General features: G+C 72.8%; 45 protein-coding genes and 1 pseudogene. 21 read left to right on the top strand and 25 right to left on the bottom strand.

The genetic code is table 11. The features are described from left to right. From AB9M23_RS21330 to recN, 4 genes and pseudogenes are all read left to right on the top strand, one after another. A pseudogene (locus tag AB9M23_RS21330) lies at window positions 1-194 on the top strand (cell division protein FtsZ); the annotation flags it as partial. Between the two features lie 385 nt (window positions 195-579). Further along, window positions 580-1,524, top strand: a complete 945-nt coding sequence (gene lpxC / locus AB9M23_RS21325; protein WP_372426676.1) for a UDP-3-O-acyl-N-acetylglucosamine deacetylase — start codon at window positions 580-582, stop codon at window positions 1,522-1,524. Between the two features lie 146 nt (window positions 1,525-1,670). Beyond that, window positions 1,671-2,570 (top strand): outer membrane protein assembly factor BamD, encoded by a 900-nt coding sequence (locus AB9M23_RS21320; RefSeq protein ID WP_372426675.1) that lies wholly within the window; start codon window positions 1,671-1,673, stop codon window positions 2,568-2,570. A gap of 13 nt (window positions 2,571-2,583) precedes the next feature. Continuing rightward, window positions 2,584-4,257 (top strand): DNA repair protein RecN, encoded by a 1,674-nt coding sequence (gene recN, locus AB9M23_RS21315; protein ID WP_372426674.1) that lies wholly within the window; start codon window positions 2,584-2,586, stop codon window positions 4,255-4,257. 57 nt (window positions 4,258-4,314) lie between these two features. On the opposite strand, the gene AB9M23_RS21310 is transcribed toward recN, so the two are convergent. The 10 genes from AB9M23_RS21310 to phnG form a co-directional block, all read right to left on the bottom strand. Then, window positions 4,315-4,860 (bottom strand): hypothetical protein, encoded by a 546-nt coding sequence (locus tag AB9M23_RS21310; protein WP_372426673.1) that lies wholly within the window; start codon window positions 4,858-4,860, stop codon window positions 4,315-4,317. A 96-nt stretch (window positions 4,861-4,956) separates the two neighbouring features. Next, window positions 4,957-5,697, bottom strand: coding sequence for an autoinducer binding domain-containing protein (locus tag AB9M23_RS21305; RefSeq protein WP_372426672.1), 741 nt, complete (start codon window positions 5,695-5,697; stop codon window positions 4,957-4,959). Between the two features lie 74 nt (window positions 5,698-5,771). Beyond that, window positions 5,772-6,326 carry a phosphonate metabolism protein/1,5-bisphosphokinase (PRPP-forming) PhnN gene (phnN, locus tag AB9M23_RS21300; RefSeq protein WP_372426671.1) on the bottom strand — a complete coding sequence of 185 codons (555 nt, stop codon included), beginning with the start codon at window positions 6,324-6,326 and terminating at the stop codon, window positions 5,772-5,774. Further along, on the bottom strand, window positions 6,323-7,477 hold the full coding sequence (locus tag AB9M23_RS21295) for an alpha-D-ribose 1-methylphosphonate 5-triphosphate diphosphatase (RefSeq protein WP_372426670.1): 1,155 nt from the start codon (window positions 7,475-7,477) through the stop codon (window positions 6,323-6,325). The genes phnN and AB9M23_RS21295 overlap by 4 nt, the downstream gene beginning before the upstream one ends. A gap of 25 nt (window positions 7,478-7,502) precedes the next feature. After that, window positions 7,503-8,213 carry a phosphonate C-P lyase system protein PhnL gene (gene phnL, locus AB9M23_RS21290; protein ID WP_372426669.1) on the bottom strand — a complete coding sequence of 237 codons (711 nt, stop codon included), beginning with the start codon at window positions 8,211-8,213 and terminating at the stop codon, window positions 7,503-7,505. 10 nt (window positions 8,214-8,223) lie between these two features. Then, window positions 8,224-9,000, bottom strand: a complete 777-nt coding sequence (phnK, locus tag AB9M23_RS21285; RefSeq protein WP_372426668.1) for a phosphonate C-P lyase system protein PhnK — start codon at window positions 8,998-9,000, stop codon at window positions 8,224-8,226. After that, window positions 8,993-9,919: an alpha-D-ribose 1-methylphosphonate 5-phosphate C-P-lyase PhnJ gene (locus AB9M23_RS21280; protein WP_372426667.1), complete on the bottom strand. Its 927-nt coding sequence runs from the start codon at window positions 9,917-9,919 to the stop codon at window positions 8,993-8,995. Before AB9M23_RS21280 ends, phnK begins: the two co-directional genes overlap by 8 nt. Further along, window positions 9,916-11,025 carry a carbon-phosphorus lyase complex subunit gene (locus AB9M23_RS21275; RefSeq protein ID WP_372426666.1) on the bottom strand — a complete coding sequence of 370 codons (1,110 nt, stop codon included), beginning with the start codon at window positions 11,023-11,025 and terminating at the stop codon, window positions 9,916-9,918. Before AB9M23_RS21275 ends, AB9M23_RS21280 begins: the two co-directional genes overlap by 4 nt. A 7-nt stretch (window positions 11,026-11,032) precedes the next feature. After that, window positions 11,033-11,629: a phosphonate C-P lyase system protein PhnH gene (gene phnH / locus AB9M23_RS21270; protein ID WP_372426665.1), complete on the bottom strand. Its 597-nt coding sequence runs from the start codon at window positions 11,627-11,629 to the stop codon at window positions 11,033-11,035. Window position 11,630: 1 nt separating this feature from the next. After that, a complete protein-coding gene (gene phnG, locus AB9M23_RS21265) occupies window positions 11,631-12,089 on the bottom strand; it encodes a phosphonate C-P lyase system protein PhnG (RefSeq protein WP_372426664.1) in 459 nt (152 codons plus the stop codon). 92 nt (window positions 12,090-12,181) lie between these two features. On the opposite strand from phnG, the gene phnF reads away from it, so the two are divergent. After that, complete coding sequence (gene phnF / locus AB9M23_RS21260) at window positions 12,182-12,940, top strand: phosphonate metabolism transcriptional regulator PhnF (protein ID WP_372426663.1); 759 nt, start codon at window positions 12,182-12,184, stop codon at window positions 12,938-12,940. A 13-nt stretch (window positions 12,941-12,953) separates the two neighbouring features. Here the strand turns inward: phnF and AB9M23_RS21255 are convergent, their stop codons facing one another. Further along, window positions 12,954-13,571 (bottom strand): DapH/DapD/GlmU-related protein, encoded by a 618-nt coding sequence (locus tag AB9M23_RS21255; RefSeq protein WP_372426662.1) that lies wholly within the window; start codon window positions 13,569-13,571, stop codon window positions 12,954-12,956. A 150-nt stretch (window positions 13,572-13,721) separates the two neighbouring features. On the opposite strand from AB9M23_RS21255, the gene AB9M23_RS21250 reads away from it, so the two are divergent. Together AB9M23_RS21250 and AB9M23_RS21245 are read left to right on the top strand one after the other, a co-directional pair. Beyond that, on the top strand, window positions 13,722-14,165 hold the full coding sequence (locus tag AB9M23_RS21250; protein ID WP_372426661.1) for an NUDIX hydrolase: 444 nt from the start codon (window positions 13,722-13,724) through the stop codon (window positions 14,163-14,165). After that, window positions 14,162-14,557 (top strand): TIGR02301 family protein, encoded by a 396-nt coding sequence (locus tag AB9M23_RS21245; protein WP_372426660.1) that lies wholly within the window; start codon window positions 14,162-14,164, stop codon window positions 14,555-14,557. The genes AB9M23_RS21250 and AB9M23_RS21245 overlap by 4 nt, the downstream gene beginning before the upstream one ends. Before the next feature lie 15 nt (window positions 14,558-14,572). Here AB9M23_RS21245 and mutM read toward each other — a convergent pair whose 3' ends face one another. After that, window positions 14,573-15,457 carry a bifunctional DNA-formamidopyrimidine glycosylase/DNA-(apurinic or apyrimidinic site) lyase gene (gene mutM / locus AB9M23_RS21240; protein ID WP_372426659.1) on the bottom strand — a complete coding sequence of 295 codons (885 nt, stop codon included), beginning with the start codon at window positions 15,455-15,457 and terminating at the stop codon, window positions 14,573-14,575. Window positions 15,458-15,596: 139 nt separating this feature from the next. Between mutM and ubiE the strand changes: the two genes are divergently transcribed. The 7 genes from ubiE to AB9M23_RS21205 all read left to right on the top strand — a co-directional run bounded on the left by ubiE (window position 15,597) and on the right by AB9M23_RS21205 (window position 22,916). Further along, window positions 15,597-16,358: a bifunctional demethylmenaquinone methyltransferase/2-methoxy-6-polyprenyl-1,4-benzoquinol methylase UbiE gene (gene ubiE, locus AB9M23_RS21235; protein ID WP_372426678.1), complete on the top strand. Its 762-nt coding sequence runs from the start codon at window positions 15,597-15,599 to the stop codon at window positions 16,356-16,358. 13 nt (window positions 16,359-16,371) lie between these two features. Continuing rightward, the gene (gene ubiB, locus AB9M23_RS21230; protein ID WP_372426658.1) at window positions 16,372-17,937 is read left to right on the top strand and encodes a 2-polyprenylphenol 6-hydroxylase; all 1,566 of its coding nucleotides are present in this window, start codon (window positions 16,372-16,374) and stop codon (window positions 17,935-17,937) included. A 54-nt stretch (window positions 17,938-17,991) separates the two neighbouring features. After that, complete coding sequence (locus AB9M23_RS21225; protein WP_372426657.1) at window positions 17,992-18,189, top strand: type II toxin-antitoxin system VapB family antitoxin; 198 nt, start codon at window positions 17,992-17,994, stop codon at window positions 18,187-18,189. Window positions 18,190-18,379: 190 nt separating this feature from the next. Further along, window positions 18,380-19,858 (top strand): xylulokinase, encoded by a 1,479-nt coding sequence (gene xylB / locus AB9M23_RS21220; RefSeq protein WP_372426656.1) that lies wholly within the window; start codon window positions 18,380-18,382, stop codon window positions 19,856-19,858. Between the two features lie 105 nt (window positions 19,859-19,963). After that, complete coding sequence (locus tag AB9M23_RS21215; protein ID WP_372426655.1) at window positions 19,964-20,986, top strand: substrate-binding domain-containing protein; 1,023 nt, start codon at window positions 19,964-19,966, stop codon at window positions 20,984-20,986. A gap of 104 nt (window positions 20,987-21,090) precedes the next feature. Further along, the gene (locus tag AB9M23_RS21210) at window positions 21,091-22,128 is read left to right on the top strand and encodes an ABC transporter permease (RefSeq protein WP_372426654.1); all 1,038 of its coding nucleotides are present in this window, start codon (window positions 21,091-21,093) and stop codon (window positions 22,126-22,128) included. Continuing rightward, window positions 22,125-22,916: an ATP-binding cassette domain-containing protein gene (locus AB9M23_RS21205; protein WP_372426652.1), complete on the top strand. Its 792-nt coding sequence runs from the start codon at window positions 22,125-22,127 to the stop codon at window positions 22,914-22,916. Before AB9M23_RS21210 ends, AB9M23_RS21205 begins: the two co-directional genes overlap by 4 nt. 127 nt (window positions 22,917-23,043) lie before the next feature. Here AB9M23_RS21205 and AB9M23_RS21200 read toward each other — a convergent pair whose 3' ends face one another. The 5 genes from AB9M23_RS21200 to AB9M23_RS21180 form a co-directional block, all read right to left on the bottom strand. Further along, window positions 23,044-24,159: an anhydro-N-acetylmuramic acid kinase gene (locus tag AB9M23_RS21200; protein ID WP_372426651.1), complete on the bottom strand. Its 1,116-nt coding sequence runs from the start codon at window positions 24,157-24,159 to the stop codon at window positions 23,044-23,046. A 16-nt stretch (window positions 24,160-24,175) separates the two neighbouring features. Next, window positions 24,176-24,889, bottom strand: coding sequence for a DUF1045 domain-containing protein (locus AB9M23_RS21195; protein ID WP_372426650.1), 714 nt, complete (start codon window positions 24,887-24,889; stop codon window positions 24,176-24,178). After that, window positions 24,886-26,499 (bottom strand): gamma-glutamyltransferase family protein, encoded by a 1,614-nt coding sequence (locus AB9M23_RS21190; RefSeq protein ID WP_372426648.1) that lies wholly within the window; start codon window positions 26,497-26,499, stop codon window positions 24,886-24,888. Before AB9M23_RS21190 ends, AB9M23_RS21195 begins: the two co-directional genes overlap by 4 nt. A 105-nt stretch (window positions 26,500-26,604) precedes the next feature. Next, on the bottom strand, window positions 26,605-27,330 hold the full coding sequence (gene phbB / locus AB9M23_RS21185) for an acetoacetyl-CoA reductase (protein WP_372426647.1): 726 nt from the start codon (window positions 27,328-27,330) through the stop codon (window positions 26,605-26,607). A gap of 85 nt (window positions 27,331-27,415) precedes the next feature. Next, window positions 27,416-28,594 carry an acetyl-CoA C-acetyltransferase gene (locus AB9M23_RS21180; protein WP_372426646.1) on the bottom strand — a complete coding sequence of 393 codons (1,179 nt, stop codon included), beginning with the start codon at window positions 28,592-28,594 and terminating at the stop codon, window positions 27,416-27,418. A gap of 302 nt (window positions 28,595-28,896) precedes the next feature. Between AB9M23_RS21180 and phaR the strand changes: the two genes are divergently transcribed. From phaR to lptB, 5 genes are all read left to right on the top strand, one after another. Further along, on the top strand, window positions 28,897-29,526 hold the full coding sequence (gene phaR, locus AB9M23_RS21175) for a polyhydroxyalkanoate synthesis repressor PhaR (protein ID WP_372426644.1): 630 nt from the start codon (window positions 28,897-28,899) through the stop codon (window positions 29,524-29,526). A gap of 101 nt (window positions 29,527-29,627) precedes the next feature. Further along, window positions 29,628-30,242 carry a ribonuclease D gene (locus AB9M23_RS21170; RefSeq protein WP_372426643.1) on the top strand — a complete coding sequence of 205 codons (615 nt, stop codon included), beginning with the start codon at window positions 29,628-29,630 and terminating at the stop codon, window positions 30,240-30,242. A gap of 136 nt (window positions 30,243-30,378) precedes the next feature. Continuing rightward, entirely contained in the window at window positions 30,379-31,116 is a 738-nt protein-coding gene (locus AB9M23_RS21165; RefSeq protein WP_372426642.1) for a hypothetical protein, read from the top strand. Window positions 31,117-31,172: 56 nt separating this feature from the next. Continuing rightward, on the top strand, window positions 31,173-31,844 hold the full coding sequence (locus AB9M23_RS21160) for an LptA/OstA family protein (RefSeq protein ID WP_372426641.1): 672 nt from the start codon (window positions 31,173-31,175) through the stop codon (window positions 31,842-31,844). Window positions 31,845-32,120: 276 nt separating this feature from the next. Continuing rightward, entirely contained in the window at window positions 32,121-33,032 is a 912-nt protein-coding gene (gene lptB, locus AB9M23_RS21155) for an LPS export ABC transporter ATP-binding protein (protein ID WP_372426677.1), read from the top strand. A 4-nt stretch (window positions 33,033-33,036) separates the two neighbouring features. Here the strand turns inward: lptB and AB9M23_RS21150 are convergent, their stop codons facing one another. Beyond that, window positions 33,037-34,344 carry an SAF domain-containing protein gene (locus AB9M23_RS21150; RefSeq protein ID WP_372426640.1) on the bottom strand — a complete coding sequence of 436 codons (1,308 nt, stop codon included), beginning with the start codon at window positions 34,342-34,344 and terminating at the stop codon, window positions 33,037-33,039. Between the two features lie 171 nt (window positions 34,345-34,515). Between AB9M23_RS21150 and AB9M23_RS21145 the strand changes: the two genes are divergently transcribed. After that, window positions 34,516-35,151: a DUF1236 domain-containing protein gene (locus AB9M23_RS21145; RefSeq protein WP_372426639.1), complete on the top strand. Its 636-nt coding sequence runs from the start codon at window positions 34,516-34,518 to the stop codon at window positions 35,149-35,151. 59 nt (window positions 35,152-35,210) lie between these two features. On the opposite strand, the gene AB9M23_RS21140 is transcribed toward AB9M23_RS21145, so the two are convergent. From AB9M23_RS21140 to AB9M23_RS21115, 6 genes are all read right to left on the bottom strand, one after another. Beyond that, on the bottom strand, window positions 35,211-37,406 hold the full coding sequence (locus tag AB9M23_RS21140; protein WP_372426638.1) for a RelA/SpoT family protein: 2,196 nt from the start codon (window positions 37,404-37,406) through the stop codon (window positions 35,211-35,213). A gap of 170 nt (window positions 37,407-37,576) precedes the next feature. After that, the gene (locus AB9M23_RS21135) at window positions 37,577-38,338 is read right to left on the bottom strand and encodes an alpha/beta hydrolase (protein ID WP_372426637.1); all 762 of its coding nucleotides are present in this window, start codon (window positions 38,336-38,338) and stop codon (window positions 37,577-37,579) included. A gap of 306 nt (window positions 38,339-38,644) precedes the next feature. After that, the gene (gene rpoZ, locus AB9M23_RS21130) at window positions 38,645-39,040 is read right to left on the bottom strand and encodes a DNA-directed RNA polymerase subunit omega (RefSeq protein ID WP_372426636.1); all 396 of its coding nucleotides are present in this window, start codon (window positions 39,038-39,040) and stop codon (window positions 38,645-38,647) included. Window positions 39,041-39,158: 118 nt separating this feature from the next. Further along, window positions 39,159-39,494 carry a hypothetical protein gene (locus tag AB9M23_RS21125; RefSeq protein ID WP_372426635.1) on the bottom strand — a complete coding sequence of 112 codons (336 nt, stop codon included), beginning with the start codon at window positions 39,492-39,494 and terminating at the stop codon, window positions 39,159-39,161. Between the two features lie 86 nt (window positions 39,495-39,580). Further along, window positions 39,581-41,014, bottom strand: a complete 1,434-nt coding sequence (locus tag AB9M23_RS21120) for a homospermidine synthase (RefSeq protein ID WP_372426634.1) — start codon at window positions 41,012-41,014, stop codon at window positions 39,581-39,583. Between the two features lie 152 nt (window positions 41,015-41,166). Continuing rightward, complete coding sequence (locus AB9M23_RS21115) at window positions 41,167-43,329, bottom strand: methyl-accepting chemotaxis protein (protein WP_372426633.1); 2,163 nt, start codon at window positions 43,327-43,329, stop codon at window positions 41,167-41,169. Between the two features lie 229 nt (window positions 43,330-43,558). On the opposite strand from AB9M23_RS21115, the gene AB9M23_RS21110 reads away from it, so the two are divergent. Next, window positions 43,559-43,861 (top strand): type II toxin-antitoxin system Phd/YefM family antitoxin, encoded by a 303-nt coding sequence (locus tag AB9M23_RS21110; RefSeq protein WP_372426632.1) that lies wholly within the window; start codon window positions 43,559-43,561, stop codon window positions 43,859-43,861. Between the two features lie 401 nt (window positions 43,862-44,262). Here the strand turns inward: AB9M23_RS21110 and AB9M23_RS21105 are convergent. Continuing rightward, on the bottom strand, window positions 44,263-44,740 hold a 478-nt coding region (locus tag AB9M23_RS21105; protein ID WP_372426630.1), incomplete at its 5' end, for a L,D-transpeptidase.

Below are 44,740 nucleotides of genomic sequence, written 5' to 3'. Positions count from 1 at the left end.
AGGCGCCGGCCCAGCCGCAGCAGCCCGGCATGTCGCCGGTCCACGCCGAGTACGCCAAGCGCCCGGCGGCGCCGCAGGGCTACCGCCCGGCCCAGGGCAACCTCGACCCGCACGGCCGCGCCCCGGCCCAGCCGCGCGCGCTCGACGACGACCAGCTCGAGATCCCCGCCTTCCTGCGCCGCCAGGCCAACTGAAGGCGCCCCTCCGAGACGACCCTCTCGGCGGCGGCCCGCCGATCCCCTCCCGGGCCGCCGCCGACCTCTCCCGAGCCCGCCCGATTCCCGCCCAGGAAAGCCCCGGACGCCCGCGTCCGGGGCTTTCGTTCTTGCCGGCGCACGCCGGAAAAACCTCAACGAAATCAACGCCCGTCACGGGTATGGCGAAATCGCGGCGACTTGTAACAGATCGTTAGACAACGTGATTTGGCCGGCCCGGCGGGCGCGACTATGGTGCGCCGCATACAGGAAGAGGCGGTCGGGCTCCCGCTCGAACCGTCCGGGGCCGAAAGCACGGACAGGACGGCCGATCGCCGTGGACGCTCGCGTCCGCGAGGGGTGTCTCGTGTCCGGGAAGAGAACGATGAGCCAGATGCATCAGGTCACCCTGCGCGCGCCCGTCGAGATCAGCGGAACGGGCGTTCATTCCGGCGAGAGCGTCTCGGTCACCCTGCATCCCGCGGAACCCAACCACGGCATCGTCTTCCTTCGCACCGGCCTCCCCAACGGCATCGACCGCCTCATCGAGGCGCGCCACATCAACGTCTCCGCCACCGAATTGTGCACCGTCGTCGGCGCCCGCGAGAGCGGCTGCGTCGCGACGATCGAGCACCTGATGGCCAGCCTCGCCGGGCTCGGCGTCGACAACGTCCTCGTCGAGATCGACGGCACCGAGGTGCCGATCCTCGACGGCTCGGCCGCGCCCTTCGTGGAGGCGATCGAGGCCGCGGGCACCATCACCCAGGCGGCGTCGCGCCGCGTGCTCAGGGTCCGCCGCCCGGTGCGGGTGGAGAAGGGCGCCTCCTTCGTCGAGCTGCTGCCGGCCGAGCGGGGCCTCAAGCTCGACGTCGAGATCGACTTCGCGGACAGCGCCATCGGCCGCCAGCGCCGCGTCTGCGACCTCACGCCGGCGACGTTCCGCCGCGAGATCGCCGCCGCGCGCACCTTCGGCTTCATGCGCGACGTCGAGGCGCTCTGGAAGGCGGGCTTCGCGCTGGGCGCGTCGCTCGAGAACACCGTCGCCGTCGGCGAGGACGGGGTGATCAACCCGGAGGGCCTGCGCTTCGCCGACGAGTTCGCCCGCCACAAGCTGCTCGACGCGGTGGGCGACCTCGCGCTCGCCGGCCATCCGCTCGCGGCGCACTACCGCGCCCATCGCGGCGGCCACCGCCTCAATTTCGCCGTCCTGGAAGCCTTGTTCGCGGATCGTGCGAACTACGAGATCGTCGAGGTCGGGTCGACGCGCCGGGAGCCGGCCGAGGCCGCGCTGCCGCTGCCGCTCGCGGCCTTCGGCGGCCGCGCCGTCTGAACGCCTCCACCGCTCTCTCGCGACCGGCGGGCGCATCCCGCGCGATGCCGCTTTGCGGATCGGCGGGTCTGAGGTAAACAGCGCGGAAATCCAGGTGCCGGCGCGGGACGCGCGGGGCGCGAATCCCTTCGGAGGTCGATCGAGGCATGTCTTTCGCGAATGCGTATCGAGGCGCGAAAGCCGCCGCCGTCCGCTCGGTCGCGATCGCCGGGCTCGCGCTCGCGCTCGCCGGCTGCGAGACCGTCGCCTCGCTCAACCCCTTCGGCCGGGGCGAGACCTACGAGCCCGAGATCGTCGAGACGCGGCCCGCCGCCGAGCTCTACAACGAGGGCCTCTCGCTGATCGACCGCGGCCAGTACCAGACCGCCGCCGAGCGATTCGAGGAGATCGAGGAGGCCTACCCGTTCAGCGACTTCGCTCGGCGCGCGCTGATCATGCAGGCCTACGCCCAGTTCGCCGGCGGCGCTTACGACGACAGCGCCGGCACCGCGCAGCGCTACCTGCAGCTCTACCCGAGCCAGGAGAGCGCCGACTACGCGCAGTACATTCTGGCGATGTCGAACTTCAACCAGATCCCCGACATCACCCGCGACCAGACCCGCACGGCCCAGGCGCTGCGAGGTTTCCAGGAGCTGATCGACCGCTACCCGAACTCGGACTACGTCGAGGACGCGCGCGCCAAGATCGTCTTCGCCGAAGACCAGCTCGCGGGCAAGGAGATGGAGGTCGGGCGCTTCTACCTCGAGCGGCGCAACTACACCGGCGCGATCAACCGCTTCCGGACCGTGGTCGCCAGCTACCAGACGACGCGCCACTCCGAGGAGGCGCTCGCGCGCCTCACCGAGGCCTACATGGCCATGGGCATCGTCGACGAGGCTCAGACCGCCGCCGCCGTGCTCGGCCACAATTTCCCCGAGTCGCAATGGTACCGCGACAGCTACGCGCTCCTCCAGTCGGGCGGGCTCGAGCCCCGGGAGAATCGCGAGTCCTGGATCAGCCGCGCCTTCCGCGGGTTCACGCGGGCGGTGGTCGGCGTCGGCGGCTGAGCCGCGCCGCACCATGCTCGTCCAGCTCTCGATCCGCGACATCGTCCTGATCGATCGCCTGGAGCTGCAGTTCGGCGACGGGCTCTCCGTGCTCACCGGCGAGACCGGCGCCGGCAAGTCCATCCTGCTCGATTCGGTCTCCCTCGCGCTCGGGGGGCGCGGGGACGGGGCGCTGGTGCGCCACGGCGAGAGGCAGGGCGTCGTAACCGCGGTCTTCGACGTCCCCGCCGATCACCCCGCCCGCGCGATCGCCGCCCAGGCGGAGATCGACACCGAGGGCGACCTGATCCTGCGCCGGGTCCAGATGGCGGACGGGCGCACCCGCGCCTTCATCAACGACCAGGCCGCGAGCGTGCAGGTGCTGCGCGCCATCGGCGCGACGCTCGTCGAGATCCACGCCCAGAACGCCGACCGCGCGCTCGTCGACCCCGCGACCCACCGCGCCATCCTCGACGCCTATGGCGGGCTGGCGGCGGACGGCGCCGCCGTCGCGGCGGCCTCCGATCGCGTGCGCGAGGCGCGTCGGGCCCTCGAGCGCCACCGCGCCCGCATCGAGGCCGCGCGCAAGGAGGCGGACTTCCTGCGCCACGCCGTCGAGGAGCTCTCGGCGCTCGCCCCGAAGCCCGGCGAGGAGGAGGCGCTCGCCGAGCGCCGCACCACGATGATGCAGGCCGAGAAGGTGGCGAGCGACCTCGCCGAGGCCTTCGATTCGGTCGCCGGCAACGCCTCGCCCGTCGCCGCCCTCTCGGCCGCCGTGCGCAAGCTGGAGCGCCGCGGCGCGCAGGCGCCCGCCCTCGTCGATCCGCCGGTGCGGGCGCTCGACGCCGCGCTGGTCGCGCTCGACGAGGCGCGCGCCGCGCTCGAGGAGGCGATGCGCGCCGCCGAGTTCGATCCGCACGAGCTCGAGCGCGTCGAGGAGCGCCTGTTCGCCCTGCGCGCCGCCGCGCGCAAGCACGACGTCCCCGCCGACGAGCTCGTCGCGCTGGCGCAGCGCTACGCCTCCGACCTCGCCGAGATCGACGCGGGCGAGGAGACGCTGCATCGGCTGGAAGCCGCGCTGGCCGAGGCGGACGTCGCCTATGTCGCGGCGGCCCGGGCGCTCAGCGACAAGCGGCGTGCCGCCGCGCACGCGCTCGACGCGGCGGTGCTCGCGGAGCTGCCGCCGCTCAAGCTCGAGCGCGCCGCCTTCATCACCGAGATCACGGTGGACGAGGGAAGCCGCGATCCCGCCGGCTTCGACCGGGTCGAGTTCTGGGCGCGGACCAACCCGGGCACGCGTCCCGGCCCGATGATGAAGGTGGCGTCGGGCGGCGAGCTCTCGCGCTTCATGCTGGCGCTCAAGGTCGTGATCGCCGACCGCGGCTCGGCGCCGACCCTCGTCTTCGACGAGATCGACACCGGCGTCGGCGGCGCGGTGGCGGACGCGATCGGCCAGCGCCTCGCCCGCCTCGCCGGGCGCGTGCAGGTGATGGCGGTGACCCACGCCCCGCAGGTCGCGGCCCGCGCGGGGGCGCACTACCTCATCTCGAAGGAGCCCGTCGACGGCTCCGACCGCGTCGCCACCCGCGTCGCCCCCCTGCGCGAAGCCCCCCGCCGCGACGAGATCGCCCGCATGCTGGCGGGCGCGACCATCACCGACGAGGCCCGCGCCGCGGCGGGGAAGCTGCTGGAGGCGGCGATTCGGTGAGGGTGGTGGGCGGGGGAGTGCTTCAGATCGCGCCTCTCAGTCGGCGCATTCTTGCGCTCATCGCCGCGCAAGCGTCTGGGGCTCATGCCCTTGCAACCGCTCTCCCGCGGACGCCGCGAGCTTCCGCGTGAGTTCGGCGACGAGCCCGAGTGCAATGCTCGCGTCCGGGTCCGCCTCCGCGAGCGACCTGGCCGAGGACGTCATCGCCCCGGCGCAGTCGTGAGCAACACGCCTCACCTCGGCCAGACCTTCGGCCGATGCGCACATCGCGACGAGGCCTGGAAGCGAGGTCGCTTCGATCGAGCCCGGAACCGGTCCCGGCGACGGCGACTCGGACTGGGCGTCGTCGATGCCGCCTGCGAGCCAGAGGGCCGCTTCGTAGCGGGCCTTCGCCCAGGGCGCGCAGGGCTCGCATGGCTCGGAGAGAATAGCACGCGCGGCGGCATCGGCGCGTTTCCACGCCGCGGAGAGGGCGCCGTCGTCCTCCACGCCGCCGACGAGCGCAAGGCGCTCCAAAGCGAATGCCGTAGCGGCAGCCGCCCTCAGCTCCCCGAGAAGTCTCGCGTTGTCACGGGCATCATGCATGTTCATCATGGCGGTCACGTCAGCTCTGTGCAGCGGCCTTTGGTTAGACACACTCTTAGGGTGCACATGACGCGCTCGCGTAGTACGCCTTCGCGTACTACCCTTACGTAATCCCTACCGCACCAACCCCAGCCGGATCGCCTCCGCCACCGCGTGCGTCCTGTTGCGCGTGCCGAGCTTGCGGCGGGCGGCGCGCAGGTGGCGGTCGACGCCGTGATCGGTGATCTTCATGCGCGCACCGATCTCGAGGTCGGTGAGGCCTTCGGCGGCCCATTGCAGCGTCTCCTGCTCGCGGGGCGATAGGGAGGGGCGCAGGTAGGGCTCCTCCTCGTCGACGCGGCGCAGCTGCAGGCTGCGGGCCAGCGCGTAGGTGGCCAGCAGCGTGAGCATGCCCCGCGCCTCCGGCGAGGCCTCCCCGTGCGGGCCGGCCAACGAGAAGCCGGCGACGTCGCCCTCCACCGTGACGAGCGGCACGGTGAAGCCGCATTTCAGGTCGAACTCGCCGGCCTCGTCCATGACACGGCGCGCGGCGGCGTCCTGCGCGCACTCGGCCTCGAGCTCGGACCAGAAGAAGGGCGAGGCGTTGGCGTTGACCCTGCGGATCGCCGGGTCGCGGTAGAGGTAGCCGTGCGAGAAGTAGCGCCGCACCCATTCGTCCGGCCACTCCGCCAGCACCACGTGCCCGACCTGCTGCAGGCGCGAGGCGCCGGGCCGCGGGATCGTGCCGGCGAGGATGTGCTCGAAGCCGAAGCGGCGCGCCGGCGCGAGCAGCGCGCGGCAGACGTCCTCGTGCGTGCGCGCACGGTCCACGTCCTGGATGAAGGCGAGCGTCTGATCGAGCGACTTGCGGGACATCGAGCGGGCTCCCGGAGCGACCTCCCCGTGCACTCTCGCCCAGGAGGCGCGCCGCGACAAGCCGGGCGACGGGCTCAGGCGGGCGACGACGCCCGCGCGAGCGCCTCGAGCGCCGCCACCAGCGCGGCGACGCCCTCCTCCGGCGTGCGGTCGTTGGCGATGGTCACGTCCGCGTCGATCGGGGCGAGCGCGTCGGAGCGGGCGAGGCGGGCGTCGGCGTCGGCGTCGCGGCCGCGGGCGCTGATGCGGGCGGCGAGGACCGCGCGCGGGGCCGTGACCTCGACCACGACGACGCCGGGCAGCGCCGCGCGCGCCTCGCCCACGCGTGAGCGCGAGCCGTTGACGACGCACACCGCGCCCGCGGCGGCCGCGTCCGCCACCGCTCGCGGTATGGCGTAGCCCAGCCCATGGGCGCGCCACCACAGTGCGAATCGCCCCGCGACGACGCCGGCCTCGAAATCCGCCTCCGAGATCGTGTCGTGCGCCTCGTGCGCGCCGACCGGCCGGGTCACGAGCCGGTGCGGGAAGCGGATGCGTGGATCGTTCGCGAGCGCCCTGCGGGCGCCGTCGATCAGCGTGTCCTTGCCGGCTCCGCTGGGGCCGACGACGAGCACGAGCGCGCCGCTCACGCCACCCGCTCCCCCTCGCGCCAGACCTGGCGCACGACCGGCGTCTCGCCGGCGATGCGCACCCGCACGAGATCGGCGCGCAGGCCCGGCGCGATGGCGCCGCGGTCGCCGAGGCCGGTCGCGCGGGCGGGGTTGAGCGTCACGGTGCGGATCGCGGCGGGCAGGTCGATCGAGGCGACGCGATCCGGCAGGCGGAAGGCGGCCATCAGCAGGCTCGCGGGGACGTAGTCCGAGGAGAGGATGTCGAGCAGACCCTCCTGCGCCAGCGTCTGCGCCGCGACGTTGCCGGAGTGCGAGCCGCCGCGAATGAGGTTGGGCGCGCCCATCATCACCGTGATGCCGTGGTCGCGGCAGGCCTGCGCCGCCTCGACGGTGGTCGGGAACTCGGCCAGCGACACGCCCGCCTCGAAGGAGGCCGTGACGTCCTCCGTCGTCGTGTCGTCGTGGCTCGCGATCGGGATGCCCCGCGCCCGCGCCAGCGCGATCAGCGCCGGCCGATGGCGTGTGGCCATGGCCTCGTTGCGCGCGACGCGGCTCGCGACCACCGCCTCGGTCTCCTCGCGGCTCTTGTCGTTCTTGCCGCTGTAATAGACGAAGTACTTCTCCAGGTCGCGGAACTGCCGCTGCCCGGGCGTGTGATCCATCAGCGACATCAGCCCGACGGGGAAGACCGAGACGAAGTTCTCGACCGATTCGAGGATGTCCGGCGAGGGGATCTCGCAGCGCAGGTGCGTGTAGTGCTCCGCCCGGAAGAGCTTGTGCCGGCGGGCCTCGTCGAGCGCCTCGGCGATGGTGAAGAGCTCGCCGCCCAGGCTCGGCGCGTCGAGGTCGGTGCCCGCGCGCAGCGAATCGAACACGGTGGTGATGCCCGAGGTGACGATCTGCGCGTCGTAGGCCAGCACCGCGCCGAGCGGGTGCCAGCGCACCTTCGGGCGCGGCGCGTAATGGCTCTCGAGATGGTCCGTGTGCAGCTCGACGAGGCCGGGGATCAGCGTCTCGCCGCCGCAGTCGACGCCCCGCTCCGGCGCGCGACCCTCGCCCACCTCGACGATCGTCCCGTCGACGACGGCGACGAAGCCGCGGATCACGGCGTCGGGCAGGACGATCTCGGCGTTCTCGAGCACGACGCTGGCGGGGCTCTCGGCTGTCATCTCTCGGGTCTCTCGGGAACGGAGGTCAAGCGGCGGGTCTAGCGCGGAAGCGTGTCACGTCGACGACACGGGTGGCCACCGCGTCGCGGACGTCGGCGTCGTGGAAGATGCCGACGAGCGCGCAGCCGGCCGCCCGCTTCTCGCGGATCAGCTCTATCACGACCGCGCGATTCGCGGCGTCGAGAGAGGCGGTCGGCTCGTCGAGGAGGAGCACACGGCGCGGCGCGATCAGCCCGCGGGCGATGTTGACGCGCTGCTGCTCGCCGCCCGAGAAGGTCGCCGGCGGCAGCTCCCACAGGCGCTCGGGCAGGTTCATCAGCGCCAGCAGCGCGCGGGCGCGGGCGTCCGCGGCAGCGGCGTCGAGGCCGCCCTCGCGGCCCTCCGCGGCGACGACGTCGCGCGCGCCGACGCGGGGGATTACCCTGAGGAACTGGCTGACGTAGCCCATGGTGGTGCGCCGCAGCCGCATCACCTCCCGCGGCGTCGCCCGCGCGACGTCGACGACCGCGTCCTCGCCGTCGCGCACGCGGATCGCGCCGGCGTCGCAGCGGTAGTTGCCGTAGATCATCTTGAGGAGCGAGGACTTGCCCGCCCCCGAGGGGCCACCGAGCACGACGCACTCGCCGGCATGGACGTCGAACGAGACGTCGGCGACGACGTCGAGCCGCGTGCCCTCCCGCAGGTGGAGCGTGAAGGTCTTGGAGACGTTCTCCAGGGTGACGAGGGGATCTCTCATGATCGGGTCCTCACGCCGCCAGCACGGACGAGACGAGCAATTGCGTGTAGGGCTCGCGCGGGTCGTCGAGCACCTGGTCGGTGAGGCCCGTCTCGATCACCCGGCCGTGGCGCATCACCATGATCCGGTGGGACAGGAGCCGCGCCACCGCCAGATCGTGCGTGACGATGATCACCGCGAGCCCGAGTTCGGCGACGAGGCCGCGGATGAGATCCAGCAGCCGCGCCTGGACGGAGACGTCGAGGCCCGACGTCGGCTCGTCCATCAGCACGAGCCGCGGCCGGGTGACGAGGTTGCGGGCGATCTGCAGGCGCTGGCGCATGCCACCCGAGAACGTGATCGGATGGTCGTCGATGCGCGCGACGTCGATCTCGACGCGCGACAGCCAGTCCTCCGCGGTTGCGCGGATCCGCCCGTAGTGCCGCTCGCCGATGGCCATCAGCCGCTCGCCGACGTTCCCTCCGGCGGAGACGCGCATGCGCAGGCCCTGGCGCGCGTCCTGGCGGATGAAGCCCCAGTCGGTGCGCATCAGCACGCGCCGGCGCGCCTCGTCGAGGTCGAACAGGCTCTCGACCGAGCCGCCGCGCATGCGGTAGGAGACCGCACCCGCCGTCGGCTCCATCTCGGTGGACAGCACGGAAAGCAGCGTCGACTTGCCCGAGCCCGATTCGCCCACGATCGCCAGCACCTCGCCGGGGAAGATGTCGAAGGAGACGTCGGTGCAGCCGACCCGGCTGCCGTAGTGCTTGGTGAGGCCATGGGCCTCGAGGAGCGCGCCCTCACGCATCGGTCGTCTCCCCGCTCGCGGCGCCCGCGAGCATCGCGCCGCGATGGCCGGCGGCCCGGCGCTCCTCGCAATGATCGCTGTCCGAGCACACGAACATGCGCCCGCCCCGGTCGTCGAGGATCACCTCGTCGAGATAGACGCCCGTCGCCGCGCACAAGGCGCAGGGCTCGGCGAAGCGCTGCACGGTGAAGGGGTGGTCCTCGAAGTCCAGCGAGCGCACCCGCGTGAAGGGCGGCACCGCGTAGATGCGCTGCTCGCGCCCGGCGCCGAAGAGCTGGAGCGCCGGCGACATCTCCATCTTCGGGTTGTCGAACTTCGGCGTCGGCGAAGGGTCCATGACGTAGCGGCCCGCCACCTCCACCGGATAGGCGTAGGTCTTGGCGATGTGGCCGTGGCGGGCGATGTCCTCGTAGAGCTTGACGTGCATGAGGCCGTACTCGGCGAGCGCGTGGAGCGTGCGCGTCTCGGTCTCGCGGGGCTCCAGGAAGCGCAGCGGCTCGGGGATCGGCACCTGGTAGACGAGCACCTGGCCCTCCCGAAGCGGCTCCTCGGGGATGCGGTGGCGGGTCTGGATGACGGTGGCCTCGCGGGTGCGGGTCGTCGTTGCGACGCCGGCGGTCTTCGCGAAGAACTTGCGGATCGAGACCGCGTTCGTCGTGTCGTCGGAGCCCTGGTCGATGACCTTGAGCACGTCCGCGGGGCCGATGACGGCGGCCGTCACCTGCACCCCGCCGGTGCCCCAGCCGTAGGGCATCGGCATCTCGCGGGAGGCGAAGGGCACCTGGTAGCCGGGGATCGCGATGCCCTTGAGGATCGCGCGGCGGATCATCCGCTTCGTCTGCTCGTCGAGATAGGCGAAGTTGTAGCCGGTCTCGACGGCGGCGGGTGCGGCGGGGGTGGTCGCGGCGGCGGCGCTCATTCCGCGGCCTCCTTGCTCTCGCGCGTTGCGTGCCGCTCGGCGATCTCGGCGCGCATGCGGCGCACGAGGTCGAGCTCGGCCTGGAAGTCGACGTAGTGCGGCAGCTTCAGGTGCTCGACGAAGCCCGTGGCCTGGACGTTGTCGGCGTGGGCGAGGACGAACTCCTCGTCCTGCGCGGGGCTCGTGCGCTCCTCGTCGAGTTCGCCCGCGCGCAGCGCCCGGTCGACGAGGGCCATCGCCATCGCCTTGCGCTCGCTCTGCCCGAACGCGAAGCCGTAGCCGCGGGTGAACTGGGGCGGCACCTCGGCGGAGCCGGCGAACTGGTTGACCATCTGGCACTCGGTGACGTCGATCTCGCCGAGCGGTACCTCGAAGCCGAGTTCCTCGGGCACGAAGCCGACCTCGACCGTGCCGATGCGCACCTCGCCGACGAAGGGGTGGTTGCGGCCGTAGCCGCGCTGGGTCGAATAGCCGAGCGCCAGCAGGAAGCCCTCGTCGCCTCGCGCCAGCGCCTGGAGGCGCAGGTCACGCTCGGCGGGAAAGGCGAGCGGGGCGCGGGTGAGGTCGGCGACGGGGGCGTCGCCCGCGGGGCGGGCCTCGCGCTCGATCAGGTCCTCGCCGGCGAGCAGGTCGGTCACCCGCGGCATGCGCGCGGCCTCCTCCGCGACCGGCGCCTCCGGCGCGGGCGGGGGCTCGACGCCGGCGGCGAGCGCGAAGTCGATCAGGCGATGCGTGTAGTCGAAGGTGGGGCCCAGGACCTGCCCGCCGGGCAGGTCCTTGTAGGTCGCCGACACCCGCCGGCGCACGCGCATCGCCCCGGTGTCCACGGGCTCCGCGTAGCCGAAGCGCGCGAGCGTGGTGCGGAAGGCGCGCAGGAGGAAGATCGCCTCGATCAGGTCGCCCCGCGCCTGCTTGATCGCCAACGCGGCGAGGGAGCGATCGTAGAGCGAGCCCTCCGTCATCACCCGGTCGACGGCCAGCGCCAGCTGCTCGGCGATCTGGTCCGTGCCGATCTCGGGCACGGCGCGGTCGCCGCGCCGTGCGTCCGCGAGGAGCGCGTGGGCGTTGTCGATGGCGGCCTCGCCGCCCTTCACCGCGACGTACATCGTGCGCTCACTCCCGGATCGTGGTGGTGCGCGGCAGGCCGACGACGCGATCGCCGGCGGCGAGGATCAGGTCGACGCCGCGGGGGAACAGTGCGCCGTTCGCCCGCCAGCGGGCGAGGAAGTTCTCCGGCAGCGGTGCCGCGTCGAGCCGCGCGACCCCGCGGATGCCGGGTCCCGCGAGCACGAGGCCGCGTTCCGTGTCGAGCCGCTCGCAGGCGAGGACGAGAGTCGTCGAGCGGTCCGGATAGGCCTGCTCTCCCGGCGCGAAACGATCGAGCGGCGGCAGCGCGGCGGGATCGGACACGAGCGCGAAGGCGGCCTCGCGCCCGTCCGCCACGATCCGCGCGCCGGTGTGGAAGCGCAGCCAGCCCGCCACCGCCGGCGCGGCCGCGAGCGGCGCGTCGAGCCACAGCGGCGCTTCGTGGTCGGCGAGCGTCAGCGCGATCGCGGCGAGGGCCGGCGTCAGCGGCGCGGGTGGCGCGAGATCGAGGGCGAGCCGCTGCGGCGTGCCGGGGCGGGCCAGCGCCTCCATCACGGCGCGGAAAACGCCCTGGGAGTCGAGAACCGGGTCGGCGAAGCCGGGAGCGAGGGCGGCGGCGTCCATCTCAGTCCTCCCCGCGGACCATGGTGAAGAAATCCACCTTCGTCGCCGCGACCCGCCGCGCCTGCGCCGCGCGCTCGGCCTCGACCCGTGCGCCGATCGGCGCGAGCGCCGCCGCGACGGCCTGCGGCCGGACCTGGAACAGCGCGTCGAGGATCGCGGCCTTGCGGGCGCGGGCGGCGTCGCGGCCGAGATGCCAGGCGAAGCCGGCCTCGCCGGACGGCAGCCGCACGGCGACGCGCGTCACCGTCGCCTCCCCCGCGTTGAACGCTCGCCCGTCGCCGCCGATCCTCCCGCGCAGCATGACGAGCCCGGTCTCGGGCCGGCGCAGGTCCGCGACCGCGCCGGGGGCGTCGAGCGCCTCGAGCGCGGCCTCGAGCTCGTCGGTGCGGGCGAGCGCGCACAGGCGCATCGCGGCGCGACGGGCGTCGACCGAGGGCGTGGAGGAAGCGTCGGGGGTCATGCGCCTCTCCGGGAGGGACGGAAGGGGTGGCGAGGTGTGTTGTCTAGTGATATAGACAATCGATCAACCGCGTCAAATGAAGTTTCGATGACATGCCGCCGTCCGATCCCGTCTCCGGCGCCGACCCCGCCTCCCTCGTCCGCGGCGAGGGCGTCGCCGCATGGCGGCAGATCGTCGACGGGCTCGAGGCGGACATCGCCGCGGGGCGCCTCGCGCCGGGCGACCGGCTGCCCGCGGAGACGCGGCTCGCCGGGCGCTTCGGCGTGAACCGGCACACGGTGCGCCGCGCGCTGGGCGTGCTCGCCGCGCGCGGGCTCGTGCGCGCGACGCAGGGGCGCGGCACCTTCGTCGAGGCCCGCCCGCTCGCCTACCCGATCGGCCCGCGCACGCGCTTCACCGAGATCGTCGCTGGCGCCGGGCGTCAGGCGTCCGGCGCGCTGACCTCGGCGCGCGAGCGGGGCGCGGACGCCTGGGCGGCGGAGCGGCTCGGGATCGCCGAGGGCGCACCGGTGCTCGAGCTCGTCACCACGCGCTCGGCCGACGGCACCCCGATCGCGCTCGCCACCAACGTCTTCCCGCTCCCCCGCTTCGCCGGCCTCGATGCCCGCTTCCGCGAGACGGGCTCGCTGACGCGCGCCTACGCGTCGATGGGCGTCACGGACTACAGCCGCCTCGCCAGCACTTTCGGCGCCCGCCCCGCGGGTCCGGACGACGCCGCCGCCCTCGACCTCGCCCCGGGCCGCATCCTGCTCGTCCTCGACAACGTCAACGTCGACGCGGAGGGCCTGCGCATACAGGCGACGCGGGCTCTGTTCCCGGCGGACCGGGTGGAGATGGTGGTGGAGTGGTGAGGGTCGGGCTCCGTCACCCCCCGTGCTTCTCCAGGAAGGCCTCCACCCCCAGCCCCCTGAAATCCGGCAGCGCCCGGCGCAGGCGTTCGTGGTCCCAGTCCCACCAGGCGAGCGCGAGCAGGCGCTCGGAGACGGCCTCCGGAAACCGCCGGCGCACGGGCCGCGCCGGGTTGCCGACGACGATCGCATACGGCGCGACGTCCTTCGTCACGATCGCGCCCGCGCCCACCACCGCGCCCGTGCCGATGGTCCGGCCCGGCAGGATCACCGCCCCGTGGCCGATCCAGACGTCGTGGCCGATGGTCACGGGGGACGCGCGCCGCCGGTCGAAGAAGCTCGCCTCGTCGTCCTCCTCGCCGGGCCAGTAGGCGGACGCGCGGTAGGTGAAGTGCGCCTGGCTCGCCCGCTCCATCGGGTGGTTGCCCGGGTTGATGCGCACCATGCGGGCGATCGAGACGAACTTGCCGATCGTCGTGTAGGCCACCTCGCCGTCCTCGACGATGTAGGAATAGTCGTCGAGCACGCTCTCGAGGAGGCGCGTGCGCGCGCCGACCTCGGTGTAGCGGCCGAGCCGCGTCGCGAGGACGCCGGCGTCGGGGTGGACCAGGGGCGCTTCGGACAGGCGCTTCATCGGCGGGGCTCCGGCGGTCGCGGCGACCGCGTCGGGGGCGCCGAGCCGGCTCGATAGCGCGCCCGGCCGACGGTTCCATGACGGTCCGGTTCCGGCTCCCGCGCAATCGCGGCCTTGCCCTTCGTCGCGGGATTGGCGACAAACCCAGCCGTGACCGACGATCGCCTCGCCCCCTCCCGCCCCATCCTCGCCGCGAGCGTCGCCGTGGTGCGCGACGGGCGCGTCCTGCTCGCCGCCCGCGGCGAGGAGCCGATGCGCGGGCGCTTCACCCTGCCCGGCGGGCTCGTCGAGCCGGGCGAGACGCTGGCCGAGGCGGCCCTGCGCGAGCTCTCCGAGGAGGTGGGCGTGACCGCCACGATGATCGGGCCGATCCGCCCCGTCGAGATCATCCTGCGCGACGAGGCGGGGCGCGTCGCCTCGCACTTCGTCGTCCAGGCCCACGCCGCGCGATGGCGTGCCGGCGAGGGGAAGACCGGACCCGAGGCGCTCGCGGTCGTCTGGGCGGACGCTGCGGATGCGGAGCGCCTGCCCACGACGCCGGGCCTGCCCGACATCGTGCGCGCGGCGATCGCCATGGCGGAGGGCGCGCGATGAGGCGCATCCTCGGCCCGGCTTTGGCGGCGCTGATGCTGGCTCGGGCCTGCATGCCCGCCCACGCGCAGGACGTGGCGCCCCCCGCCGCCACTCCCGCTCCGGCCTACGAGCCCGAGCTGATGCGCCTCTCCGAGGTGATGGGCGCGCTCGCCTTCCTGCGTGATCTGTGCGGCGCGGCCGACGCGCCCGAGTGGCCCACGCGCATGCAGAGCCTCATCGACGCGGAGGGCGAGGCGCGGGCCGAGCGGCTCGCCGGCGCCTACAACCGCGGCTACCGCGCCTTCGCGCTCACCTACCGCGTCTGCACGCCCGCCGCGGAGCGCGCGATCTCGGGCTACCTCGTCGAGGGCGAGCGGCTCTCGCGGGCGGTGGCGCGGCGCTTCGGCGGGTGACGCGCGGCGGGGCGCTCAGCGCGGCTGACAGCGCGCGCAGTAGAACGTCGAGCGGCCCGATTGCACGATCCGCTCGACCGTCGCGCCGCAGCCCGGCGCCGCGCAGGGCTCGCCCTCCCGGTCGTAGACCTTGAACCCGTGCTGGAAGTAGCCGAGCGAGCCGTCCGCGTGGGCGAAGTCGCGCAGCGTCGAGCCGCCGGCGGCCACCGCCTCGTTCAGCACGGCGCGGATCTCCTGCGCCAGCAGATGCGCGCTCGCCCGCGGCCGCCCCGTCTTCGTCGCGACGATCCCGGCCGGCGCCTCCGGGTGCAGCCGCGCGCGGTGGAGCGCCTCGCAGACGTAGATGTTCCCGAGCCCCGCGATCAGCCGCTGGTCGAGGAGCGCGGCCTTGAGCGGGGCGATCCTGCCGTGGAAGAGCGCCGCCAGCGTCTCGCCGGAGAGCGCGTTCCCCAGCGGCTCGATGCCGAGCCCGGCGAAGTGCCTGCACCCGGCGAGCCCCGCCGAGGGCACCAGGTCCATGTAGCCGAAGCGGCGCACGTCGTTGTAGGTGACCCGCGCGCCGGTGTCGAAATCGAACACGACGTGGTCGTGCAGCGGCATCGTGCCCGGTGCGTGGTGGAACTCGCCCGGCGTGATCACCGCGTGCGCTCGCTCCACCGTGAAGCGCCCGGTCATGCCCAGATGCATGATCAGGCTCTCAGCAGTCGAGAGATCCGCGATCAGGTATTTCGCCCGCCGGGAGAGCGCGCGCACCTCGGCGCCCTCGAGCCGCTGGGCGAAGCGCGGCGGGAACGGGAAGCGCAGGTCGGGCCGGCGCTGGTCCACCCGCGTGAACCGCGCGCCCACCATGGCGGGCTCGAGCCCACGGCGGACGGTCTCGACTTCGGGAAGCTCGGGCATGTCTCGGCTTGGCGTGCGTGTCGCGGGGGCGCGCGGGTGGGAAATGCGCCCCGCGCGCCTAGATCAGATAGCCTCGGCCCGCGCCTTTCGCTATGTCTCCCGGCGACGCGGGGGCGCGAGCGCGAGAACGGTGGACGCGATGGTCGACGAGACGACGACGGGCACGACCCATTTCGGCGAGAGGACGGTCCCGCTCGAGGAGAAGCAGGGCCTCGTCGACGACGTGTTCCGCTCGGTGGCGCGGCGCTACGACCTGATGAACGACCTGATGTCGGCGGGCCTCCACCGGGCCTGGAAGGACGCCATGGTGACGTCGCTGCGCCCGGCGCGCACGCGGCCCTTCCATCATCTCGACGTCGCCGGCGGCACCGGCGACATCGCCTTCCGCGTGCTCGACGAGGCCGGGCCGGCGGCGCATGTCACCGTCCTCGACATCAATCCCGAGATGCTCGCGGTCGGCCGCGAGCGGGCGGGGGCGCGGTACGGGTCGCGCGCCACCTTCGTGGAGGGCAACGCCGAGGTCCTGCCGTTCGAGGACGAGCGCTTCGACGCCTACACGATCGCCTTCGGCATCCGCAACGTGCCGCGCATCGAGGCGGCGCTCGCCGAGGCGCACCGCGTGCTGAAGACCGGCGGGCGCTTCCTCTGCCTCGAGTTCTCGCTGCCGGACATCCCGGGCTTCGACCGGATCTACGACGCCTATTCCTTCAACGTCATCCCGCGCATCGGCAAGGCCGTGACGGGGGACGCGGAGAGCTACCGCTACCTCGTGGAATCGATCCGCCGCTTCCCCACGCCCGGCGTTTTCGCCGACATGATCGAGGAGGCGGGCTTCCGGCGCGTGTCGCACCGCCCGATGACCGGCGGGATCGTGCGCCTGCATTCGGGCTGGAAGATCTGATGGGCGTCGCTTCGTGATCGGTGCCGCCATCCACATCGCGCGCATGGCGCGTGCCGGCTTCGTGCTCGCCCGAGAGGGCGCGCTCGGCCTCGTCGACCCGTCCGTGCTGCCGCCGCTGCCGCGGCTCGGGCTGAAGCTCGCGCGCCTCGTCGAGCGCAGGGACGCGGGCTCGTCGCGCAGCCGCCTCTCGGCGGCGCTGGTGCGGCTCGGGCCCTCCTACGTGAAGTTCGGCCAGTTCCTCGCGACGCGCCCGGACATCGTCGGCTTCCAGGCCGCGCGCGATCTCGAGAGCCTCCAGGACCGCCTCCCGCCCTTCCCGCGCGAGGAGGCGGTGCGCGTCGTGGAGGAGGCGCTCGGGCGCCCGATCGAGGCGATCTTCTCGCATTTCGGCGAGCCGGTGGCCGCCGCCTCGATCGCCCAGGTGCATCGCGCGGTGATGAGGACGCCGGAAGGCGGGGAGCAGGTCGTCGCCGTGAAGGTCGTGCGGCCGGGCGTGCGCCAGCGCTTCTCCCAGGATCTCCAGGACATGCGCTTCGCCGCGCGCGTCTTCGAGGGCTACGACCCCGAGGCGCGCCGCCTGAAGATGGTCGAGGTGGTGGAGACGCTCGCGCGCTCCGTCGTCATCGAGATGGACCTGCGCCTCGAGGCCGCCGCGCTCTCCGAGCTCGCCGACAACACCAAGAACGACTTCGAATTCCGGGTGCCCAAGCCCGAATGGGACCTCACCGACCGCGAGGTGCTGACCCTCGAGTGGATCGACGGCGTCAAGCTCAACAAGCCGGACGAGATCGACGCCGCCGGCCACGACCGGGTCGCGCTCGCGCGCATCGTCATCCAGAGCTTCCTGCGCCAGGCGATCCGCGACGGCTTCTTCCACGCCGACATGCATCCCGGGAACCTGTTCGTCGATCCGCGCGGCCGGCTGGTGGCGGTGGACACCGGCATCATGGGGCGGCTGGGCCACCGCGAGCGGCGCTTCCTCGCCGAGATCCTGCTCGGCTTCATCCGCCGGGACTACGTGCGCGTGGCGGAGGTGCACTTCGAGGCGGGCTACGTCCCCCCGCGCCATTCCGTGCTCGACTTCGCCCAGGCCATCCGCGCCATCGGCGAGCCGATCCACGACCGGCGCGCCGACGAGATCTCGATGGCCCGCGTGCTGGCGCTGCTCTTCGAGGTGACCGCCATCTTCGAGATGCAGACGCGCACCGAGCTGGTCATGCTCCAGAAGACCATGGTCGTCGTCGAGGGCGTCGCCCGACGGCTCGACCCGCATCTCGACATGTGGACCATCGCCGAGCCCGTGGTGCGCGAGTGGATCGAGCGCAATCTCGGCCCGATCGGCAAGATCGAGGACGTCGGCCGCGGGGCCCGCACGCTGTTCGGCGTGCTCCAGGACCTGCCCGACATCGCGGTGCGCGCCGAGCGCCTGCTGGTGCAGCTCGAGCAGGGCACCGAGCGCGGGATCGCGCTCGCGCCGTCCTCGATCGAGCGTGCGGGCGAGGCTGCGGCCGGGCGCGGCCGGGCGCTGGTGATCGGGGTGTGGGTGATCGCGATCGCGCTGGTGCTGGGGTTGTTTTGAGCATCGAACATCGCATCATCTGATACGATATTCGTTGCATCATCGGAGGTCCCCATGCGCACGACGATTGCACTCGACGACGATCTCGTCGCGCGAGCGAAGTCCCTCACCGGCATCAAGGGACACCCCGCGTCGGTGCGTGAGGCGCTCGAGGCGCTCGTCGCACGTGAAAGCGCGCGCCGCTTGGCGCTGCTCGGTGGATCCGAACCCGACCTCGAAGCTCCGCCCCGCCGCCGCAGCGAACCGGAATGATCTGCGTAGACACCTCCGTCTGGGTGGATCATTTTCGAATCGGGGACGAGCGGCCGAGCACGTCGTTGGTCGCGCATCTGCTCGCCGGCGTCCGCCTCACGCCGGGAGCGAAGCTCTGGACGCGCGACAAGCGGCTGGCGCGCGTGGCGTCGGAGCTGGACGTCGCAGCACCGTTCGACTGAGTGCGATCGTGCACCTCTCGACCACCATCGGCCTCGACCTCGGCACCTCCGCCCTCAAGGCGGTCCTCGTCGACGCGGGCCAGCACGTCCTCGCCAAAGCCGAAATCCCGCTCGAAGCGCAGCGCCCGAAGCCGCTCTGGTCGGAGCAGCACCCGGAGGAATGGTGGCTGGCGACCCTCGCCGCCCTCGCGGCGCTCCGCACGCAGGCGCCCGACGCCTATGCCGCGACCCGCGCCATCGGCCTCTCCGGCCAGATGCACGGCGCGACGCTGCTCGACGCCGCCGACCGGCCGATCCGCCCCGCGATCCTCTGGAACGACGGCCGTGCGCATGACGAAGCCGCGGCGCTGGCGCGCGAGCATTCGGATCTCGCGACCCTCGTCGGCGTGAAGCCGATGCCCGGCCTCACCGCGCCGAAGCTGGCCTGGCTCGCGCGCCACGAGCCCGAGGCCTTCGCCCGCATCCGCACGGTCCTCCTGCCGAAGGACTATCTCCGCCTGCGCCTCACCGGCGAGCGCGCCACCGACATGTCGGACGCCGCCGGGACGTGGCTCCTCGACGTGGCGCGACGCGGCTGGTGCGACGAGGCCCTCGCCGCGGTCGGCCTCGACCGCGCGCGCCTGCCCCGCCTCGTCGAGGGCGTCGAGCCGACCGGCATCGTCCGCCCCGCGCGCGCGGCCGAGCTCGGGCTCGGACCGGGCGTGATCGTCGCCGGCGGCGGGGGCGACGTCGCGGCGGGGGCGGTGGGCATCGGCGCCGTCGAGGAGGGGGACGCGTTCGTCTCGCTCGGCACCTCGGCGCAGATCTTCGTCGCCAGCGCGGCCTACCGCCCGGCGCCGGACGCGCTCGTCCACGCCTTCTGCCATTGCCTGCCGCGGCGCTGGTTCGCCATGGCGGCGATGCTCAACGGCGCGAGCGTGCTCGCCTGGGCGGCGAGGCTGCTGGGCCTCTCCGTCGCGGATGCGCTGGCGCTGGCCGAGAGGGAGACGACCGAGCCGAGCCGTGTCCTGTTCCTGCCCTACCTCGCCGGCGAGCGCACGCCCCACGACGACCCGCACGCGACCGGCGTCCTGGTCGGCCTCGGCCACGAAACCGGGCCGGCGGATGTCGCGCGCGCCGTCGTCGACGGGCTCGTCCTGTCGATCGTCGACGGGCGAGACGCGCTCGCCGGCGCGGGCGTCTGGGTGGAGCGGGCGGGGCTGATCGGCGGTGGTGCGCGCAGCCCCTGGCTCGCCCGCCTCCTCGCCGGCGCCCTCGATGCACCGCTGACGCGCTACGCCGGCGGCGAGACCGGCCCGGCCTTCGGCGCGGCCCGCCTCGCGCGCGTCGCCGCGACCGGCGCCCCGCTCGCCGAGATCGCGACTCCGCCGCCGGTCCTCGACGTCACCGAACCCGATGCCGCGGCCCGCGACGCCTATGCCGAGCGGCTGCCGCGCTGGCGGGGGCTGTATCGGGCGCTGCGAGAGCAGCTCCACCGGGGCGCGTAGAAGCGCGCCCGCGGCGTGCGGTGATTGACAGGCGTCCCCGCCGGGTGTGCATTGTTCGGCAGGGCCGCGACGAACGGCCGATCGAACGAACCGGGAGGAACGACGATGCGCACCATCACCGCGCTCGCGCTGGCGAGCGTCGCCGGGGCGGCACTCACGACGTCGCCCGCCGCGGCGCAGGAAACCACCGCCTGCCTGATCACCAAGACCGACGCCAACCCCTTCTTCGTGAAGATGCGCGAGGGTGCCGCGGCCGCCGCGGCCGAACGCGGGATCGACCTGCAGTCCTTCGCCGGCCGCATAGACGGCGACGTCGAGAGCCAGATCCAGGCGATCGAGTCCTGCATCGCGGCGGGCGCGAAGGGCATCCTGATCACGCCGTCGGATTCCGCCGGCCTCGTGCCGCTCGTCGAGCAGGCGCGCGGCCAGGGCATCCTCGTCATCGCGCTCGACACGCCCTTCGAGCCCGCGAGCGCGGCGGACGCGACCTTCGCCACCGACAATCGGCTGGCGGGCGAGCTGATCGGCCGCTGGGCTGCGGCTCGGCTCGGGGACGCGGCGGCGGACGCCAGGATCGTCTCGCTCGACCTCAACGCGATGGTGCCCACCGTCGACTACCTGCGCAACCAGGGCTTCCTCGAAGGCTTCGGCGTCGACGTGAAGGATCCGAACGTCATCGGCGACGAGGACGACCCGCGCTACGTCGGCCGCGACGTGACCAACGGCAACGAGGAAGGCGGCCGCACCGCCATGGAGAGCCTGCTCCAGGCGCACCCGGACCTGAACGTCGTCTACACGATCAACGAGCCGGCGGCGGCGGGCGCCTACGAGGCACTGCGCGCGGTCGGGCGCCAGAGCGACGTGACGATCGTCTCCGTCGACGGCGGCTGCCCGGGCGTGCGCAACGTGCAGGAGGGCGTGATCGGCGCCACCTCGATGCAGTTCCCGCTGCTCATGGCCTCGCTCGGCATCGAGGCGATCGCGCGATACGCGGCCGACGGCACGCTGCCCGAGCCCTCCCCGGGCCTCGACTTCTTCAACACCGGCGTCGAACTCGTCACGGACGAACCGGTCGACGGGATCGAGTCGATCACCTCCGAGGAAGGCCTCGCGCGCTGCTGGGGGTGAGGCGCAGCGTCGGTGGAGGAGCCTCATCCCGATCGAGCCGACGCGGAACGTCGATGCCGGGCGCACCGATCACGGATGCATCCGAACGAGGACGAAGGCGACGCATGCAGCCCCCCGACGCCACGGCCGAGAGCCATGCTCTGTCCGAGCGCGAGCGCACCGCGCTCGGACGCGTGCAGGCCTTCCTGCACGCCTACCCGACCATGGTGCCGGTCGTGGTGCTGCTGCTCTCGCTCGCCGCCTTCGGGCTGATCGCGGGGGAGCGATTCTTCTCGCCGTTCAATCTGTCGCTGATCATGCAGCAGGTGACGGTGATCGGCATCCTCGCCGCCGCCCAGAGCCTCGTCATCCTCACCGCCGGCATCGATCTCTCGGTGGCGGCGATCATGGTGCTCACCACCGTCGCCATGGGCCAGCTCGCCGTCGAGCTCGGCCTGCCGGCGGGGATCGCGATCCCGATCGGCATGATCGTCGGCATCGCCTGCGGGACGCTCAACGGGCTGCTCGTGACGCGGCTGAAGCTGCCGCCCTTCATCACGACGCTCGGCACCTGGAACGTGTTCTTCGCGCTCAACCTGTGGCTCTCCGGCGCGCAGTCGATCCGCTCGCAGACGATCGACGCGCAGGCGCCGACGCTGAAATTCTTCGGCCAGAGCTTCGGGCTCTTCGGCACGCAGTTCACCTACGGCTCGATCCTGCTCTTCGTCGTCTTCGGCGCGCTCTGGTACCTGCTCAACCGGACCGCCTGGGGCCGGCACGTCTACGCGGTGGGCGACGACAAGGACGCCGCCGAGCTCGCCGGCATCCGCACCGACCGCGTGCTGGTCTCGGTCTATGCGCTCGCCGGCCTCGTCTGCGCCATCGGCGCCTGGGCCGCTGTCGGACGGCTCGGCTCGATCTCGCCGCAGAGCTTCTACGAAGGCAACCTGCAGAGCATCACCGCCGTGGTGATCGGCGGCATCAGCCTGTTCGGGGGCCGCGGCTCGATCTCGGGGGCGCTGATCGGCGCGCTCATCGTGGGCGTGTTCCAGTCGGGGCTACGTCTCGCGGGCGTCGACGTGCTCTGGCAGGTCTTCGCCATCGGCTGGTTGATCATCGTGGCCGTGGCGATCGACCAGTGGATCCGGAAGGTGGCGTCATGAGCGAGCCCGTCCGTTCCGAGCCCGTGCTTCGCGCCCGCAACCTCGTGAAGCGCTACGGCCGCGTCGTCGCCCTCGACGGCGCCGATTTCGACCTCCACCCGGGCGAGATCCTCGCGGTCATCGGCGACAACGGCGCCGGCAAGTCGACGCTGATCAAGGCGCTGTCGGGCGCGATCCGGCCCGACGAGGGCGAGATGCGGCTCAACGGCGAGCCCATGTCGTTCCGCTCGCCGATGGAGGCGCGCGCCGCGGGTATCGAGACGGTGTACCAGACGCTGGCGCTCTCCCCCGCCCTGTCGATCGCCGACAACATGTTCCTCGGCCGCGAAATCCGAAAGAATGGCCCGCTCGGGCGCTGGCTCGGCGCCCTCGATCGCGCCGCCATGCGCCGCATCGCCCGCGAGAAGCTCACCGAGCTCGGCCTGCTGACCATCCAGGACATCGACCAGGCGGTGGAGACGTTGTCGGGCGGCCAGCGCCAGGGCGTGGCGGTGGCCCGCGCCGCCGCCTTCGGCTCCAAGGTCGTCATCATGGACGAGCCGACGGCGGCGCTGGGCGTCAAGGAGAGCCGGCGCGTGCTCGACCTCGTCCTGGAGGTGCGCGCCCGCGGCCTGCCGATCGTGCTGATCTCGCACAACATGCCCCACGTCTTCGAGATCGCCGACCGCATCCACGTCCACCGCCTCGGGCGGCGCCTGTGCGTCGTGCGCCCCGGCGACGTCTCGATGTCGGACGCGGTCGCCCTCATGACGGGCGCCAAGGAGCCGCCCGCGTCCCGCGCCGCCTAGAGCGCTTTTCGACCTGATGGAATCAGGTCGAAGGCTCTAGGTCTTCGTTCTCAAGCATCATCTCGTCCACCAACCGGCATCCACTTGGTGGGATGATGCTCGAGGGGCGGCGTGCGACGCGTCGCCCCTATCGGCCGGCGACGACTCGGCCCCCGCCGGTGGGAACGGGAACGCCCGTCGTCGTCGGGTAGGAATACGCCATGCCGCGCAGGACGCGGGCGGCGAGGAAGGCGAAGCACTCGGCCTCGACCGCGTCGCCGCGCCAGCCGACCGCCTCGGCGGGGACCGCCTCGACGCCGGCGCGCTCCCCGATCATGCGCATCAACTTCGGGTTGCGCCGCCCGCCGCCGGAGACGACGAGGTGGGACGGGCGGCCGGGCAGCCGGTCGAGGCCCCGCCCCACGGCTCCGGCGGTGAAGGCGGTGAGCGTCGCGGCCCCGTCCGCGAGCGAGAGCCCGTCCGCCATCGACGCCTCGAAGCCGAAGCGGTCGAGGCTCTTGGGGTAGGGCGCGGCGAGATACGGGTGCTCCAGAAGGCGCGCGAGCCGGGCCTCGTCGACGGTCCCCTGCGCCCCGAGCGCGCCGTCGACGTCCATCGCCGCGCCGGTGTGGCGGGCGACCCAGTCGTTGAGCGGCGCGTTGGCGGGGCCGGTGTCGAAGGCGTGGAGCCCCCCGTCGGCGTCGCGCCAGGTGAGGTTCGCGACGCCGCCGAGGTTGAGCACCGCCGTCTCCGGCCCGGCGGCGATCGTGTCGAGCAGCGCCGCGTGGTAGGCGGGCGCCAGCGGCGCGCCCTGGCCGCCGGCGGCGACGTCCGCCGAGCGGAAGTCGTAGACCGTGTCGATGCGGGTGATCGCCGCCATCAGCGCGCCGTCACCGAGCTGGCGCGTCGCGCCGCGCCGGCCGCCCGCCGGACCGCGGTGGAGCACGGTCTGGCCGTGGAAGCCGATCGCCGTCACCTCGGACACCGCGATGCCGTTTTCCGCCAGGAAGGCGTTCACCGCCAGCGCCTGCGCGCGGGTGAGCGCCGCCTCGGCCTCGGCGAAGATCTCCGGCTCCGCGCCGTCGAAGTCCCAGGCGCGGGCGGCGGCGAGCGTCTCCTGGAGGAGGCCGCGCAGGTCACAGCCGTAGGGCGCGAGCGTCCACGGGCCGAAGGCCTCTATGCGTACGCCGTCGGTGTCGAGGGCGGCGATGTCGACGTTGCCGTCGAGCACGGTGCCGGTCATCAGGCCGAGCGTCCAGGGCATGGTCGAGGGTTCCGTGTCAGACGAGGAGGACGCGCTCGCGCACGACGAATCGCGAAGCGGGGTCCTCGGCACGATCCTGCACGAACAGCGCGATCTGGTCGACGAGGAGCCCCGGCTCCGAGACCCGCTCGGCATGGAGCGCCGAAAGCTCCTCGAGGAGCCTCGGCACCTCGGCGGCGGGCGCGCGGCCGGTGAGCGTCAGGTGGAAGCGGAAGCGCGAGAGCACGCCGGGATAGCCCCAGCGCATCAGGTTCTCGCGCTCCTCCTCCGACAGCCGCTCCGGCCGGCGCCGGGCGATCTCGTCCTCCGTCAGCGGCGCGCGGAAGGCGTCGAAGCCGGTGACGAGGGCGCGCTCGAGGGCGAGGAGCGCGGGCGTCGGCTCCGGTTCGACGAGGGCGAGGAACGCGTTGCCGTCGGCGTCCACCGCACGCACCTCGAGCCGCGGCAGCCGGAAGGCCGCACGCCCGCCGCAGAAGTCCCGCAGTGCGCCGACGAGCGCGTCCGCGTCGCGGTCGTCGGCCAGCCGGAAGGGCGGCTTCATCGTGGCGTGGAAGCCGTAGCGGCGCGGGTCCTCGGTGAGCGCGCGGAAGGCGCCGGCGTCCGCCGAGGGCGGCACGAGCTGGGGCACGTCCGCCCCGGTCTCGGCGTCCCAGCCGAGCACGGCCGAGCCGAAGCGCCAGAGCTCGGAATGGGCGGGCGGGGCGATGTAGAGGGCGTAGCGGGTGGTCATGATCCGAGCGCGGCTCCGTCCGAGCGGGGGTCGTGCGTCGCCTCGACACGCCCGTCGCGGGGACGCTTCACGAGAAGCCCCGCGTGGCCGAGCGTGTCGGAATAGGGCGCGTCGAGCACCTCGACGCGGTGGCCGAGGCGATCGAGGCCCGCGATCAGGCTCTCGTCGAAGCGGCTCTCGAGCTTGAGCGCCGTCGAGGTCTCGCCCCAGGTGCGGCCGAGCAGCCAGCGGGGCGCGTCGATTGCCTCGGCGGGAGAGGCGCCGGCGCGGTAGCGGGAGAAGACCTGCGCCTGCGTCTGCGGCTGCCCGTCGCCGCCCATGCAGCCCCAGGCCACGACACGACCGTCGGCGAAGCGGGCGATCGGCGGGTTCAAGGTGTGGAAGGGCTTGCGGCCCGGCGCGAGGGGGTTCGCGGCATCGTGCGCGAGCGAGAAGGCCGCGCCGCGGTTCTGCAGCCCGATCCCCGTCCCCGGCAGCACGCACCCGGAGCCGTATTCCCAGTAGAGCGACTGGATGAAGGAGACGGCGAGCCCGTCCCTGTCGATCGCGCCCATCCAGATCGTGTCCGCCTCGCCCCCGGCGCGCGGCCAGGGGGCGGCGCGGCGCGTGGAGATCGCGGCCGCCTCGCGAGCCAGGATCGCGTCGGCGAGGAGGTCCTGCGGGTCGCCGTCGAGGAGCGCGGGGTCGAGGACGACGCGGTCGCGGATCGCGAAGGCGCGCTTGACCGATTCGACGAGGCCGTGGTGCCACGAGACCGTGTCCGGCCGCCCGAGCGAGAGCCGCTCGGCGATGCCGAGGATGGCCAGCGAGGCGAGGCCCTGGCTCGGCGGCGGCAGGTTGAAGATCTCGACGCCGGGGAGCTTCAGCGCCAGCGGACGCACGACGCGCGCCTCGTAGCGGCGCAGGTCCGCGCGGGTCACCGGCGCGCCGATACGCTCGAGGCCCGACGCGATCTCGCGGGCGACGTCGCCCGCGTAGAAGTCGCGCAGGCCCGCTTCCGCGAGGTAGGCGAGCGTGTCGGCGAGGGCGGGGAAGCGGCGCACCGCGCCGGCCTCCGGCGGGGCGCCGTCGACGAAGTAGGTCTCGCGGAAGCCCGGCGCGTGCTCGAGCGCGGCGCGTTCGTTGGGGCCTTTCCCGGAGGCCCAGAGCCGCGCCTCGCTGCCGGAGACGGGCACCCCCTCGCGGGCGCGGCGGATGGCGTCGGAGAGGAGCGTCGCAAACGGCAGCCGGCCTCCGCGGGCGCGGGCGAGCTCGCCGGCCAGCCGCCAGCCGTCGACCGCGCCGGGCACCGTGAGCGCCGCGAGCGGCCCGCGGGCGGGCACGGCGTCGAGACCCCGATCATGGTAGAGCGCCGGCGTCGCGTGCGCGCCCGCGAAGCCGGCGGCGTCGATGGCGTGGACCCGCCCGCCCGGCTCGGCCACGCACCAGAAGGCGTCGCCGCCGATGCCGTTCATGTGCGGGTAGACGACCGCGATCGTCGCCGCCATCGCGATCATCGCCTCGACCGCGTTGCCGCCCTCGATCAGGATCGCGCGGCCGGCCTCCGCGGCGGCGGCGTGCGGCGCGGCGACGGCGGCGGTGGGGAAGGTCGGCGTGTCGAGGCGCGGCATGGGGACTCCGGGCGCGCGCCGAGACGTGCGGCGCGTGCGCCGATGTCTAGCGCGGGCCGCGGCGCGTGGCGAGGGGGCAGCGCACCCTCGCCGGCCCCATCCACCTCACGCCATGTATTGCCCGCCGTTCACCGACAGGGTCGAGCCGGTGATGAAGCCCGCCTCGTCGGAGGCGAGGAACGCCACGCAGCGGGCGATCTCCTCGGCCTCGCCGAGGCGGCCGACGGGGATCTGCGGGATGATCTTGGTGTCGAGCACCTCCTTGGGCACCGCCATCACCATCTCCGTGCCGATGTAGCCCGGCGCGATGACGTTGACGGTGATGCCCTTGGACGCGTTCTCCTGGGCGAGCGCCTTGGCGAAGCCGATCACGCCGGCCTTGGCGGCGGAGTAGTTGGCCTGGCCCATCTGGCCCTTCTGGCCGTTGATGGAGGAGATGATGATGATGCGCCCGAACTTGCGCGCCTGCATGCCCTCGATCAGCGGCCGGGTCATCGTGAACATCGAATCGAGGTTCGTGCGCATCACCTCCGACCATTGCTCGAAGGTCATCTTGTGGAACATGCGGTCTCGGGTGATGCCGGCATTGTTGACGAGCACGTCGACCGGGCCGAGATCGCCCTCGATCGCCTTCAGCCCCGCCTCGCAGGCGGCGGCGTCGGCGACGTCGAACTTGTAGACGGGAATGCCCGTCTCCTCCTTGAAGGCGTTGGCCTTCTCGTCGTTGCCGGCATAGGTCGCGGCGACCGAATAGCCGGCGTCCTTCAGCCCCTTGGAGATCGCGGCTCCGATGCCGCGGGTGCCCCCGGTGACCACTGCGACGCGTGACATTGGCTGTTCCTCCCAGATGATCTCGTCTCGTGCGGCCGGGGGCGGCCGGCGCGCCGCCTCCCGACCGGGAAGTCGCGCGCCGTTCTCAGCGCTCGAGGCACATGGCGACGCCCATGCCGCCGCCGATGCAGAGCGTGGCGAGGCCCTTCTTGGCGTCGCGCTTGCCCATCTCGAACAGCAGCGTGGTCAGCACCCGCGCGCCGGAGGCGCCGATCGGGTGGCCGATGGCGATGGCGCCGCCGTTGACGTTCACGATCTGCGGGTCCCAGCCCATGTCCTTGTTCACCGCGAGCGCCTGGGCGGCGAAGGCCTCGTTGGCTTCGACGAGATCGAGGTCCTGCACCTTCCAGCCCGCCTTCTCCAGCGCCTTGCGCGAGGAGGGGATCGGCCCCGTGCCCATCACCGCCGGGTCGACGCCCGCCGTCGCCCACGAGGCGATGCGCGCGAGGGGGGTGAGCCCGCGGCGCTCGGCTTCCGCCGCCGTCATGATCACGAGGGCGGCCGCGCCGTCGTTGATGCCCGACGCGTTGCCGGCGGTGACGGTGCCGTCCTTCGAGAAGGCGGGCTTGAGCTTGGCGACGGCGTCCATCGTCGTGCCGTGGCGGGGATACTCGTCCGCGGCGATCACGGTCTCGCCCTTGCGGGTCTTCACCGTGAAGGCGACGATCTCGTCGTCGAAGCGCCCGGCCTTCTGCGCGGCCTCGGCCTTGTTCTGCGAAGCCACCGCGAAGGCGTCCTGCTCCTCGCGGGTCAGCTGCCAGCGCGTGGCGACGTTCTCGGCGGTGTTGCCCATGTGGTAGCCGTGGAAGGCGTCGAGCAGGCCGTCCTTGAGCATCGTGTCGACGAGCTTGAGCTCGCCCATCTTGGTGCCCGCGCGCATGTGCGCCGCGTGCGGCGCCATCGACATGCTCTCCTGCCCGCCGGCCACCACGATCTTCGCGTCGCCGGTTGCGATCTGCTGCATGCCGAGCGCCACCGCGCGCAGGCCCGAGCCGCACAGCTGGTTGATGCCGAAGGCGGTCGCCTCTTGCGGGATGCCGGCCTTCATCGCGGCCTGGCGGGCGGGGTTCTGGCCCTCTCCGCCGGCGAGGATCTGGCCGAGGATGATCTCGTCGACCTCCGCGCCGTCCACGCCCGCACGCTCGAGCGCGCCCTTGACGGCGGCGGCGCCGAGCTCGTGGGCGGGCACGGCCGCGAAGGCGCCGTTGAAGGCTCCGACGGGCGTGCGCGCGGCGGAGACGATGACGATGTCCTGAGCGGCCATGGCGATCCTTCCTCGTGTTCTGTGCGGCGCCGGGTACGCGCCGGTCTTCAGGGCTATCGAAACGGACGGCGCGCTCCAGTCAAGGCCGTGCAAGCACGCACGTCCCGCCGCGCGAGGTGACGGCGGGCCCCGCGCGGTGCGGTGCGAAATAGCTGTTTCGGAGGCGGCGCGAAGCTTCTAAGGTTTCTTCGTGGGGAAACACCCGGCGGGCCGGTCGGACGAATTGACGAGGCGGGCCCGAGGCGAACGTGCAGCGCGAACGACCCGGCGAACGACCCGGGATGTCGAGTGACGAGGGCGCCATGGCCAGCGACGAGAAGCAGCCGACGGTCATCAAGAAATACGCCAACCGCAGGCTCTACCACACCGGGACCTCGACCTACGTGACCCTCGAGGATCTCGGCCGGATGGTGCGCGAGGGGGAGGACTTCGCGGTCACCGACGCGAAGACCGGCGAGGACATCACCCGCTCGGTGCTCACGCAGATCATCTTCGAGCAGGAGAACAAGGAGGGCGCGCAGACGATGCTGCCGATCGCCTTCCTGCGCCAGCTCATCCGGCTCTACGGCGATTCGATGCAGGCGGTCGTGCCGGCCTACCTCGAGTTCTCGATGGAGAGCTTCCTGCGCGAGCAGGCGAAGCTGCGCGAGCAGATGACCACCGCCTTCGGCGGCAAGGCCTTCGGCACGCTCGAGGAGCAGGTGCGCGCCAACATGAGCCTGTTCTCGGACGCGATGCGGATGTTCTCGCCCTTCCCCGGCGTGCGCGCCGAGGCGGTGAAGCGCCACGCCGAGGCGACCGGCGGGACCGGAGAGACCTCGGCCGAGGGCGCGCCCCAGGCCGGCGCGGGGTCGGCCCGCGAGCTCGACGACCTCAAGGCCCAGATGGCCGAGATGCAGGCGAAGCTGCGGGAGATCGCCGACAAGCGGTGAGCGGCCCCGGTGCCGGGAGCGCGCCCCGCATTTGACATCGCCGCCGCGGCCGTGGAACACGTCTCGCGACCATTCGAGCACGCGAGACGAGCGCCACACGCATGACAGTCAGGCTGCACCGCGGGGACCTGCCCGCCTCCTGGGAACCGGGTACCGCCATCGCGGTCGACACCGAGACGCTCGGGCTCAATCCGCTGCGCGATCGCCTGTGCGTCGTGCAGGTCTCGCGCGGGGACGGCGGCGCCGACGTCGTGCAGATCCTGCGCGACGGCCCGCGCCCGGAGCGGCTCGCCGCCGTGTTGGCGGACCCGGGCGTGCTCAAGATCTTCCACTTCGCCCGCTTCGACCTCGCCGTGCTCGAGCACGCGCTCGGCACGATGCCCGGCCCGGTCTACTGCACCAAGATCGCCTCCAAGCTCGTGCGCACCTACACCGATCGCCACGGGCTCAAGGACCTGGTGCGCGAGCTCCTCGGCCTCGAGATCTCCAAGCAGCAGCAGAGCTCGGACTGGGGCGCGGACACGCTCACCCAGGCGCAGATCGAGTATGCGGCCTCCGACGTGCTGCACCTGCACGCGCTGAAGGATCAGCTCGACCTCAGGCTCGCCCGCGAGGGCCGCACGGCGCTGGCGCAGGCCTGCTTCGACTTCCTGCCGACCCGCGCGCGGCTCGACCTCCTCGGCTGGCCCGAGACGGACGTCTTCGCGCATTCCTGACGACGGGTCCCTCGCGGCGTTTGCACACCCGCGCCGGGAAAGGCATAAGACGGATCGCGGGAGGCCTCATCTTCGCCACGTGCGGAGAGGATGACGCGGCCGCCATCCCGCCTCGAGGGGCTCCTGAGGACCGCGCGTGCACGCGAGAGCACCCACCGATCCACAGACCGCATCGGCGTCCGCCCGCGGGCGCCGCAGCTACGCGCGCGCGCTCGCGCATTCGCGGCGCGTGCGCCTGCTCAAGCGGGCGATCCCGGTGGGCGCGGCGGCGGCGGTGGTGCTCGTGCTGGCGATCACGCTGCTCAACCCCTTCGCCTCGCAGGGCGGTCTCTCGATCGGTCCCGTGAACGTGTCGGGCACCCGCATCGTGATGAACAGCCCACGCCTGTCCGGCTTCCAGGACGATACGCGGCCCTACGAGGTGACCGCGACGGAAGCCTCGCAGGACGTGCGCACGCCTCATCTCGTCGACCTCGTCGACCTGCGTGCCCGCGTCTCCGTCGACGAGGCGGGCAACGTCGTGCGCGTCGAGGCGGCGACGGGGCGCTTCGATACGCAGGTGGAGCTCCTGACGCTCGAGCGCGACGTGCGCGTCACCTCGACGCTCGGCTACGCCGCCGACCTGCGGTCCGCGACGGTCGACTTCGCCGCCGGCACGGTGATCTCGGAGGAGCCCGTGCGGGTCGGCGTCGGCTCCGGCGTGATCGAGGCGCAAACGCTCTCGCTCACCGGCGGCGGCGACGTCATCACCTTCGTAGGCGGCGTCACCTCGACCTTCCTCCTCGGCGCCGAGGGCGATCCCGAGGCGGAGCGCGCCGCGGCCGCCGCCCGCGCAGAGCCGATTCCCGCCGAGGCGCGCAGGGTGAGCCCGTGACCGACCCGGCCCTCTCCCCCGCCCTCTCCAGCGACCAGCCACAGGGAGCCGCCTCCGTGCGTCGTACGTCCCGTCTCGCCGCGTCCGTTTCCACGAAAGCCGTTCCGGCGAAGGCGGCCCTGACGAAGGCAGCCCTGACGAAGGCAGCCCTGACGAAGGCAGCCCTGACGAAGGCTTGCGTCGCCCTCGCGTTGCTGCTCGCGCCGGCCGCGCTGGCGCAGCAGGCGCCGGAGCCCCGCACCGGCGCCTTCGGTGGGCTCGGCTCCGGCTCCCAGGAGCCGATCCGCATCGACGCCGATCGCCTCGACGTCTTCGAGCGCGAGAGCCGGGCGGTCTACCAGGGCAACGTCGTCGCCGTGCAGGGCGACACGACGATGCGCTGCTCGGAGCTGACGATCTTCTTCCAGCGCGCGGAGGAGGGCGCGCCGGCGCCGGGCGGCGAGGCGCCGGACCAAGCGCCGGGGCAGGGAACCGAGTCGATCGACCGGATCGAGTGCGAAGGACCCGTCACCATCCTCTCCCAGGACCAGGTGGCGACCGGCGCGCGGGCGGTCTACGACCGCATGGCGGGCCAGGTCGTGCTGACCGGGGACGTCGCGCTCAGCCAGGGCCAGAACGTGACGCGCGGCGAGCGGCTCGTCTACGACGTCGACTCGGGGGTCGCCAACATCGAGTCCGGCGGCACGCAGCGGGTCCGCGGGCTTTTCGTTCCCGGCGGCGGGCAGTAGAACCGAGCGACCCCGGAGGGGTCGAGGGCGAGGAAGGGTTCGCGCGTGGATCAGAGGCGGCCGCAGACGACGGGGACGCACGGCGACGGCGCAGGGCCGGCGCGCCCGCACCACGTCCCCGATCCCGGCGGCGCCGGGCAGGCGCAGGAAGCCTGGGATCGGGACGGGTGGCCGCAGGAGGATTGGACCCCGCGGGACGACCGGCGCGGGCACGCCCGTCCCGAGGACGCCTACGACCCCGTCGACGACGGGACCTGGCCCGAGCCGGACTGGAGCGTGCTCGAGGAGCCGCCCGCCCCGCCGCCGCCCGCCCGTCCGAGCCTCGTCGGGCGCCTCAGGGGCCTCTTCGCCCGCGCGCCGCGGCGCGGGCCCGATCCCGAGTTCGCGGAGGCGCTCGCCCATGACCGCGAGCCGGCGCCCGCGCATCGTCCGGTCGGCGACGCACCCACCGCGATCCTCGGCGGCCCGGGCGTCCTCGCGGTCAAGGGCCTGCAGAAATCCTACCGCGGCCGCATGGTCGTCAACGACGCGGGGCTCGCCGTGCGCAACGGCGAGGCCGTGGGGCTGCTCGGGCCGAACGGCGCGGGCAAGACCACGATCTTCTACATGATCACGGGCCTCGTCGCCGCCGACAGGGGCATGATCAGCCTCGACGGCAACGACGTCACCCTGATGCCCATGTACCGCCGTGCCCGGCTCGGCATCGGCTACCTGCCGCAGGAGGCCTCGATCTTCCGCGGCCTCAACGTCGAGGACAACATCCGCGCCGTGCTCGAGGTGGTCGAGCCCGACCGCGACCGCCGGGAGGCGAAGCTCGACGAACTGCTCGACGAGTTCAACATCGCGCGCCTGCGCAAGTCGCCCTCGATCGCGCTGTCGGGCGGCGAGCGGCGGCGCTGCGAGATCGCCCGCGCGCTCGCCTCCGACCCGTCCTTCATGCTCCTCGACGAGCCCTTCGCCGGCATCGACCCGATCGCGGTGGGCGACATCCAGAATCTCGTGCGCCACCTCACCAAGCGGGGCATCGGCGTGCTGATCACCGATCACAACGTCCGCGAGACGCTGGGCCTGATCGACCGCGCCTACATCATCCATTCCGGACGGGTGCTGACCGAGGGCAGGCCCGACGAGATCGTCGCCAACAGCGAGGTGAGGAAGCTCTACCTCGGCGAGGACTTCCGGCTCTGACGCCTCAGGCGGGCGCCGCCGGCACCAGCGTCGCGCGCAGCCGCTCGGCCTCGCTGCGCACGGCGCGCGGCGCGACGTCCGCCTCGGTGACCACCGCCCCCGCCGGCACGGGCCGCACCAGCGTGACGCCGTGCGCGAGGCCGATGGGCAGGGCGCGGGCGGCGCGGCTCGCCGCGGCCGTGGTCACCCGCCCGAAGACCGTCCAGCCGCCCTCGCCGTCGAGCGCCTCGCCTTCGCGCAGGTCGCGCTTGGCGACCGCCACGACATCCGCGGCGAAGGCCCGCGTCGTGCCGGTCGGCTCGCCGCGCAAGGCCGCCGAGAGGACGGAGATCGACAATTCGAGCCCGATCAGGTGGAAGGGCTTGTACATCGCCGCATAGAGCCCGCTGTCGTCCGTCGGCAGGCCGTACTGCCGGAAGCAGGCGGCGGCGTAGGGGTTGGGCGCCTTCAGGACGACGTAGACGCCCCAGCGCAGATCGCGGAACACGGGGCGCCCGTCGCGCTCGAGCGAGGAGACCACCTCGACCATGCCGTCGCGGGCGAGCGCCCCGCCCACGGCGCGCGGGCGCAGCACCCGGGCGAGGTCGTCGACGCCGCACGGCGGGAAGGCGAGACCCTCCTCGGGCACCGCGAGCCCGGTGGCGTTGGCGATGGCGGCGGCCTCGATGGCGGACTTCGTGCCGTCGAGGAAGGAGTTGAACATCTTCGGGTTCATGCCCGCCGCCGCGGCGGCCTCGGGGGTGAGGCCGTAATGCGTCCACACGTCGTCGGGCGTCACCCCGTGATAGGCCGGCAGGTACTTCGTGCCCTTGCCCGCCGCCGCCACCGCGAAGCCGGCGGCGCGCGCCCAGTCGACCATCTCGCACACCAGCGCCGGCTGATCTCCGTAGGCCATCGAGTAGACGACGCCCGCCGCCCGGGCCCGCTCGGCCAGCGCCGCGCCCACCAGCACGTCCGCCTCGACGTTGACCATGACGACGTGGCGACCCGCCTCGATCGCCGCGAGCGCGTGGATCACCCCCGCCTCCGGCGCGCCCGTCGCCTCGATCACGACCTCGACGTCCTCCGCGATCGCCGCGCGCCCGTCCTCGTGGAAGCGCGTGGCGGCGATGCGCGCCTCGTCCCACCCCACCGCCCTGCAGGTCGCCCGCGCCCGCTCGGGATCGAGATCGGCGATCGCCGCCACCTCGAGCCCGGAGATGGTCGGCACCTGCGCGAGGAACATCGCCCCGAACTTCCCCGCCCCGATCAGCGCGACGCGGACGGGACGGGACTGCGCGGCGCGGGCGGCGGCGAGGGCGTGGAGGTTCATGGGGGTGGGGGTCCTGATGGGGGCTCCGGGGAGGGACGCGGGAGGATAGACGACGCGCGCTCGCGGGAACAGCCACGCCGAGGCGCGGCGCAATAAGCCGAACAGCCCCGGAACACCGCGCCCCCTCCGCCGTTCGCTCGCCCGTCCTCCCGACGAACGAAGGAGACTCTCATGACCCGTACCCTCTTCCTCGCCGCCGCCAGCGCCGCCGCCCTCGGGCTCGCCGCGCCGGCGTCCGCGCAGGTGGCCGCCACCGCCACCACCGATCTCAACATGCGCGCCGGGCCGGGCCCGAACTACGAGGTCGTCGGCGTGATCGACGGCGATGCCTCGGTCACCGTGCTCGGCTGCCTGCCGTCGTCGGCCTGGTGCCGCGTTCAGCACCGGGGCACCGAGGCCTGGGCCTACGGCGACTACCTGTCGGCGACCGTCGAGAACGCGCCGGTGGCCGTCACCCAGCGCCGCGGGATCGTGCCCGAGGCGGTCTGGGACCCGGTCGCGCAGACCGGCGCGGTCGCCGGCGAGATCGTCGGCTCGATCATCGGCGGGACCGTCGGGGCCGTGACAGGCGCCGTCGGGGGCGCCATCGACGGCTTCACCGCCCCGCCGCCGCCGGTGCGCACCTACGTCGTCGAGAACCGCGTCGAGCCGATCTACCTCGAGGGCGAGGTCGTCGCCGGCGCTGGCCTGCCGCCGGCGGTGGGCCTGCGGCCGATCCCGGACTACGAGTACGAGTACGCCTGGGTGAACGGCCAGCCGGTCCTCGTCGACCCGGCGACGCGGCGCATCGTCTACGTCGTGCGCTGAGGCGCGCGTCACACGCGATCGGAGACTCGGCCCCGTCCCGCCTTCCGGCTGGCCGGGGCTCAGCCCATCAGCCGCTCGACCTTCGAGATCACGCGCTTGGCGCGCAATTCGGCGATGATGCCGTTCAGGTGCTTGATGTCCCACACCGACACGTCGATGACGACATCGGTGAAGTCGGGCGTGCGGCGCTGCATCGAGATGTTGTCGATGTTGCCGTCGTGGTCGGCGACGACCTGCGCGATCTGGGCGAGGGAGCCCGGCTCGTTGATGGTCTCGAGCTTGATGCGCGCGGGAAAGCGCTTGTGCGCGATCGACTCGACGTCCCAGCGCACGTCGACCCAGGCCTCCGGCACGTTCTCGAAGGCGGCGAGCGCCTGCGACTGGATCGGGTAGATGGTCACGCCCTCGCCGGGCGTGATGATGCCCACGATCCGGTCCCCCGGCACCGCCCCGGATTCGGGCGCGAAGCGGACCGACAGGTCGGCGTCGAGCCCGCGGATCGGGATCGCGCGCGGGTCGTCGGCGGCGTCGGGCAGCTTCATCTTGAGGGCGTCCGCGCCGAGCGCGACCCAGCCCGCTCCCTGCGTCGCCGCTCCCGACACCAGACGGCCGACGTCCTTGAAGTCCGCGTAGACGGCGCGCACGACGTCGCCGGAGAACATCTCCCCGCGCCCCACCGCCGCGAGCACGTCGTCGACCGAGGTGCGCGCCAGCCGCGGCAGCGCGGCCTTGAGCTTCTCCTCGGAGAACGCCTTTCCCGCGCGCTCGAAGGCGCGCTCCAGGATCTGCAGCCCCAGCCCGGCGTATTGCTTGCGCACGGCGGTGCGCGTCGCCCGGCGGATGGCGGCGCGGGCCTTGCCGGTGACGACGAGGCTCTCCCAGGCCGCGGGCGGCACCTGGCTGCCACCGGCGCGCACGATCTCGACCTCGTCGCCGTTGGCGAGCTCGGTGAGGAGCGGCGCCATGCGCCCGTTGATCTTGGCGCCCACCGCCGTGTTGCCGACGTCCGTGTGCACCGCGTAGGCGAAGTCGATCGGCGTCGCGCCCCGAGGCAGCGCGATCAGCCTGCCCTTGGGCGTGAAGCAGAACACCTGGTCGTGGAAGAGCTCGAGCTTGGTGTGCTCGAGGAAGTCCTCCGGGTTGTCGCCCTCCGCCAGGAGGTCGATCGTCCTGCGCAGCCATTGATAGGCGCGGCTCTCGCCGATCGGCTTCGCCGCCTCCGCGGGATCCTTGTAGAGCGCGTGCGCGGCGATGCCGTACTCGGCAACCTCGTCCATGGCGCGGGTGCGGATCTGCAGCTCGACGCGCTGGTGGCCCGGGCCCACCACGGTGGTGTGGATCGAGCGGTAGTCGTTCTGCTTGGGCGTCGAGATGTAGTCCTTGAAGCGTCCGGGCACCATCGGCCAGGTGGAATGGACGAGCCCGAGCGCGCCGTAGCAGGCGTCGATGCTGTCCACCAGGATGCGGAAGCCGAAGATGTCGGAGAGCTGCTCGAAGGCGACGGACTTGCGCTCCATCTTCTTCCAGATCGAGTAGGCGCGCTTGCGCCGCCCCTTCACCGCCGCATCGAGCCCCTTGGCGGCGATCCGCTCGGCGAGATCGCGCTCGATCTCCTCGACGAGCCGCTCGTTCTTGGCGGTGAGCGTCTCGAGCCGCTTGGTGATGGTCTCGTAGGCCTCCGGCCGCAGGTGGCAGAAGGCGAGGTCTTCCAGCTCCTCGCGCATCTCCTGCATGCCCATGCGCCCGGCGAGCGGGGCGTAGATGTCGAGCGTCTCCTCGGCGATGCGCGCGCGCTTCTCGGGCGGCATGAAGTGGAGCGTGCGCATGTTGTGCAGGCGGTCCGCGAGCTTGACGAGCAGCACGCGGATGTCCTGAGCGATGGCGAGCAGGAGCTTGCGGAAGTTCTCCCCCTGCGCCGCGCGCTTCGAGACGAGGTCGAGCCGCTTGAGCTTGGTGAGCCCGTCGACCAGCGCACCGATCTCCGGGCCGAACGTGCCACGGATCTCGTCCAGCGTCGCCGCGGTGTCCTCCACCGTGTCGTGCAGCACCGCGGCGACGATGGTGGCGTCGTCGAGCCGCATGTCGGTGAGGATCGCCGCCACCTCCAGCGGATGCGCGAAGAACGGGTCGCCCGACGCCCGTGTCTGCGTGCCGTGCGCCCGCATGGCGTAGATGTAGGCCCGGTTGAGCAGGGCCTCGTCGGCGGCGGGGTTGTAGCGCTTGACCCGCTCGAGCAGCTCGTACTGACGCATCATGCGCGTGGGGAACCTCCGGGCACGCGCCGGCCGGGCGCGTACATGCTTTCCCACAAGATGAGGGTTTTCGCGGGCGCTGAACAGGGCCGTGTGGCGAATTGACGGGATGCGGGCGGGGAATGGGCGGGGCTTCGCGCGGTCTCCCCGCCGGGGTCTCCGGCGCGCGGCCGTCAGGCCGGCGCGAGGGCGTCGTGGATCGCCGCCGACAGCTTCGCCGCGTCGAGCGCGTGGCTGCCGCCCGTGAGGATGCGCAGGCGCACCCGCCCCGGCGCGCCGCTGGCCTCGAAGAGCGCGTGCGCGTGCGCGACCGAGGTCACCTCGTCGTCGGTCTCGTGGAGGATCGTCCAGGGGATCGCGACCCGCGGCGCGGCCGCCGCCGCGTCGAAGGCGTCCGGCAGGAGATCCCGGGCGAAGGCCGGCGCGCGGGCGCGCAGGCTCGCGAAGGTGCCGAGCGTGATCAGCGCGCAGACCTCGCGCGGGTCGTCCGCCGCGAGCGCGATGGCGATCGCGCCGCCGAGCGAGTGGCCGAACAGGACGAGCGGGCCGGCGCGGGTGGCGCGTGCATGGTCGAGGAATGCGCGCGCGTCCGCCATCAGCCCGGCCTCCGTCGGCCGGCCCGGATTGTCGCCGTAGCCGCGGTAGTCCGCGACCACGACGTCGGCACCCTCCCGCACCAGCGGCTCGACGAGCGGCGCGCGGGTCGCGGCGCAGCCGCCGTTGCCGTGGAAGTAGAGCAGCGTGTAGCGCGCATCGCTCCGCGGCGCCGATCGCAGCCCGGCGATCGCGAGCCCGTCGGCGGTGCGCACCCCGATCCGATCGAAGCGGCGACCGCCGTAGTCCCCCGACACGGTGGGGACGCGCTCGGTAAGGTAGATCCGACGCCGGATGGTGCCGCGCAGGAGGGAGCGGAGGAGCGAGAGCGCCGGGGACATCAGGCATGCTCCAGTGTCTGCGGCGCGGTGGCTTGAGTGGCGAAGGCTTCGCTGCAGGCCGCCGACGATGCGCGACCGGTGTGTCGCGATCTTCTGCCAGGGGCAGCGAACCCGGCGAGCGTCGGCCTGCGAATAGAGTTGCTACCTGATCGGCATAGAATTTCAAGTGGATTTCGCGGGGCAGAGCAACCCGGCGCTCGTGTCCGTCTCCCCGACGCCGGCATCGTTGCCCCCCGACTACGAAAAAACCCGGCCTTCCGGCCGGGCTTCCCATCGTCTCACAGGCCGTGGCGGCGATCCGCCCCCTCACCCCTCGTCGTCGTCCGTCTGCGCCGGGGGCTGGAGCCCCTCCAGCCCGCGCAGGAGGTCTTCCTCGGACATGCGGTCGAAGGTGACCTCGCCGTCCTCGCCACCGGAGCCCTCGGGGGCGGGGGCGCCGATCATCGGCACGGCCTCGGCCTCGGGCTCGTCGACCTCGACGTACTTCTGCATGGAATGAATCAGCTGCTCGCGCAGGTCGTCCGGGCGCACGGTCTCGTCGGCGACCTCGCGCAGGGCGACGACCGGGTTCTTGTCGCGGTCGCGATCGATCGTGAGCGGGGCGCCCGAGGAGATCATGCGGGCGCGGTGGCTGGCGAGCAGCACCAGCTCGAAACGGTTCTCGACCTTGTCGATGCAGTCTTCGACGGTCACGCGAGCCATGCGCGGCTCCTTCCGATGGGCTTGCCGGTCAGGGCGTTCTTGGCGAAGGCGGGTCCTTACAGCGACGGCGCGGAATTGGCAAGCCCGCCCGAGGCGCACCAAAGCCGCGCGACTGCGGTCACGCCTTCGCACCGCGCCCCGCCAGCCGCACGTAGAACCCGAGCCCGTCCCCGGCGGGAAGGGGCGCGAGGCTCGTCACGTGCCCCTTGCGTTTGGCCTCCAGCAGCGCCCGGCCCACCGGCTGGAACAGCGTCTCGCCGGCACCGGGCAGCGGCGCGGCGATGCGGATCGCCACCGCCTTCGCCTCCCCGAAGCGCGAGCGCTCGATCAGCTCGGCGAGCGAGGCCTCCGCCGCCGCGCGTGCGGCGCCGCGCAGGTCGAGCACGCTGTCGGCATCCGCGACGCCGTTCGAGCCGCGCAGCTTGTCGGCGTAGTGGGGATCGAAATGAGGCATCGTCGCTCGGGCTCCGGGTCCGCCGGGAAATATGGGGGCGGACCCGGGAGCTGTCATCCCGCTCCCGCGTCGCAGCACGGCGGCGGTCAGCGGACCAGAACGTTGCGGAACTGCCAGGGGTCGCTCGCGTCGATGTCCTCGGGGAACAGCCCCGGGCGCCCCTCGAGCGGCGTCCAGCCGGTGTAGACTCCGACGACCGGGCCGAGGTAGGGGCGCTGGATCTCGAGGCAGCGCGCGTAGTCCATCTCGTCCGCCTCGACGATGCCGGCCTGCGGGTTCTCGAGCGCCCAGACCATGCCGGCGAGGACGGCGGAGGAGACCTGCAGGCCCGTCGCGTTCTGGTAGGGCGCGATGCGGCGCGTCTCCTCGATCGAGAGCTGCGAGCCGTACCAGTAGGCGTTCTTCTCGTGGCCGTAGAGCAGCACCCCGAGCTCGTCGATCCCGTCGACGATCTCGTTCTCGTCGAGGATGTGGAAGCGCTCCTGCGCGACGCCGCCGGCGCCGAACATCTCGTGCAGCGAGAGCACGGCGTCGTTCGCCGGATGGTAGGCGTAATGGCAGGTGGGGCGGTAGGCGACCTCGCCCCCCTCGCGGACCGTGAAGTAGTCGGCGATCGAGATCGACTCGTTGTGCGTCACCAGGAAGCCGTACTGCGCCTGCGCCGTCGGCGTCCAGGAGCGCACGCGGGTGTTGGCGCCGGGCTGGAGCAGGTAGATCGCCGCGCCGCAGCCGCGCTCGTGCGTGCGGGCGTTCTCCGGCATCCAGGTCTCGTGCGTGCCGAAGCCGAGTTCGGCGGGCTGCAGCCCCTCGGAGACGAAGCCCTCGACGGACCAGGTGTTGACGAACACGCCCCGAGGCTTGGGATCGCGCGCGCGCTGGGTGTCGCGCTCGGCGATGTGGATGCCCTTGACGCCGGCCTCGCGCATCAGCGCGGCCCAGCCCTCGCGGGTCGTCGGCGTCTCGAAGGAGAGGCCGAGGTCGGTCGCGACGTTGACGAGCGCCTGCTTGACGAACCACGACACCATGCCGGGATTGGCGCCGCAGCAGGAGACGGCGGTGGTGCCGCCCGGCCGCTCGCGGCGCTCGGCGAGGATCGTCTCGCGCAGGGCGTAGTTGGTGCGCGCCTCGGGGCCGGCGTCCTTGTCGAAGTAGAAGCCCTTCCACGGCTCGACGACGGTGTCGACGTAGAGGACGCCGAGCTCGCGGCACAGGCGCATCAGGTCCCGCGAGGAGGTGTCGACCGAGAGGTTGACGCAGAACCCCTGGCCCCCTCCCTTCGTGAGCAGCGGCGCCAGCAGCTCGCGGTAGTTCTCGCGGGTCACCGCCTCGTGCACGAAGGCGATGCCGCGCGCGTCGAGCAGCGCCCGGTCCGCGTCGTTGGGGTCGACGACCGTGAACCGGTCCTTGTCGAACGTGAAGTGACGCTCGATCAGGGGAAGCGTCCCCTTGCCGATCGAGCCGAAGCCGATCATCACGATCGGGCCGGTGATCTCGCCGTGCACGGGCCAGGCGGCTGTCATCGCGCGCTCTCTCCTTCAAAGATGCGGGGATAAGCCTCCGCGGGAACGGGAGCGCGCACCTTTAGTTCGTCGACGCCGCGCGTCAACGGCGCGCGGCGTCGCGAGGGGGAGAAAAGGCCGCGGCGCGGACACGCCGCGCCGCGCATCCCGCCTCACGCGGCCGCCACCTCGTCGAGGAAGCGGCGGATACGCTCGTCGAGCAACGTGGTCTGCTCGCGCACGATCGCGGTCGCGCGCACGACGCGGTCGGCGGCCTCGTCGGTGGAGACGACGACGGCGCGCACCTCCTCGATGCCCTCGCTCACGCCGGCCGCGTTCTCGCGCGCGCCCTCCGCGCTCGCGGCGATGGTCTGCGTCGCGGCGGACTGCTCCTCGATGGCGCTCGCGACCGAGGTCATCGCGGTGGCGATCTCGGCGACGCGGGTCTTGATCGAGCCGACGGCGCCCACGGCGTTGCGGGTGGCGTCGCGCATCGAGGCGATCTGCCGCGAGATCTCCTCGGTGGCCTTCGCGGTCTGCGAGGCGAGCGACTTCACCTCCGCCGCCACGACCGCGAAGCCCTTGCCGGCGGCGCCGGCGCGGGCGGCCTCGATGGTCGCGTTGAGCGCGAGCAGGTTCGTCTGCTCCGCCACCGTGTCGATCATCGTCACGATCTCGCCGATGCGCTGGGCGTTCTCCTCGAGCGAGGCGACGACGTCGCTCGTCGAGGCGGCGTGCGCGTTGGTCTCGTTGGTGATCGTCGCCGAGCGGCTGATCAGGCCGGCGATTTCGCCGATCGAGTCGGAGAGCTGCTCGGCCGAGACCGCGACGTCGCGCACGGAGCCGCCGGCCGCGCCGGCCGCGCCCGCCACCCGCTCCGACCCGCCGCGGGCGCTCTCGGAGAGCCGCGCCATGTCCTGCGAGGCGGCCGAGAGCGCCTGCGCCTCGCGGCCCAGCGTGCGCAGGGCCTCGCCCACCGTCTGCTCGAGCTCGCCGGCCAGCGCGCGCATGGCGCGCTTGCGCGCCTCGGCCTCCCGCTCGCGGGCGTCGCGCTCCTCCGCCTCGCGGGCGGCGGCGTCGGCCTGGACGCGGTCGCGGATGCCGGCGACGGCCCGGGCGATCTCGCCGATCTCGTCGCGGCGGTCGTCGCCGACGATGCGGCCCTCGCCGCCGGTCGCCGTGCCGTCGGCGATCGCGCGCAGCGCCGCCGCCAGAGCCGAGATCGGCTTGGCGATCGAGCGGCCGATCAGGAGCGCGAGGACGAGCGCACCGCACAGGACCGCGAGCGTCGCCATCAGGATGCCGTCGCGGGTCGCCGCGACCCGCGCGAGCGCCTCGTCCGCCTCCTGCTCGGTGACGAGGGTCAGCGGCACGTCGATGAAGGAGAGCGCGCGCTTGTCGGCGAAGCGCGCGACGCCGTCCTGCACGTAGTCGAACCCGCCCGTCGCCGCCTCGAGCACGGCGGGGCGGCCGAGCGGCGCGAGGACGGAGGGCGCGTCGGCGAGGGGGCGCTGCGAGCGCAGCAGGCCGTCCGCGCCGACGATGTAGCTCTCGCCGGTCTCGCCGAGCCCGGTGCGATCGGCGAGGACCGCGTCGAGGCTCGTGGCCGCGATCCGGTAGACGAGCACGCCGTCGACGAGGCTGCCGTCCGGCGAGACCACGGCGCGGGCGAGGAAGGCGGAGGGCTCGCCGCCCACCGCGGCGTAGGGCGCGAAGTCGACCGCCGCGGTGCGGGCGGCGGCGACGCCGTCCGTCGTCTCGACGCCCGCGAGCGCCGCGGCGTGGGCGCGGGCGAGGCCGCTGCCGGCGAGGGTCGCGTCGGAGACGGCGCCGGCGAAGTCGCCGTGCTTGCCGACGGAGTAGACCACCTCGCCCTCGGGCGTCAGCACGAGGATGTCGGCGTAGCCGCGGTCCGCCCGGATCGCGCGGAAGGAGGCGTGGACGCCCTCGTGGCGCCAAGCGTACAGCGTGCGCTCGCCCTGGCCGGTGAGCGCGATGCGCTCCTCGAGGGCAGCCGGGCCGGTGAAGTAGGCGACGAAGCGCTCGCGCTCCTGCGGGTTGAGGAAGAAGGCGTCCTTCAGCTCGCCGAGCGCCGAGCGCACGGCGACGTTCTCCGAGAGCGCCTCGATGTCGCGCACGGTGGCGTCGAGCGTGCGCTGGAGCGCGGCCGCGCGGGAGGTGGAGATCAGCGCGAGCCGCTCGCGGCTCGCCTCGGTGAGCGCCTCGTGCGCACTGCGATGGGCGATGACGCCGACGGCCACGCTCGCCAACAGCGCCATCGCGGCGACGGTGGCGGTGATGACGGCCTGGAGTCCGAACGCACGTACTCTTCGCATCTGCGATCTCGCTTACGTAAAGAAAGGTAAGCGGAAACTCGGACGCCGGGCGTGAAGAAAAGGTTGATCGCCGGTGCGGTGGGCGGTGCGAAACCGCGCAATGCGTGTGGTGCGACGTGCGCGGAGGCGGCTACGGGTCGGGCGCGCGGGTGCGGAGCGCGGCTCCGGCAGCCGGTGCTTGCGTCCCCGCATGTCGAGGGGCATAGTCCGCCGGACACGGAGGTGCGTCATGTCTCAACGGGTCGCGGCGGCCGACCTTCAGAAGAACTTCGGCTACTGGCGCGACAAGGCGATGTCGGAGCCGGTTCAGATCACGGAGGACGACCGGGAGACGGCCTACCTCGTGTCGGCGGAGACGTTTCGCGAGCTCTGGGCCTGCTATCGCAGGAGCATGTCCGTCAGTGAGCTTTCGGACGCCGAGCTCGCCATGATCCTGGCCGCGGACGTCCCCGACGAGCACGCCTACGAGGTCGAGGATCTCGAGGCGTCCGGCCCTGGAGTGACACGCGCGCGGCCCGACCGTGGCGGTTGACGGGTGAAGCTGCCGCCGATCCCGGAACCGGGTCTCGTCCTCTGCTACTCCTACCTCTGGAAGGACGAGCACGAGGCGGCGCGCGTCGAGGGCAGAAAGGATAGGCCTGCGGTCGAGGTGCTCGCCCGACGGTCCGTCGGGGCTTCCACCCTCGTCTACGTCGCTCCGGTGACGCACGACGAGCGGCATCGTCCGGGCGAGGCGGTCGAGATACCGGTGGTCGTGAAAAGGCACCTGGGGCTCGACGATCGCGCGTCGTTCATCGTCAGCGATCGATCGGAACGCTCGCGGCGGTCGCTTGGGCATGGTGAAGCGCTCGACGTAGACGGGCGTGCGACGGCTGCCCGCGTCGAGCGCTTCGGAGGCTCGATCCGGCCGATCGATCCGGCGTGCGTCCCTCGTCACATCACCACGACCCGCGTCCCCACCCGCACCCGCTGGTACAGGTCGATCACGTCGTCGTTCATCATCCGGATGCAGCCCGACGACATGGCGCGGCCGATGGAGCCCGGCTCGTTGGTGCCGTGGATGCGGTAGAGCGTGCCGCCGAGGTAGAGCGCGCGGGCGCCGAGCGGGTTCGAGGGGCCGCCGGGCATGAAGGCGGGCAGTTCCGGCTGGCGCCGGCGCATGGCCGCGGGGGGTCGCCAGTCGGGCCATTCCGCCTTGCGGGTGATGCGCTCGGTGCCGCGCCAGGAGAAGCCCTCGCGCCCGACGCCGACGCCGTAGCGCAGCGCCGTGCCGCCCGGCTGGACCAGGTAGAGGAACTTGCGGCGCGTATCGACCACGACGGTGCCCGGCGCGTGCGGCCCGTCGTAGGAGACGGTCTGGCGGCGGTAGACGTCCGCGACGGCGCCGCCGCCGGGTCGCACGGCGGCGACC

Source organism: Salinarimonas chemoclinalis (assembly GCF_041514305.1).
In the GTDB taxonomy this organism is placed as follows: Bacteria; Pseudomonadota; Alphaproteobacteria; order Rhizobiales; family Beijerinckiaceae; genus Salinarimonas; species Salinarimonas chemoclinalis.
Note: the sequence above shows the minus strand (reverse complement) of the source record. Positions and strands in the feature narration are given on the sequence as shown.

Coding starts and splice junctions, on each gene's coding strand:
- lpxC (WP_372426676.1), top strand. CDS start 580: ATGAGCCAGATGCATCAGGTCACCCTGCGCGCGCCCGTCGAGATCAGC.
- AB9M23_RS21320 (WP_372426675.1), top strand. CDS start 1,671: ATGTCTTTCGCGAATGCGTATCGAGGCGCGAAAGCCGCCGCCGTCCGC.
- recN (WP_372426674.1), top strand. CDS start 2,584: ATGCTCGTCCAGCTCTCGATCCGCGACATCGTCCTGATCGATCGCCTG.
- AB9M23_RS21305 (WP_372426672.1), bottom strand. CDS start 5,697: ATGTCCCGCAAGTCGCTCGATCAGACGCTCGCCTTCATCCAGGACGTG.
- AB9M23_RS21295 (WP_372426670.1), bottom strand. CDS start 7,477: ATGACAGCCGAGAGCCCCGCCAGCGTCGTGCTCGAGAACGCCGAGATC.
- phnL (WP_372426669.1), bottom strand. CDS start 8,213: ATGAGAGATCCCCTCGTCACCCTGGAGAACGTCTCCAAGACCTTCACG.
- phnK (WP_372426668.1), bottom strand. CDS start 9,000: ATGCGTGAGGGCGCGCTCCTCGAGGCCCATGGCCTCACCAAGCACTAC.
- AB9M23_RS21280 (WP_372426667.1), bottom strand. CDS start 9,919: ATGAGCGCCGCCGCCGCGACCACCCCCGCCGCACCCGCCGCCGTCGAG.
- AB9M23_RS21275 (WP_372426666.1), bottom strand. CDS start 11,025: ATGTACGTCGCGGTGAAGGGCGGCGAGGCCGCCATCGACAACGCCCAC.
- phnH (WP_372426665.1), bottom strand. CDS start 11,629: ATGGACGCCGCCGCCCTCGCTCCCGGCTTCGCCGACCCGGTTCTCGAC.
- phnG (WP_372426664.1), bottom strand. CDS start 12,089: ATGACCCCCGACGCTTCCTCCACGCCCTCGGTCGACGCCCGTCGCGCC.
- phnF (WP_372426663.1), top strand. CDS start 12,182: ATGCCGCCGTCCGATCCCGTCTCCGGCGCCGACCCCGCCTCCCTCGTC.
- AB9M23_RS21255 (WP_372426662.1), bottom strand. CDS start 13,571: ATGAAGCGCCTGTCCGAAGCGCCCCTGGTCCACCCCGACGCCGGCGTC.
- AB9M23_RS21245 (WP_372426660.1), top strand. CDS start 14,162: ATGAGGCGCATCCTCGGCCCGGCTTTGGCGGCGCTGATGCTGGCTCGG.
- mutM (WP_372426659.1), bottom strand. CDS start 15,457: ATGCCCGAGCTTCCCGAAGTCGAGACCGTCCGCCGTGGGCTCGAGCCC.
- ubiE (WP_372426678.1), top strand. CDS start 15,597: ATGGTCGACGAGACGACGACGGGCACGACCCATTTCGGCGAGAGGACG.
- AB9M23_RS21225 (WP_372426657.1), top strand. CDS start 17,992: ATGCGCACGACGATTGCACTCGACGACGATCTCGTCGCGCGAGCGAAG.
- AB9M23_RS21215 (WP_372426655.1), top strand. CDS start 19,964: ATGCGCACCATCACCGCGCTCGCGCTGGCGAGCGTCGCCGGGGCGGCA.
- AB9M23_RS21210 (WP_372426654.1), top strand. CDS start 21,091: ATGCAGCCCCCCGACGCCACGGCCGAGAGCCATGCTCTGTCCGAGCGC.
- AB9M23_RS21205 (WP_372426652.1), top strand. CDS start 22,125: ATGAGCGAGCCCGTCCGTTCCGAGCCCGTGCTTCGCGCCCGCAACCTC.
- AB9M23_RS21200 (WP_372426651.1), bottom strand. CDS start 24,159: ATGCCCTGGACGCTCGGCCTGATGACCGGCACCGTGCTCGACGGCAAC.
- AB9M23_RS21195 (WP_372426650.1), bottom strand. CDS start 24,889: ATGACCACCCGCTACGCCCTCTACATCGCCCCGCCCGCCCATTCCGAG.
- AB9M23_RS21190 (WP_372426648.1), bottom strand. CDS start 26,499: ATGCCGCGCCTCGACACGCCGACCTTCCCCACCGCCGCCGTCGCCGCG.
- phbB (WP_372426647.1), bottom strand. CDS start 27,330: ATGTCACGCGTCGCAGTGGTCACCGGGGGCACCCGCGGCATCGGAGCC.
- AB9M23_RS21180 (WP_372426646.1), bottom strand. CDS start 28,594: ATGGCCGCTCAGGACATCGTCATCGTCTCCGCCGCGCGCACGCCCGTC.
- phaR (WP_372426644.1), top strand. CDS start 28,897: ATGGCCAGCGACGAGAAGCAGCCGACGGTCATCAAGAAATACGCCAAC.
- AB9M23_RS21170 (WP_372426643.1), top strand. CDS start 29,628: ATGACAGTCAGGCTGCACCGCGGGGACCTGCCCGCCTCCTGGGAACCG.
- AB9M23_RS21150 (WP_372426640.1), bottom strand. CDS start 34,344: ATGAACCTCCACGCCCTCGCCGCCGCCCGCGCCGCGCAGTCCCGTCCC.
- AB9M23_RS21145 (WP_372426639.1), top strand. CDS start 34,516: ATGACCCGTACCCTCTTCCTCGCCGCCGCCAGCGCCGCCGCCCTCGGG.
- AB9M23_RS21140 (WP_372426638.1), bottom strand. CDS start 37,406: ATGATGCGTCAGTACGAGCTGCTCGAGCGGGTCAAGCGCTACAACCCC.
- AB9M23_RS21135 (WP_372426637.1), bottom strand. CDS start 38,338: ATGTCCCCGGCGCTCTCGCTCCTCCGCTCCCTCCTGCGCGGCACCATC.
- rpoZ (WP_372426636.1), bottom strand. CDS start 39,040: ATGGCTCGCGTGACCGTCGAAGACTGCATCGACAAGGTCGAGAACCGT.
- AB9M23_RS21125 (WP_372426635.1), bottom strand. CDS start 39,494: ATGCCTCATTTCGATCCCCACTACGCCGACAAGCTGCGCGGCTCGAAC.
- AB9M23_RS21120 (WP_372426634.1), bottom strand. CDS start 41,014: ATGACAGCCGCCTGGCCCGTGCACGGCGAGATCACCGGCCCGATCGTG.
- AB9M23_RS21115 (WP_372426633.1), bottom strand. CDS start 43,329: ATGCGAAGAGTACGTGCGTTCGGACTCCAGGCCGTCATCACCGCCACC.
- AB9M23_RS21110 (WP_372426632.1), top strand. CDS start 43,559: ATGTCTCAACGGGTCGCGGCGGCCGACCTTCAGAAGAACTTCGGCTAC.